The 57,671-nt window shown below is 43.7% G+C and carries 54 protein-coding genes, 2 tRNA genes and 1 pseudogene (2 of these 57 running past the window's edge); 40 read left to right on the forward strand and 17 right to left on the reverse strand.

Going from position 1 to position 57,671, the window contains the following annotated elements; translation table 11 throughout:
* On the forward strand, nucleotides 1-946 hold the 3' portion of the coding sequence (locus NEJAP_RS01030) for a M48 family metallopeptidase (protein WP_201348891.1). The gene continues 323 nt to the left of window position 1, outside the view; 946 of the gene's 1,269 nt are visible here — the last part of the coding sequence; its start codon lies off the left edge, out of view; the stop codon is at nucleotides 944-946.
* Between the two features lie 87 nt (nucleotides 947-1,033).
* A complete protein-coding gene (locus tag NEJAP_RS01035; protein ID WP_201348892.1) occupies nucleotides 1,034-1,660 on the forward strand; it encodes a TetR family transcriptional regulator in 627 nt (208 codons plus the stop codon).
* A gap of 14 nt (nucleotides 1,661-1,674) precedes the next feature.
* On the opposite strand, the gene rsmD is transcribed toward NEJAP_RS01035, so the two are convergent.
* Together rsmD and NEJAP_RS01045 are read right to left on the reverse strand one after the other, a co-directional pair.
* Complete coding sequence (rsmD, locus tag NEJAP_RS01040; protein ID WP_201348893.1) at nucleotides 1,675-2,289, reverse strand: 16S rRNA (guanine(966)-N(2))-methyltransferase RsmD; 615 nt, start codon at nucleotides 2,287-2,289, stop codon at nucleotides 1,675-1,677.
* 8 nt (nucleotides 2,290-2,297) lie between these two features.
* Nucleotides 2,298-3,500: a hypothetical protein gene (locus NEJAP_RS01045; RefSeq protein ID WP_201348894.1), complete on the reverse strand. Its 1,203-nt coding sequence runs from the start codon at nucleotides 3,498-3,500 to the stop codon at nucleotides 2,298-2,300.
* Between the two features lie 84 nt (nucleotides 3,501-3,584).
* Between NEJAP_RS01045 and ftsE the strand changes: the two genes are divergently transcribed.
* The 9 genes from ftsE to NEJAP_RS01090 all read left to right on the forward strand — a co-directional run bounded on the left by ftsE (nucleotide 3,585) and on the right by NEJAP_RS01090 (nucleotide 12,512).
* Nucleotides 3,585-4,244, forward strand: a complete 660-nt coding sequence (ftsE, locus tag NEJAP_RS01050; RefSeq protein WP_201348895.1) for a cell division ATP-binding protein FtsE — start codon at nucleotides 3,585-3,587, stop codon at nucleotides 4,242-4,244.
* Entirely contained in the window at nucleotides 4,237-5,259 is a 1,023-nt protein-coding gene (gene ftsX / locus NEJAP_RS01055) for a permease-like cell division protein FtsX (protein ID WP_201348896.1), read from the forward strand. The genes ftsE and ftsX overlap by 8 nt, the downstream gene beginning before the upstream one ends.
* A 168-nt stretch (nucleotides 5,260-5,427) precedes the next feature.
* Nucleotides 5,428-6,300, forward strand: a complete 873-nt coding sequence (gene rpoH, locus NEJAP_RS01060) for an RNA polymerase sigma factor RpoH (protein ID WP_201348897.1) — start codon at nucleotides 5,428-5,430, stop codon at nucleotides 6,298-6,300.
* Nucleotides 6,301-6,415: 115 nt separating this feature from the next.
* On the forward strand, nucleotides 6,416-6,796 hold the full coding sequence (locus NEJAP_RS01065; RefSeq protein WP_201348898.1) for a DUF423 domain-containing protein: 381 nt from the start codon (nucleotides 6,416-6,418) through the stop codon (nucleotides 6,794-6,796).
* A 6-nt stretch (nucleotides 6,797-6,802) separates the two neighbouring features.
* Complete coding sequence (gene thiS, locus NEJAP_RS01070) at nucleotides 6,803-7,003, forward strand: sulfur carrier protein ThiS (RefSeq protein WP_201348899.1); 201 nt, start codon at nucleotides 6,803-6,805, stop codon at nucleotides 7,001-7,003.
* 56 nt (nucleotides 7,004-7,059) lie between these two features.
* A complete protein-coding gene (locus NEJAP_RS01075; RefSeq protein WP_201348900.1) occupies nucleotides 7,060-7,848 on the forward strand; it encodes a thiazole synthase in 789 nt (262 codons plus the stop codon).
* Nucleotides 7,849-7,918: 70 nt separating this feature from the next.
* A complete protein-coding gene (gene trmB / locus NEJAP_RS01080) occupies nucleotides 7,919-8,611 on the forward strand; it encodes a tRNA (guanosine(46)-N7)-methyltransferase TrmB (protein ID WP_201348901.1) in 693 nt (230 codons plus the stop codon).
* Between the two features lie 278 nt (nucleotides 8,612-8,889).
* Complete coding sequence (locus NEJAP_RS01085) at nucleotides 8,890-10,770, forward strand: methyl-accepting chemotaxis protein (RefSeq protein ID WP_201348902.1); 1,881 nt, start codon at nucleotides 8,890-8,892, stop codon at nucleotides 10,768-10,770.
* A 326-nt stretch (nucleotides 10,771-11,096) separates the two neighbouring features.
* Nucleotides 11,097-12,512, forward strand: a complete 1,416-nt coding sequence (locus NEJAP_RS01090; RefSeq protein WP_201348903.1) for a solute carrier family 23 protein — start codon at nucleotides 11,097-11,099, stop codon at nucleotides 12,510-12,512.
* A 114-nt stretch (nucleotides 12,513-12,626) separates the two neighbouring features.
* On the opposite strand, the gene NEJAP_RS01095 is transcribed toward NEJAP_RS01090, so the two are convergent.
* Entirely contained in the window at nucleotides 12,627-13,106 is a 480-nt protein-coding gene (locus NEJAP_RS01095) for a Spy/CpxP family protein refolding chaperone (RefSeq protein WP_201348904.1), read from the reverse strand.
* A gap of 150 nt (nucleotides 13,107-13,256) precedes the next feature.
* Here NEJAP_RS01095 and NEJAP_RS01100 point away from each other — a divergent pair, with 150 nt between their 5' ends.
* The gene (locus NEJAP_RS01100) at nucleotides 13,257-13,955 is read left to right on the forward strand and encodes a response regulator transcription factor (protein ID WP_201348905.1); all 699 of its coding nucleotides are present in this window, start codon (nucleotides 13,257-13,259) and stop codon (nucleotides 13,953-13,955) included.
* Nucleotides 13,952-15,274, forward strand: a complete 1,323-nt coding sequence (locus NEJAP_RS01105; RefSeq protein WP_201348906.1) for a sensor histidine kinase — start codon at nucleotides 13,952-13,954, stop codon at nucleotides 15,272-15,274. The genes NEJAP_RS01100 and NEJAP_RS01105 overlap by 4 nt, the downstream gene beginning before the upstream one ends.
* A gap of 16 nt (nucleotides 15,275-15,290) precedes the next feature.
* Here the strand turns inward: NEJAP_RS01105 and NEJAP_RS01110 are convergent, their stop codons facing one another.
* From NEJAP_RS01110 to glnK (NEJAP_RS01125), 4 genes are all read right to left on the reverse strand, one after another.
* Entirely contained in the window at nucleotides 15,291-17,408 is a 2,118-nt protein-coding gene (locus NEJAP_RS01110; protein ID WP_201348907.1) for an EAL domain-containing protein, read from the reverse strand.
* 166 nt (nucleotides 17,409-17,574) lie between these two features.
* Nucleotides 17,575-17,913 carry a P-II family nitrogen regulator gene (gene glnK / locus NEJAP_RS01115; RefSeq protein WP_201348908.1) on the reverse strand — a complete coding sequence of 113 codons (339 nt, stop codon included), beginning with the start codon at nucleotides 17,911-17,913 and terminating at the stop codon, nucleotides 17,575-17,577.
* A gap of 162 nt (nucleotides 17,914-18,075) precedes the next feature.
* On the reverse strand, nucleotides 18,076-19,350 hold the full coding sequence (locus NEJAP_RS01120) for an ammonium transporter (protein WP_201348909.1): 1,275 nt from the start codon (nucleotides 19,348-19,350) through the stop codon (nucleotides 18,076-18,078).
* Between the two features lie 38 nt (nucleotides 19,351-19,388).
* Nucleotides 19,389-19,727: a P-II family nitrogen regulator gene (gene glnK / locus NEJAP_RS01125; RefSeq protein WP_201348910.1), complete on the reverse strand. Its 339-nt coding sequence runs from the start codon at nucleotides 19,725-19,727 to the stop codon at nucleotides 19,389-19,391.
* Between the two features lie 347 nt (nucleotides 19,728-20,074).
* On the opposite strand from glnK (NEJAP_RS01125), the gene NEJAP_RS01130 reads away from it, so the two are divergent.
* The 3 genes from NEJAP_RS01130 (at nucleotide 20,075) to NEJAP_RS01140 (ending at nucleotide 23,554) form a co-directional block, all read left to right on the forward strand.
* Nucleotides 20,075-20,347: an accessory factor UbiK family protein gene (locus NEJAP_RS01130; RefSeq protein ID WP_201348911.1), complete on the forward strand. Its 273-nt coding sequence runs from the start codon at nucleotides 20,075-20,077 to the stop codon at nucleotides 20,345-20,347.
* A gap of 76 nt (nucleotides 20,348-20,423) precedes the next feature.
* Complete coding sequence (locus NEJAP_RS01135; protein WP_201348912.1) at nucleotides 20,424-21,995, forward strand: diguanylate cyclase domain-containing protein; 1,572 nt, start codon at nucleotides 20,424-20,426, stop codon at nucleotides 21,993-21,995.
* Nucleotides 21,996-22,030: 35 nt separating this feature from the next.
* Nucleotides 22,031-23,554, forward strand: coding sequence for a YifB family Mg chelatase-like AAA ATPase (locus tag NEJAP_RS01140; protein WP_201348913.1), 1,524 nt, complete (start codon nucleotides 22,031-22,033; stop codon nucleotides 23,552-23,554).
* Here the strand turns inward: NEJAP_RS01140 and NEJAP_RS01145 are convergent.
* Nucleotides 23,532-25,163, reverse strand: a complete 1,632-nt coding sequence (locus NEJAP_RS01145; RefSeq protein WP_201348914.1) for a putative bifunctional diguanylate cyclase/phosphodiesterase — start codon at nucleotides 25,161-25,163, stop codon at nucleotides 23,532-23,534. The two genes, NEJAP_RS01140 and NEJAP_RS01145, sit on opposite strands and share 23 nt — an antisense overlap.
* A 277-nt stretch (nucleotides 25,164-25,440) precedes the next feature.
* On the opposite strand from NEJAP_RS01145, the gene rep reads away from it, so the two are divergent.
* Nucleotides 25,441-27,453, forward strand: coding sequence for a DNA helicase Rep (gene rep, locus NEJAP_RS01150; protein WP_201348915.1), 2,013 nt, complete (start codon nucleotides 25,441-25,443; stop codon nucleotides 27,451-27,453).
* 72 nt (nucleotides 27,454-27,525) lie between these two features.
* On the opposite strand, the gene NEJAP_RS01155 is transcribed toward rep, so the two are convergent.
* Entirely contained in the window at nucleotides 27,526-27,951 is a 426-nt protein-coding gene (locus tag NEJAP_RS01155; RefSeq protein WP_329610926.1) for a c-type cytochrome, read from the reverse strand.
* A gap of 391 nt (nucleotides 27,952-28,342) precedes the next feature.
* On the opposite strand from NEJAP_RS01155, the gene NEJAP_RS01160 reads away from it, so the two are divergent.
* Nucleotides 28,343-28,419: transfer RNA gene (locus NEJAP_RS01160), tRNA-Arg, on the forward strand.
* Nucleotides 28,420-28,458: 39 nt separating this feature from the next.
* Nucleotides 28,459-28,534: transfer RNA gene (locus NEJAP_RS01165), tRNA-Thr, on the forward strand.
* Nucleotides 28,535-28,618: 84 nt separating this feature from the next.
* Here the strand turns inward: NEJAP_RS01165 and NEJAP_RS01170 are convergent.
* Together NEJAP_RS01170 and NEJAP_RS01175 are read right to left on the reverse strand one after the other, a co-directional pair.
* Nucleotides 28,619-29,068, reverse strand: coding sequence for an acetyl-CoA hydrolase/transferase C-terminal domain-containing protein (locus NEJAP_RS01170; protein WP_236591016.1), 450 nt, complete (start codon nucleotides 29,066-29,068; stop codon nucleotides 28,619-28,621).
* 41 nt (nucleotides 29,069-29,109) lie between these two features.
* Nucleotides 29,110-29,913: an acetyl-CoA hydrolase/transferase family protein gene (locus NEJAP_RS01175; RefSeq protein WP_201348916.1), complete on the reverse strand. Its 804-nt coding sequence runs from the start codon at nucleotides 29,911-29,913 to the stop codon at nucleotides 29,110-29,112.
* Nucleotides 29,914-30,523: 610 nt separating this feature from the next.
* On the opposite strand from NEJAP_RS01175, the gene NEJAP_RS01180 reads away from it, so the two are divergent.
* Complete coding sequence (locus NEJAP_RS01180; protein ID WP_236591017.1) at nucleotides 30,524-30,901, forward strand: methionine-R-sulfoxide reductase; 378 nt, start codon at nucleotides 30,524-30,526, stop codon at nucleotides 30,899-30,901.
* Nucleotides 30,902-30,905: 4 nt separating this feature from the next.
* Nucleotides 30,906-31,403: an MOSC domain-containing protein gene (locus tag NEJAP_RS01185; protein ID WP_236591018.1), complete on the forward strand. Its 498-nt coding sequence runs from the start codon at nucleotides 30,906-30,908 to the stop codon at nucleotides 31,401-31,403.
* Nucleotides 31,404-31,499: 96 nt separating this feature from the next.
* On the opposite strand, the gene NEJAP_RS01190 is transcribed toward NEJAP_RS01185, so the two are convergent.
* Complete coding sequence (locus NEJAP_RS01190) at nucleotides 31,500-33,170, reverse strand: bifunctional diguanylate cyclase/phosphodiesterase (RefSeq protein ID WP_201348917.1); 1,671 nt, start codon at nucleotides 33,168-33,170, stop codon at nucleotides 31,500-31,502.
* Nucleotides 33,171-33,355: 185 nt separating this feature from the next.
* Here NEJAP_RS01190 and nosR point away from each other — a divergent pair, with 185 nt between their 5' ends.
* From nosR to NEJAP_RS01220, 6 genes are all read left to right on the forward strand, one after another.
* Nucleotides 33,356-35,515, forward strand: a complete 2,160-nt coding sequence (gene nosR / locus NEJAP_RS01195; protein WP_201348918.1) for a transcriptional regulator NosR — start codon at nucleotides 33,356-33,358, stop codon at nucleotides 35,513-35,515.
* A gap of 47 nt (nucleotides 35,516-35,562) precedes the next feature.
* Nucleotides 35,563-37,464, forward strand: coding sequence for a TAT-dependent nitrous-oxide reductase (gene nosZ, locus NEJAP_RS01200; RefSeq protein WP_201348919.1), 1,902 nt, complete (start codon nucleotides 35,563-35,565; stop codon nucleotides 37,462-37,464).
* Between the two features lie 101 nt (nucleotides 37,465-37,565).
* Nucleotides 37,566-38,906, forward strand: coding sequence for a nitrous oxide reductase family maturation protein NosD (locus tag NEJAP_RS01205; RefSeq protein WP_201348920.1), 1,341 nt, complete (start codon nucleotides 37,566-37,568; stop codon nucleotides 38,904-38,906).
* On the forward strand, nucleotides 38,890-39,807 hold the full coding sequence (locus NEJAP_RS01210; protein ID WP_201348921.1) for an ABC transporter ATP-binding protein: 918 nt from the start codon (nucleotides 38,890-38,892) through the stop codon (nucleotides 39,805-39,807). Before NEJAP_RS01205 ends, NEJAP_RS01210 begins: the two co-directional genes overlap by 17 nt.
* A complete protein-coding gene (locus NEJAP_RS01215; RefSeq protein WP_201348922.1) occupies nucleotides 39,804-40,631 on the forward strand; it encodes an ABC transporter permease subunit in 828 nt (275 codons plus the stop codon). Before NEJAP_RS01210 ends, NEJAP_RS01215 begins: the two co-directional genes overlap by 4 nt.
* On the forward strand, nucleotides 40,628-41,131 hold the full coding sequence (locus NEJAP_RS01220) for a nitrous oxide reductase accessory protein NosL (RefSeq protein WP_236591019.1): 504 nt from the start codon (nucleotides 40,628-40,630) through the stop codon (nucleotides 41,129-41,131). The genes NEJAP_RS01215 and NEJAP_RS01220 overlap by 4 nt, the downstream gene beginning before the upstream one ends.
* A gap of 79 nt (nucleotides 41,132-41,210) precedes the next feature.
* On the opposite strand, the gene NEJAP_RS01225 is transcribed toward NEJAP_RS01220, so the two are convergent.
* Entirely contained in the window at nucleotides 41,211-41,435 is a 225-nt protein-coding gene (locus tag NEJAP_RS01225; RefSeq protein WP_201348923.1) for a hypothetical protein, read from the reverse strand.
* A gap of 187 nt (nucleotides 41,436-41,622) precedes the next feature.
* Here NEJAP_RS01225 and NEJAP_RS19325 point away from each other — a divergent pair.
* The 7 genes and pseudogenes from NEJAP_RS19325 to NEJAP_RS01250 form a co-directional block, all read left to right on the forward strand.
* Nucleotides 41,623-41,778, forward strand: a pseudogene (locus NEJAP_RS19325) (FAD-dependent oxidoreductase); the annotation flags it as partial.
* Between the two features lie 41 nt (nucleotides 41,779-41,819).
* Nucleotides 41,820-42,026: a hypothetical protein gene (locus NEJAP_RS19330; protein ID WP_236591162.1), complete on the forward strand. Its 207-nt coding sequence runs from the start codon at nucleotides 41,820-41,822 to the stop codon at nucleotides 42,024-42,026.
* Nucleotides 42,005-42,955, forward strand: a complete 951-nt coding sequence (locus NEJAP_RS01230; RefSeq protein WP_236591161.1) for an FAD-dependent monooxygenase — start codon at nucleotides 42,005-42,007, stop codon at nucleotides 42,953-42,955. Before NEJAP_RS19330 ends, NEJAP_RS01230 begins: the two co-directional genes overlap by 22 nt.
* A 153-nt stretch (nucleotides 42,956-43,108) precedes the next feature.
* Complete coding sequence (locus NEJAP_RS01235; RefSeq protein WP_201348924.1) at nucleotides 43,109-44,296, forward strand: EAL domain-containing protein; 1,188 nt, start codon at nucleotides 43,109-43,111, stop codon at nucleotides 44,294-44,296.
* Between the two features lie 88 nt (nucleotides 44,297-44,384).
* On the forward strand, nucleotides 44,385-45,626 hold the full coding sequence (locus NEJAP_RS01240) for an EAL and HDOD domain-containing protein (RefSeq protein WP_236591020.1): 1,242 nt from the start codon (nucleotides 44,385-44,387) through the stop codon (nucleotides 45,624-45,626).
* Between the two features lie 63 nt (nucleotides 45,627-45,689).
* Entirely contained in the window at nucleotides 45,690-48,395 is a 2,706-nt protein-coding gene (locus tag NEJAP_RS01245) for a putative bifunctional diguanylate cyclase/phosphodiesterase (protein WP_201348925.1), read from the forward strand.
* Nucleotides 48,392-49,144 (forward strand): sulfite exporter TauE/SafE family protein, encoded by a 753-nt coding sequence (locus NEJAP_RS01250; protein WP_201348926.1) that lies wholly within the window; start codon nucleotides 48,392-48,394, stop codon nucleotides 49,142-49,144. The genes NEJAP_RS01245 and NEJAP_RS01250 overlap by 4 nt, the downstream gene beginning before the upstream one ends.
* 60 nt (nucleotides 49,145-49,204) lie before the next feature.
* Here NEJAP_RS01250 and ilvD read toward each other — a convergent pair whose 3' ends face one another.
* Nucleotides 49,205-51,049 (reverse strand): dihydroxy-acid dehydratase, encoded by a 1,845-nt coding sequence (ilvD, locus tag NEJAP_RS01255; protein ID WP_201348927.1) that lies wholly within the window; start codon nucleotides 51,047-51,049, stop codon nucleotides 49,205-49,207.
* A gap of 113 nt (nucleotides 51,050-51,162) precedes the next feature.
* Between ilvD and NEJAP_RS01260 the strand changes: the two genes are divergently transcribed.
* The 6 genes from NEJAP_RS01260 to NEJAP_RS01285 all read left to right on the forward strand — a co-directional run bounded on the left by NEJAP_RS01260 (nucleotide 51,163) and on the right by NEJAP_RS01285 (nucleotide 55,013).
* Complete coding sequence (locus NEJAP_RS01260; protein WP_201348928.1) at nucleotides 51,163-51,486, forward strand: hypothetical protein; 324 nt, start codon at nucleotides 51,163-51,165, stop codon at nucleotides 51,484-51,486.
* The gene (locus NEJAP_RS01265; RefSeq protein ID WP_201348929.1) at nucleotides 51,479-52,138 is read left to right on the forward strand and encodes a Crp/Fnr family transcriptional regulator; all 660 of its coding nucleotides are present in this window, start codon (nucleotides 51,479-51,481) and stop codon (nucleotides 52,136-52,138) included. Before NEJAP_RS01260 ends, NEJAP_RS01265 begins: the two co-directional genes overlap by 8 nt.
* An 80-nt stretch (nucleotides 52,139-52,218) precedes the next feature.
* The gene (locus tag NEJAP_RS01270; RefSeq protein WP_201348930.1) at nucleotides 52,219-52,413 is read left to right on the forward strand and encodes a YgaP family membrane protein; all 195 of its coding nucleotides are present in this window, start codon (nucleotides 52,219-52,221) and stop codon (nucleotides 52,411-52,413) included.
* 260 nt (nucleotides 52,414-52,673) lie between these two features.
* The gene (locus NEJAP_RS01275; RefSeq protein WP_201348931.1) at nucleotides 52,674-52,952 is read left to right on the forward strand and encodes a PepSY domain-containing protein; all 279 of its coding nucleotides are present in this window, start codon (nucleotides 52,674-52,676) and stop codon (nucleotides 52,950-52,952) included.
* 15 nt (nucleotides 52,953-52,967) lie between these two features.
* Entirely contained in the window at nucleotides 52,968-53,645 is a 678-nt protein-coding gene (locus tag NEJAP_RS01280; protein ID WP_201348932.1) for a response regulator transcription factor, read from the forward strand.
* 6 nt (nucleotides 53,646-53,651) lie between these two features.
* Nucleotides 53,652-55,013 (forward strand): ATP-binding protein, encoded by a 1,362-nt coding sequence (locus NEJAP_RS01285; RefSeq protein ID WP_201348933.1) that lies wholly within the window; start codon nucleotides 53,652-53,654, stop codon nucleotides 55,011-55,013.
* Here the strand turns inward: NEJAP_RS01285 and argA are convergent, their stop codons facing one another.
* The 3 genes from argA to NEJAP_RS01300 all read right to left on the reverse strand — a co-directional run.
* Nucleotides 55,014-56,351: an amino-acid N-acetyltransferase gene (argA, locus tag NEJAP_RS01290; protein WP_419197839.1), complete on the reverse strand. Its 1,338-nt coding sequence runs from the start codon at nucleotides 56,349-56,351 to the stop codon at nucleotides 55,014-55,016.
* The gene (gene argE / locus NEJAP_RS01295) at nucleotides 56,344-57,522 is read right to left on the reverse strand and encodes an acetylornithine deacetylase (RefSeq protein ID WP_201348935.1); all 1,179 of its coding nucleotides are present in this window, start codon (nucleotides 57,520-57,522) and stop codon (nucleotides 56,344-56,346) included. The genes argA and argE overlap by 8 nt, the downstream gene beginning before the upstream one ends.
* Before the next feature lie 85 nt (nucleotides 57,523-57,607).
* A protein-coding gene (locus NEJAP_RS01300) for an inorganic phosphate transporter (RefSeq protein ID WP_201348936.1) crosses the window boundary here: on the reverse strand, nucleotides 57,608-57,671 show its 3' portion. It continues 1,202 nt past the right edge of the window; 64 of the gene's 1,266 nt are visible here — the last part of the coding sequence; the start codon falls outside the window, past its right edge — the gene reads right to left on this strand; it ends in the stop codon at nucleotides 57,608-57,610.

The following is a 57,671-nucleotide window of genomic DNA, read 5'->3' on the forward strand; positions in this document are numbered from 1 at the left end:
TTTAGCCAATGAGCGTTGGTTACCTATCTTGATTGATAACCCTTCATTTAATGCTTTTACCACCGGTGGTACTTACATTGTGGTGCATAGCGGCTTGATGAAAGGTCTAAAAAGTGATGCTGAATTAGCGGCTGTTTTAGGGCACGAAGTGGCGCATACCGTTGCTAATCATGTGTTTGAGCGACAAACGCATCAGACTGCGGCTTTGATAGCAGGATCTAAGGCGGCAAGAAGAGGTGGCTATCAGGCTGCGTTTACCCATGAAAGTGAGATTGAAGCAGACAGAATAGGGATTCTTTATGCGGCGCTGGCGGGGTTTGACCCATACGCGGCGAGTCGTATTTGGGAAAGGCAGTATAAGAAAGAGGGTAGTGCACGCGGCTTATTTTTCCATGATCACCCAGTTAATCCAGAACGTGCTGTATTGACGCGCAACGTCGCTAAGCAAGTGAAGCCGTATTACCGTAAGGGGCGGCAGAACCCCCAGTCTGCTGCGTTACTAAACAATAATGTCTTATGGCGTAAAAGTGTTGCTTCAGCGCCGGCAGGTAATGGTGCAGGTTTGTCTGCTATTTTAGGGACAGCATTAGGTGCTTATGTACAACACCAAGGTACCAAGCAAGAGGCCAATCGCCAAGCGCAGCAGATTCAAGTAATGCAGGCGCTGGATAAAAAGGTCGTTGTTTTGGGCGAGAAAGTGATTGACCAAAATTCTTGGCAGGTTATTTGGCAGAATCGAAATAATGTTGGTATGAAAAATGTTGTTATGGGAGTGCTAATTAAAGATTCTAAAGGGAAGGTTAAACGTTATGTTGCGCATGTAAAAGGTCACGTTCGCCCCGATGCGCGCTTTGCGGCCCAGTTTGATTTGCCAGACCTGACGGTTGCTCAGTTAAAAAGAATGCAAATCAAATACTATCTAGATGATGCGATACCTTATAGGTAGCACTTATAAGCTGTCGAAGGAATGTTAATGTTGGCGGGATGCGTTAGACTGGAGAGCGTTAAGCTTATATAGCCAAAGGAGATTGTAGTGGCACGCCGGACTCGAGAAGAAGCCGAACAAACCCGCCAAGCATTGTTGCATATGGCTTTGGAGCAGTATGCGTTACATGGCATTCATAATGTAAGTTTAAAAGCGATTGCTGCTGAAGCAGGCGTTACGCATGGTGCATTGTATTGGCACTTTAAAAATCGGGATGATTTGATTCTTGCATTATGTGAGTCGGTGACCTTACCGTTTGAGCAATATTATTTAGAGCAGCTACAAGCGATTGATCAAGATGCGTTAAAGGCTTTGAAAGCTTTTTTGATAGAAACAACCTGCCATATAGCGTCACGTAAAAAGTCTTTGCAGGCTTTTTCATTGTTTTACGCACGGCGCAAAGAACTACCACTACATATTGCTTTGCAAGATGTTCTAGCTGATGAGTGGGATGTTTGGGTCAGCTATATTAATCGTTTTCTTAAGCAAGCACGTAAGCAAAAGCAGATCGCTAAAAAGACAAAGCAGCAGTGCATTGCAGAAGCAATGTTGAGCCAAGTGTTTGGTGTGTTAGCTGTAGCTGAATATATGCCTGAACCAGTAGTTTTTAGAGAGATGGCCAGCACCACGATTAATAATGCTATTCGTGGGCTGGATGCTACTCGCTGTAACTAAGCATGTTTAGTGCTTTATGAGGGCTCTTTATAGAATAAACGGTAGGTGACTTGGCCTGCCGTTTTGCTGCGATTTTCTTTCCAGCTATCAGGAACAAGTAGTTGGCTTAATTCTGACTCCGCTTCGATGTAGATAACGGCGTGATCGGAAAGTAAATTGCGTTTTTCCAAGAGTTCGCAAATGACGGGCACCATATCTTTTCTAAAAGGTGGATCTAGAAACACCAAATCATAGCGTGGTTCGGTATCTGTTTGCCTTGCTTCTAGCCAGTTGATCGCAGAGGAGGTTATTACCTCTCCATTTTGGCATTTTAGTGTCTGTAGATTGTCTTTTAGCTGATAGGTTGCCGCGGGCGAGTTATCGATAAAGGTGACAGAGCTAGCGCCACGTGACAGTGCTTCTAACCCTAAAGCTCCGCTACCCGCAAACAAGTCTAAGCAACGTGCTCCGGGTGTGATGTTTTGCAGCCAGTTAAATAGTGTCTCCCTGACTCTGTCGGGTGTGGGACGTAAATTTTCTACGCTTGGGAAGGGCACTTTGCGGCTGCGCCATTCTCCACCAATGATACGTAACATCTGTCGGGGTTCTTGGTTGCTGCTATTTTTTCGGGGTGGGTTTCTACGGGGCATCGGATAATCTACGGCGGTGTAATTCGAACAATGATAGTGCGCAGAGGGTCAAACAGCTGTTCTATATTTGTTTGTATCTGGGCATCGGATATGTTGTTAAGCGTATCACGAAACTCATCCTCAGACTGAAGTTTCTCTTGGTAAAAAAGAGTGCTGGTTAGCTGCTCCACACGTCCAAGGGGAGTGGAAAGTTGTTTACGATATTTTTGAACTAAAGAGGTTTTTATCTGTTCAAGTTGCTCACTGTTAAAGTTTTCTAGCAGGTATGTTTGTAAATTGCTGTTTAGTGCTTTTTTTAACGCTTCGTCACGCACGAGTGATAAGGCGGAATAGCCGATAGGGGATGCGGGCTTGAGTAGTAGGCGATAAGTACTGCTGCTGTTCTCTATCAATGGTTGGATGGCTTGATTTACGTAATGGAACGTTAGCGTGCGACTCGCGTTATCAGTATCAGCGCGGATGGCTTGACCAGTTAGATATAAATGATGAGTACTACGGTGCTGTAAATTGATACGAATAGGCGTCTTTTGTATGTCAGACTGCTCTACCGTGTCTAATACATCTGACTGAGAATAGCGTGCTGCAAGCTGCTGTACTATCGGATTTATTAAAGATTGTTGCTCTTCTTTCAAGATGAATAATACTGTTGGTCGCTGGCTAAATAAATTGAAGGTGTTAATTGGCTCTATGTATGTTGAAAGGAAAGCTGGAAGTTGTGCTTTTAGGTTGCTTAAGGCTAGTTCTTCAATATCATTTAATGCGAGGTATCGCTGCGCTGCAGCGCGTTGTAATGCTGCAGGGTAGTACTGGTTAATAGAGAATGTTAAATCACTGAGTAGATTTTCAAAATCAAAAAATGATGACTTATTATCAGGTTGGGGTATCGGTAAAGTCAGTATGACTCGATCATCTTGCCACTGAAGTGATAAGTTGCTTTGCTTGGTGGCTGCTTTCGTTAATGCGGACTGCAATGCAAGGCGTTGTTGTGTTTGCTTTTCAGTGTAAGCCGGTGTGACGGGATACGTTAAGCGCAGTTGTTGATCCATCCCTTCTTCGATAGTGAGATAGATCCAGCCATCTGCTAGCTCTGTGGCGGGCAGTGTTGTTGTATTTTGGTTGCTGGCCGTGAGTACCACGATAACAATGGCGACAACCCACGATAAAATCTTTAGATAGGTACGGTTAAATAGTGATTGGTTCGGTTGATCCATAATTTTCCCGTAGATGAAGCAGTTATGCGTAAAATACCACTATAATATGTTACTCGGCATTATTAAGGATAGACCAACAGCATCATGATTCAGTTTGAACATGTCAGTAAGCATTATGATGAAGGCTACGATGCCCTCAAAGATGTGAGTTTTACTTTGAATACCGGCGAGCTGGCATTTTTAACAGGGCATTCGGGTGCAGGAAAAAGTACCCTGCTTAAATTAGTGATGCTGATGGAACAGCCTACGGCTGGTCATGTTCAAGTAGGTGATCAAATACTTGGTAAATTAGGCCGCCATGATATCCCTTTCTTGCGTCGCTCTATTGGCGTGGTTTTTCAAAATCATCAGCTATTATTTGATCGAAGTGTATTTGAAAATGTGGCTTTGCCTTTGCAGATCTGTGGCTATTCTCCTGCGGATGCCGCGCGACGTGTACGTGCTGCATTAGACAAAGTTGGCTTACTTAATCGAGAAAAAATGAACCCTAGAGCTTTATCAAGTGGCGAACAGCAGCGTGTAGGTATCGCCAGAGCTATAGTGCATAAGCCAAAGGTGCTGTTAGCCGATGAGCCTACCGGTAACCTTGATCCTCAGTTATCAGAAGAAATTATGCGTTTGTTCGAGCAGTTTAATCGAGTAGGGACTACCGTATTGATTGCCAGCCATGACCTGTCACTGATTAGGAGTATGCGCCACCGGATGTTGACATTAAAATCCGGGAGGCTGATCGCTGATGGATAAAAAGCGAGGTGCTGAACGTGTTCAGCCATCAAGGCCGACAACAGTAACACCACAGCCAAGTAGCAAACGTGGTGCAGAGCATCATAAGGTCGATCTTAAAGGCCATAGTGAAAGCTGGGTGCGTAATCATATGGCTGTTGGCAAAAATGCTTTAGCGAAGCTGTTGGGCGCACCTGTAGCTACTATTATGACGGTTGCGGTGCTGGCCATTGCTCTAACGTTACCCGGTTTTTTATTTACGGTGTTATCCAACGTGCAGAACCTTACGCAAGGTTGGGAAGGTGAAACACGCTTATCTTTGTACTTGGAAACATCGTTAACTGATGAAGATGCTGATCGTTTTAGCCGTAGTTTATTATTGCGAGATGATATAGCGGCTATTGATTTTATTAGCCGCTCACAAGGTATGCTGGAATTTAAAAAGTATTCTGGTTTTGGTGATGTTTTAGATGCCATGAATGATAACCCGTTACCTGCCGTGGTGGTTTTATTGCCTAAATCACGTTTGGTTGCAGATTTGGGTATCATGCGTGCGGGCTTGCAGGCATTACCTGAAGTTAATGAAGCTGTATTAGATTTAGAGTGGTTGCAGCGCTTGGACGCGATGTTAGCCGTTGCTAAACGCGCTGTCTTTGTTTTAGGTGTGTTACTGGGATTGGCTGTACTGCTGGTGATTGGTAACACCATTAAAATGGAAATAGAGAGTCGCCGAGATGAAATTGTTGTCAGTAAATTGGTAGGTGCGACAGATGCATGGGTACGGCGCCCATTTCTTTATACAGGTGTATGGTATGGTTTATTAGGTGCGCTTTGTGCATGGTTGATCGTGCAAATTGCTTGGCTCATGCTAGAGACACCAGCCCAAGAGTTAGCGCAGCTGTATCGTAGTCAGTTTCAATTGAGCGGGTTAGGTTTTTCAGGGTCCGCGCTCTTGCTATTTATGAGTGTTTTACTAGGCTGGTTGGGTGCATGGGTAGCCGTTCGGCGTCATCTGCGTGAAATAGAGCCGAGTTAAAGTGATTTTATGAACACTCTGGTGCATTTTTGCATCTTGTTATTTAAGTCTCGGGGCTTTATTTTTTGGGGAACTATTTGTAAGATCCAACGTCTTATTTGTGGATTATTGTGAATAAGTTGATTTTAGGTACAGATTTTTAGATACAACAACGAGGTTACGACTTAAATGCGTAAAAGCTTAGAACTCATCGAACATATTACGCCCGGACAAAATCTGGACGCTTATGTACAGACAATTAGCACCATCCCTGTGCTAAGTGTAGAGGAAGAGCGTGCACTAGCCGAACGTCTGTATTATCAGGATGATTTGGAAGCGGCGCGTCAGCTGGTTTTATCTCACCTTCGTTTTGTTGTACATATTGCACGTAGCTATTCTGGATATGGTTTACCGCTAGGTGACTTAGTGCAGGAAGGTAATGTTGGTTTAATGAAAGCAGTCAAACGCTTTGACCCAGGTATGGGTGTGCGCTTGGTATCCTTTGCTGTGCATTGGATAAAAGCTGAAATGCATGAATATATCCTGCGTAACTGGCGTATTGTTAAAGTTGCTACCACTAAAGCGCAACGTAAATTGTTCTTTAATCTACGCTCCAAGAAGAAAGGCTTGGGCTGGATGAATAGTGATGAAGTAACGGCTATTGCTGGTGACTTAGGTGTTGATGAGAAAGTTGTCCGTCAAATGGAAGGTCGTATGGCGTCGGTCGATACCTCTTTTGACCTAACCGGCAGTGATGATGACGATGCAGTAGGTTATCTGGCTCCTGTTCAGTATTTGGAAGATCATTCAGCAGACCCTGCTGAGCAGCTTGAAGCGGCTAATTGGGAGCAAGATTCTCAGGCGCGTTTAAGCGGTGCGATGGAGTCCCTAGATGATCGTAGTCGGGACATTCTTGCACAGCGTTGGTTGATGGAAGAAAAAGCTACTTTGCATCAACTGGCGGCTAAATACAGCGTGTCCGCAGAGCGTATTCGCCAACTCGAGAAAAATGCAATGAAGAAGCTAAAGTCAGCGATAGGTCAGGATTTACAGCCTGCCTAGTTGACGAACGGTTTGTTCGTGTTATTACAAAGCCGCCCATGGGCGGCTTTGTCGTTTTTAAAACACAGTAATTAATCAGTGCTATAATCTTGCCCTTATTTTTTGAGATAGCATTATGAATGCACGTTTCTGTCTAGTTGCTGCGAGTATAAGTGGCGCTATTGCTGTGATGATGGGGGCTTTTACTGCACATGCCCTTAAAGACACTCTCAGTAGTAAGTTAATGGCGGTGATGCAGACGGGTGTGCAGTATCAGTTTTATCACTCGTTAGCGTTATTACTAGTAGGCTTATTGCTTCAGCAGCGACCAACAGCCCTGTTAAAAGTGAGTGCGGCGTCATTTCTTGCTGGCATAGTATTGTTCTGTGGGAGCTTATATCTGCTAGCATTTTCAGGTGTTCATGGGATAGGCATAGTCACGCCTATAGGTGGTTTGGCATTTATTGCGGGTTGGTTAATACTGGCTCGTAATTTTATTACTTTGGATAAAAGGTAGTGTTTGATGGAGCTTGAAGTCAATGGTGCAGCAACTCGCCTAGAAGAAGGTGCAAGCCTGAACGATCTAGTCATCACGCTGGGTTTGCAAGAGCAGCGTATTGCAATCGAAGTAAATCAAGAAATTATTCCGCGTAGCCAGCATATGCAGCACCAGTTACGTGCAGGAGACAAAGTAGAAGTGGTGCATGCGATTGGTGGTGGCTAAAAACCTGCTGTCGTTATCGAATAGGTATTTTTACAAAAGAATTAAGGGCTGAATAAATGTCAGATTTGAATGATGCATTGGTGATTGCAGGGAAGCAGTATAACTCGCGTTTGTTGGTCGGTACGGGTAAATACCAAGACCTTGATGAAACGCGTGAGGCTATTGAAGCCAGCGGTGCAGAAATTGTTACTGTTGCAGTACGTCGTACTAATATCGGCCAAAATCCAGGTGAGGCAAATCTACTAGACGTTATCACGCCAGATAAATATACCATCTTACCCAATACTGCGGGCTGCTACACCGCTGAAGAGGCGGTGCGTACCTGCCGTTTGGCGCGTGAACTTATGGATGGGCATGACCTAGTAAAGCTGGAAGTATTGGGTGACAAAAAAACCCTATATCCGAACATTGTGGAAACTATCAAAGCGACTGAAACACTCGTTAAAGATGGTTTTAAAGTAATGGTGTACACCAATGACGATCCTATTGTAGCCAAACAGTTAGAAGAAATGGGCTGTATCGCTGTCATGCCGCTAGGCTCTCTGATTGGATCTGGCTTGGGTATCCTTAATCCACATAACATTAAGCTCATTATGGAAGCGGCTAATGTGCCTATTTTGGTAGATGCTGGTGTTGGTACTGCATCCGATGCGGCAATTGCTATGGAGATGGGATGTGCAGGCGTTTTGATGAATACAGCTATTGCTGGTGCAAATAATCCTGTTTTGATGGCATCAGCGATGCGAAAAGCTATTGAGGCCGGGCGTGAAGCATTTTTAGCAGGTCGTATGCCGCGTAAAAGGTATGCAAGTGCTTCATCTCCACTCGATGGTATTATTGGTTAAGTAGGCATTAATTAGATTTTTAATTAATTAAGCTTTTATTGGTTAGGCATTCAAAAAATAGTTGGCGGTAATGACAGAAGAAAAGAAGCACATGCGTACGGTACGAAGCTTTGTAAAACGTGCCGGAAGAACCACAGAAGGGCAGGAAAAAGCACTGGAAGAAGTGTGGCCTGTTATGGGGCTAGAAATTAAAAACGGCCTTGTGGATTTCAATGAGGTCTTCGGTCGTGAAGCGCCTGTTGTATTAGAAATTGGGTTTGGAATGGGTGATTCTCTATTAGAGATGGCCAGCTGTGAACCTCATAAGAATTTTGTTGGTATCGAAGTGCATAGTCCTGGTGTTGGCCGCTTGTTAAGTAACGCCAATGAAGAGGGGCTGACTAATATCCGCGTATATGCTGAAGACGCTGTTGAAGTGTTTAAGCAGTGTGTGCCGGATAATAGTTTAGATACACTGCAGCTGTTTTTTCCTGACCCTTGGCATAAAAAACGCCATCATAAACGCCGTATAGTGCAGCCTGATTTTGCGCAGAGTATCCGTAAAAAACTAAAAGTTGGCGGTTACTTCCATATGGCAACAGACTGGGAGAACTATGCTGAACACATGATGGAAGTCATGAGCTCCGCTGAAGGTTATAAGAACAAAATGGGTGATGGTCAATACTCTCCACAACCTGAATGGCGTCCTGTCACCAAGTTTCAAAGACGTGGCGAACGGCTTGGCCATGGCATCTGGGATCTAATGTTTGAGAAAACAGAATAAAATCTGGATATAATAACTAGAACTAAGAAAGGAGCATTGTCTCCTTTTTTAATATGCTTAACCCGCTTTTCATCTCTCTTCTTTAGTGAAACTCACTTATACAAAGCGAGGCTTTCTCTGCTTCGAATTACTTTATTATGCCTACCAGTAAAATTGCGGTATGGCCGGTAAACTTATTTTTTTATCTTTGATTTTGGGTATATACTTTAGTCTAAAATAGGTGTTTTGTTGTTAAGCACCAAATTAGATAATAAAAAATACCAGAGAATAAAAAAAATATGAAAGTGTCACATAAAGTTGCGCTATTAGCGTCGTCTATTGTTGTTTTGGCATTTACCGTTTTTTCGTGGTTACAGTACAGCTCAGTACGTGACGCTTTGTATGAGAAAACGGCTCAAAGCACCAGTGAAGCTACGGGCGCTTTAGGTCTACAAGTCACACATTGGCTCAATGGTAAATTGGTGCTGATAGATATGATGTCAGAAGTCATGAGTGAAAATTTCAATAGAGCAACCGTCCAGCAGACATTCGATACCCCACTACTTAAAAAAGAATTTATTCTGATCTTTGGTGGTTTGGAAACGGATGGGCAGCGTATTACGAATGATCCTTCTTGGAACCCGGATAACTGGGATGCAAGGAAGCGACCTTGGTACCCCTATGCAAAGAACCATAAGCAAGCGGTGCTAACTGACCCCTATGCTGATGCCGCAACCAAAGATATTTTGATTTCTGCGGTTGCAAATTTTTATGATAAAGGTGAATTCAAAGGAGCATTTGGTGGTGATTTAAGCCTTAAAGCAGTATCAGATGCTGTTAATACGTTGAACTTTAATAACACGGGATATGCGTTTTTACTCAATAGTAAGGGCAATATTATTAGCCACCCAGATGAAACGCTAAATGCTAAGTCTATTTCTGAGTTATTTGAGGGGGGCGTGCCAGCACTATCTGAAACCCTACAAGAGACAGAAATAGATGGTAAAACGATGTTTGCTGCTTTTCATCAGCTTGAAGGCTTATATGGTAGTGAGTGGTATATCGGTGTTGTGTTGGATAAAAGCCTCGTGATGGCAAGTGCAAACCGGTTCGGCTGGACGGCACTCATAGGAACCGTGTTAAGTGCACTTCTGTGTTCGCTTGCATTGTATATTGCGGTATCGCGGCAGTTACTGCCTTTGCAAAAGTTGCGTGAGTCGTTGTTAGAGATCAATAGAGGGGAAGGTAATCTTACCAAACGCTTATCAGTAGAGAGTAAAGATGAGTTTGGTCAAGTATCGAAAGACTTTAACCAGTTTGTTGAGTACTTACAAAATCTTATTGGCCGTGTGAAAACACTTTCTCAAGATGTTCAATTGCATACAGATTTGACCTCTAAATCAGCATCAGAAGCATCAGGAAATCTCGAAACTCAGTTGTTTGAACTAGATCAGTTAGCTACAGCAATGCATGAGATGTCAGCAACAGCACAAGATGTTGCCTCCAATGCTCAGCAGGCGGCTGACTCTGCTCATTTGGCCGATGTGGCTGCAACGAAGGGTGTGGAGGTTGTATCCAAAACTACGCGCTCAATTGCTTCGCTGACGAGCGAGATGGATGATGTGGTTCAGACAATTAATGACCTTATTCATTACAGCGACAATATAGAATCAATTCTCACGGTTATAACAGGTATCGCTGATCAGACGAACTTATTGGCATTAAATGCGGCTATTGAGGCGGCGCGGGCCGGTGATATGGGGCGTGGTTTTGCTGTGGTTGCAGATGAAGTAAGAGCGCTTGCATCACGGACACAGCAATCGACAGAAGAGATCAAAAGCATGATCCATCAATTACAGCTGGGTGTACGTAATGCTGAAAATATTATTCTCAATGGTCGTCAAAAGGCCAGTGATACACAGGTTGCTTCGAGCGAAGCAGATGCTGTGTTAGGGGCAATACGCGATAGCATTCATGAGATAAATCAGATGATTCTTCAGATCGCAACAGCTGCAGAGCAGCAGAGCGCAACAGCTGAAGAAATTAACCGTAATACCACAAATATTCGTGATATTAGTCAATCTGTGTCCAATGGTGCTAAAACACAAAAACAGCGGTGTGCCTCCATGGTTGAATTAACAGCACGTCAGGATGCAGAACTAGGTAAGTTTAAGGTGTAACTTTTGTTGGGGTGCACGGTACATTGGCAAGTATTGCATACAAATGTACCGTGATGTCCCATAAAGTGAGTTTCGTCACAGGTAAGATAGGTACATATTCTTATTAAAATTAATAAAATATGAATAATTAATATGAAAATATAACCTAAATAAGGCTATTCCCGTAATACTTTAGTATAAAATCGATACTAAAGTATCCGCTGTAGGTATCGATTGTTGCACTGCAAAAGCATAACGTAGCGAGGTTTTAATAGCTCTATGTCATCCGGAATAACTAGTAGGGGTTGTTTGGGGATGATGAGCCAAAATCTTACTAGGTGAAGTGTATGGCGCTGATACAAAGAACTCATGGTGAAGAACAACCATATTGGGGGTTTGGACCTTTTAAAATTCGTTTGCCCGGTGTGCATTACCGCATTGAGATGCCTGAGGTTATTCAGGGATTAGTGATGTTTGTAGTGGGGCTGGCAATAATCCCGCTGCTAGAAAAATATTTAGGTATGCCTTATGAGGCGGCATTGGCGTTCACTTTTATTGCTGGGATAGGGTATATTTTACCAGCAATGCTGGGTGTGCCATTAGTGCCGGGCTGGATTACTCCGGCGATACCGGTTGTACTGCTTTACCTTAACGGTTTTGAGCCTGGCCCAGAGGCTATTAAAGCGTTGTTCGCATTACAAATCGAAGTAACGCTAATTTTCTTAATACTGGGTATGACCGGTTGGGGCTCTAAACTGGTTGATGTTATTCCTAACTCTTTGAAGTCTGGAATAATTATTGGTGCAGGTATTGCTGCGATGATGGGTGAATTAAAAGTGGGTGGGCGTATTGATGCAACCCCATACTCACTAATTTTCGGTTCGATTATCTCTGCTTATGTATTGTTCTCTCTGTCGTTTAAAAACGTTCTCGACAGTAACCCACTGGCTAAAAAGATTGCTAACTTCGGTATGGTGCCGGGAATGCTAATTGCTATGGTTATTGGTTGGGGTGTGGGTGAATACCCAATGCCAGAAATTGAGTGGGGCATTACTAATCCAAACTTTTCATTGATGTTAGATTATTTGGTATTTTCGACAGGCTTCCCAGAATGGGACGTTTACTTGTTGGCTATACCAACAGCAATCATCGCTTATGTTATTGCTTTCGGTGACATTATTGTTGGTTTTACGCTAGTAAAACGTATAGATCATATACGTGATGATGAGAAAATCGAAACTGACATAGACCGCGTTCACTTGGTGACTGCTTTGCGTAACGGTATGCATGCATTCTTGGCTCCTTGGCCTGCGCTGGCTGGTCCTCTATGGACAGCGGCTCATGCTACTGTTGCTGAGCGCTATGCAATGGGCCGCAAGGCAATGGATTCAATTTATAGTGGTGGCGGTACGTTCTGGATTACAGGCTTAGTGGCATTGTTTATATTGCCATTGGTGACCTTGTTCAAACCCGTTCTTCCTATTGCGCTTTCACTTACGCTCGTATTGACTGCCTATATTTGTATTATGGTTGGAATGGAGCAGTTGAAGAACTCAACTGAGCGTGGTGTTGCAGGTATCGTCGCCGTAACACTCGCAATGCCTGATCCGAAATCAACCGTGTTTGCTGTCGTTATCGGATTGGTATTGTACTTCTTAATTGAACGTCCTCGATTACTAGGTAAGCATGATCCCGCTGATGAAATCATTTTTGCTGACCCAGTGGATGATAAAGCGAAGACATCTCAAACAGAGAAAGTCTAAACGATTAGTTTCTGATTAGTTCATGATAAAAAGCCCGGAAATTTCCGGGCTTTTTTGTGGGAGTAGTGCTGCGATCGGTGTTGGTTCTTGTTGCTGACGTTTGTCGCAACCTGCTTAGTGATGTTTGCCGCGCCCTTCGCCAAAGTTTGCACGCATATCGTCTAGTTTACTCATTTGTTCTTCGGTAAGAATTTTTGCCATTTCAGTTTTCATATTCACTTGTTGCTCGACTTTATTCACAGCCATATCGGCGGCAGTTGTCTTGGTTTTAGCTAGTTGCTGGTCGTAGTCAGCAGCATTTGGGTCTAAGTCACGTGTTGCCTGGTGTAAGGTGCGCATTTGGGTGTGCATTTTTTGGCGCTGTTCATGTTTGCTAGAAAAAAGTTTTTGTACTTCTTCTTGCTGTGTGTCGCTTAATCCAAGTTTCTTAGACATTTTCTTTACCATGTACTTCGAGCGATCTTTTTGATCATATTTTTCCATCTTTCCATCACGATCACATTTACTAAACCCCTCATGTTGCATGCCTGCAATGACAGTAGTTCCAACGAGTAGTACGGGTAAAGTAAGCAGTGCAATAGTTAGCTTTTTCATTGTGGATCTCCGGTGCTTTAAAGTGATGGAGCTATTGTGCGCTGAGTAAATGCAAAGTTGGGTTGAGAGGGTGTAAAGTTAGGTAAAGGCTTTACTGAGAGGCTTTTTTCAAGGCTACAATAGGTACATAGAGAGTGTGGAGTTGAGGGTATGGGTGTAAGTCATATTTTGTTAGTTGATGATGACCAAGAGTTAACGGAGTTACTGTCGGATTACCTCACAGCAGAAGGTGTGAAGGTAAGTGTGTCCAATAGTGCCATGAATGCATTGGAGCGCTTACAAGCAGGAGAAACCTTCGATCTTGCTGTTTTTGATATTATGATGCCTGAAATGTCTGGATTAGAGCTTTTGCAGCAATTGAGGCCAGGCTTTCAGCTTCCCGTTATTATGCTCACAGGACGCGGTGGGGATATAGACCGTATTCTGGGGTTGGAGATGGGCGCTGATGATTATTTGTCTAAACCCTGCAATCCAAGAGAGCTGTTGGCGCGTATCCGTGCTGTTTTACGCCGAGCGAAACAAGTTGAGCCGAGTGTTACGAGTATACTTAAACATGGAACGATTGAGCTAGACCCTTCTAAACGAGAAGTATTGATCGGTGCGCATGTAGTCGACCTGACAAGCGCTGAATTTAATGTGTTGTATCAGTTTATGCTGCGACCGGGTGAAATACTAAGTAAATCAGAACTCACAGAGAAAGTCTTGCATCGGCCACTCACCGCGTATGATAGAGCTATCGATGTGCATGTGAGTCGTGTCAGGCAAAAGATAGCATCTTGTAATGCTCCGCAAGAGCTAATTAAAACGGTCAGAGGTGAAGGTTATCTCTTTGTGAGAGATAGTGCATGAAGTTCTTTAAGCGTTTATTTTGGAAAATATTCCTATCTTTTTGGCTGGCTAGCTTAAGTGTTATTTTGGTCACTGTCTTGGTAGTAGGAGAGATAACAGAACGAGATAAGCTTGCAGAAGTATTTGAATACAGGGCGCGAGCGCAAGCTGAAAAAATTATTAAACGTTTTGAAACTGACGCTTCGTTTATGCCCAGAGAATCGAAGCGTAATCATGATAGAGAAGAATCGGATCACCATCAATTTAATAAACCTCCTAGGTTTCTTCCCCTGCAAATAAGAACCGCGCAAGGAACGTTAGTTTTTGGAAAAAAACAATTTAATACACTGGATACTCCTTTATCGTTTGAGCTGATCTCTTCCTCTGGAAAAACATACATCATTAAAGCTACGTTAGATCCTATTAGTAGTCACTTTTCGCGATTACAGGCATTTCTTTTTTCTATTCAGGCTGTGTTAGTGCTCATTGCTTCGGCATTAGCTAGTTTGTTATTGACGGTTATTGTTGTTAGGCCTGTTAATAAGCTGCGAGTGTATGTGGAGCAATTATACGGGGGGCAACTTAGTGTACGTGTAGAGCCTACGCTGTTAAAGCGAGGTGATGAAATTGGCGCATTGGCGCGAGAGTTTAACCAAATGGCATCGTATGTAGAGCATACTCTTCAAGGTCAGCAGCGATTATTACAAGATGTATCGCATGAGTTACGTGCCCCATTAGCGCGCCTTCAAGCAGCCGTAGGGCTGGCAGAACAGCAGCTAGGGCGTGACAGTAAAATTACCCAGCGGATGAACCTTGAATGTGAGCGTTTGAGTAAACTTATCGATGAAGTTCTGTCGCTTGCTCGGCTAGATAGCTTGGAAGCTCAAGAGAGTGGTTTTGATGTTGCTCAAGTATTACAGCAAGAGTTAGATGACTTTACGTTCTCGCAGGCAGGTAGATGTATTACGGTGCAAAATGACTTACCTGCTTTCGCCTTATGTAAAGGTAATCCTGAGTTGTTTAGACGCGCGCTTAGCAATGTTTTGGGTAATATTTTGAAGCATACAGAGGTGAATAGCGCTGTTGATGTGTCACTAGTGTTGGCAGGGAATAAATATATTCAAGTGTGTGTATGTGATTATGGAGAAGGTGTTAGCGAGTCCGCATTAGAGTCACTGTTTGAGCCATTCTTTCGTCATAATGGTAATGCAAAAGGCTTTGGCCTAGGGTTAAGTATTGCTAAACGTGCTGTTGAGCGTTTGCAGGGGCGCATCTGGGCAGCTAATGGTTCTGACCATGGTTTATGCGTCACGATTGAGTTGCCGTTATCTACTCGTTAATACTACAGGGCGGTTGTTATTGTAAGTGCTTCTGATCAGAGTACAAAACTTGTTTGTCCGTGAATAGGCCTGTGTTTTCATCAAGGGTATAGAGTAGCTCATCAATCGTTAAAGGTGCGCTGTAGAAGTTCCCTTGGCCTGAAAAGCAGTGATGGCTTAATAAAAATTGTTGCTGTTCTTGAGATACGATACCTTCAGCATGTGATGTGATACCTAGCTTTTTTGCCATCATAATGGCAGTCGACGTGATCACGGCACTGTCGTGATCGTTAGGTAGTTTTTGAATAAAACTCAGATCTACTTTTAAGTAATCAATAGGCATTTTCTGCAGAAGCTCTAATGACACAAAACCTGTCCCAAAGTCATCTAAAGCTAATCCAATCCCCATGCCTTTAATCTGCTTCATCGCATCGATTAATTGCGAAGTGTTGTGCAATGGCAAGCTACCACTAATATCTAGTGTTAGCTTTTCAGCTAAAAAAGGCATCTCTTGTAATAGATCATGTAGTGTTGTTATTAAAGAGAAGCGTTCTAGCTGGTGGTGAGATATGTTGATTGAAAGTGAAAGGTAGGGGTATCCCGCTAGATGCAACTGTGTCATTAACATGGCAGACTTTCTAAGCACCCATTTCCCTAAGGCTATAATGAGTCCTGTGTCTTCTGCGCGTTTTATAAATTCAGTACTGGGGATATCGCCTTCAATGGGGTGGTGCCACCGTGTCAGTGCTTCTAATCCTGTTACTTTCCCTGTGCGCAAATCTATTAAGGGTTGAAAAACCAGTGATAGCTCTTCATGTTCAATGGCGTGACGAAGGTCCAATTCAAGAGATAAGGCTCTTTTGGATTCAAAATCCATATGTGGTTTAAAAAAGGAAAATGTATTGCGGCCAATGCGTTTCGCTTCGTACATGGCTAAATCTGCATTTCTTAAGAGGTCGCTAGCTTCATCACCATCAGTATGTATAAGCGTAATCCCAAGACTGACAGTAATGGTGATTTCGTGCGGGCCAACTTGAAGCGGTTGAGCAAGTAGCTCAATGACTTCTGCAGCTAAATGTTCCAGTGTGCTTGGATTTCGGACCTGAGTAACCAACAGGGTGAACTCGTCACCACCAAGACGAAATGCCGTGTAGTGTTCACTACTACAAAAGCGTAATCGGTTTGCAACAGCAATGAGTAGCTGGTCACCAGCATCATGCCCTAATGTATCGTTAACTTGTTTGAAGTGATCTAGATCGAGTAAAAATAAAGCGCTGCTTAGCGCCTCAGGAATCGCGATAAGGCGATTGAGTTCGTCTCTAAACTTACGCCGATTTCCTAATGTTGTCAGTGGGTCAAAAAAGGCTAGCTGTTCCATCTGGCCTTCATGTTCTTTAATTTGGGATATGTCATCGCTCACTGAGACAATACTTATTAGTGTGCCGCTTTTGTCGACAATGGGGGCGATGGATTGATAAGCCCAATAGCATGAACCATCTTTTTTTCGGTTGATTAAGGCGCCACGCCAAGATTTGTTAGCAAGAATACAACCCCACAAATTGTTATACGTCTCAGCGGGAGTTTGTCCAGAGCGTAGTATGGCTGGCGTGTTGCCTAGTAGCTCGTCCAGCGGATAACCGGTTATATCGGTCAATCGTGCGTTGGCATATTCAATAGAGCCGTTAGCGTCAGTGATCATCACTGCACTTCCGCTATTTTCAACAGCATAAGAGAGCTTTTTGACCTCAAGTAATTGGTCAATATTATCGCTCACTTCTGAAACAATAATGATCGCAGCAATGGTTGTATTGGCATCGTCTTTTATTGCGGATACTGAGACAGATGCTGTAAAGAATTTGTTATCTTTTTTTAGTAAATTTCGTTTTAGTTTGTAGTTGTCAATCTGACCATCAAACAGAGCGGCTAAGCGTGTGAGTGTAAACTTGTGTAGTTTCTTTTCGCATAACAATAAAAATGATTCTCCTGAAAGGTGGTGAGAGTCATAGCCTAGAGTGTCAGCGAATGTGTGGTTAACCAGTAAAAAGCCCGCATTTCTTTGGATGCAGGCAACAGCAATCTTTGCATCTCTAAAAGGCTTGAAGATGTTGTTGATCAAGCGTATGTGATCAGGAGAAGTGTCGTTGCCTTTGATCATAGGAAATACATGGGGTAGAGTATCCGAGCGCGTAAAAGAGATAGTATAGGGTTAACTCTTATTGATACGCTGATTCATGTCAATGAAAGTGTCTCTATTCCCCTACTTTTCTGAGGGCATTAAAAAAGCACCTAATAAGGTGCTTTAATATTTTACGCAAAAGATCTTACAAAGCGTCAGGACCACTTTCACCTGTACGAATACGAATGACTTGCTCTAGAGGCATTACAAAGATTTTGCCATCACCAATCTTGCCGGTGTTTGCTGTTTTACTAATGGCTTCGATGACTTGGTCAAGCATATCCTCATCGATAGCGACTTCGATTTTTACTTTAGGTAAAAAGTCGACAACGTATTCTGCACCGCGATAGAGTTCGGTATGGCCTTTCTGGCGGCCAAAACCTTTTACTTCAGTAACCGTTACGCCTTGAATACCAATATCAGACAATGCTTCACGTACGTCGTCTAATTTAAAGGGCTTGATTACTGCGCTAACAAGTTTCATAGATGTCTCCTTTTAGTGTCGATTATCGTTACCGACTGTCGAGCATACTTAAATAAGCTGGCGCCAGTATACCCACATTTATTAAGTTACGCATTGTCTGGCTGTAAAACAGAAAGGGTGCCGAAGCACCCTTTTTAGCGAAGTTTTATGGGTGTTACTCTGCTATTTACCTGCTGACTTGAACTCAGGATAAGCTTCCATACCACATTCAGCGATATCCGCGCCCTCGTACTCTTCCTCTTCGCTAATGCGAATGCCCATAGCAGCTTTCAGGATAGACCAGACAACCAAACTAGCGATAAACACCCAAGCAAAGATAGATATAATGCCAAGTAGTTGTGCTCCAAAGGTTGCATCTGCATTGTTCAAAGGTACGGCTAGCAGTCCCCAGATGCCCACAACACCGTGTACAGAGATTGCACCGACAGGGTCATCAATGCGCATTTTATCGAGCGTTAATATTGAAAAGACGACGATGACCCCGCCGACAGCGCCGATTACCGTAGAGCTCAGTGCAGTAGGGGATAAGGGATCAGCAGTAATAGCGACTAGTCCAGCAAGTGCACCATTGAGTGCCATAGTTAAATCAGCTTTTTTGAATAACAAGCGGGCAACAATAAGAGCCGCAATACAGCCACCGGCTGCTGCCGCATTGGTGTTAATAAACACTTGAGCAACGGCGTTAGCGTCTTCAACATTTGATAATTTTAGCTGTGATCCACCGTTAAAACCAAACCAGCCCATCCAAAGGATAAATGTACCTAGTGTTGCCAGCGGTAGGTTTGCACCAGGGATCGCATTAATAGACCCATTTTTACCGTATTTCCCTTTACGAGCACCAAGCATGAGCACTCCAGCTAGTGCAGCAGAAGCACCTGCCATGTGGACAATACCTGAACCTGCAAAGTCAGAGAAACCCGCTTCACTGAGGAAACCGCCACCCCATGTCCAGTAACCTTCAACTGGATAGATGAAGCCTGTCATGACGACTGCAAAAGCTAAAAATGCCCAAAGTTTCATACGTTCAGCGACGGCACCGGAGACAATAGACATTGCCGTTGCTACAAACACGACTTGGAAAAAGAAGTCTGAACGTGAAGAGTAATAGGGAGCATCGTCACCGCCAGCAAGAACTGCATCAACGCCGTTCTCGTCACCAATCAAAGCGCCAATGTTTGGCAATATACCGCCAGCATCTGAGCTATACATGATGAAGTAACCACAGAGTAAGTACATGGTGCAGGCAATAGCGTACAGCGAAATGTTCTTGGTCAAAATTTCAGTGGTATTTTTTGCGCGCACTAAGCCTGCTTCTAACATGGCGAAGCCAGCCGCCATCCACATAACTAAAGCACCACATATTAAGAAGTAGAAAGTATCTACTGCATATTTTAGCTGGGCTAGATCACCCGCTGTTGTATTTAATAATTCTTCCATCACATCTGCCCTCCGTCAGGCTCGAGACTTAATTCGGTTTACAGTGCGTCGTTACCTGACTCACCCGTACGAATTCGCACGACTTGTTCTAATGGCATGACAAAAATTTTACCGTCACCAATTTTTCCGGTTTGTGCTGCTTGACTGATGGTATCGACTACCTGATCGGCCATTTCATCTGAGATAGCGGCATCAATGCGTACTTTAGGTAAGAAATCGACAACATATTCAGCACCGCGATACAGTTCGGTATGACCTTTCTGGCGGCCAAAACCTTTAACTTCGGTGACGGTGATACCCTGTACACCGATCTCGGAAAGTGCTTCGCGTACATCATCCAATTTAAATGGCTTGATAATCGCCGAAATTAGTTTCATGGGGTGTCTCCCTATAGTTAGCTATATGTTCATTGGCATTATTTTGGTGCCGATGATTATTAGTAAGTTATCTTCCCTATAGCGAAACTTGTGCCTTGTTTTTATAAATCTTTTAAAAACAATTAGTTGAGTGTTATTTGGTTTGTTTTTTAATGATATTTTTGCTTTTCAGACAAAAATTAAGAAGTTAACGTGCTCATTTGTTGTGCGCGCACTTCTTTGGTGCATGGCCTTGAAAGGCGAATGAGGTGAAAAGTATAAACGCAGCAATAGAAGGAAAAGGTTTCAGCCGCTATAGTGGAAGCCGAAACGAGTTTTAAATTTGCTAGTAAGTAGGATTAGTTAAGATGAATGAAAAAATTATAGAAGGCTTGTCAGCGCAGTTCTCACAGATGATGAACACATTCAATGGTGGCGCAGACCTTCCTGGCCAGCAGCAAGTAAAAGTATTTTTGCAATCTGCGCTTAGTAAAATGGACTTGGTTACGCGTGATGAATTTGATGCACAAGCGATTGTTTTAGGGCGGACGCGAGAAAAAGTTGAACAGTTAGAAACAGTTCTAGCTGACATTGAGAGTCGTCTTGACGCTCAGGAAAGCACAGCTGAAAAAACAGACTAATCTTAAACTATGTGCCCCATATAGGCTTGATGAAAGTGCACAGTGTAAATAAGGTTTTCATTCAAAGGGACAAATAATGAGATGTAACCTAGCTTGGATAGATACAGCAGGCCATTATATTTATAGCACACCTGAATTTGCTGCTTTGTGCGAGCAGTCAGTCGCTTCTATAGCGGGGCAAAGTTTACAAACGTTACATTTATCTTCAAGCGCTGCCAAGCTGCAAGCGCTTTGCGTAAGCGCTTGTGAGTCTGGTATGGCCGAAGCTGTATTGGCATTGTTTGACTCGCATACCTTGTATGATTGTCGTCTGATGTGGATTGAAGCCTCACAGCATTTTGTCTTGAATGCTGAGCGTGCAATAAAACAGCCATTACTTTACGAGCAGCTTATTAAAGCAACTAACGATTCCCCCGTCCCTCTATTTAAAGTGGCGTTAAATGCTCAAATTAGCAATGCTAATAAAGCTGGCAAGCAAGTAGCTTTGTTGAAGCTAGGTTTGGAAAAATTTCAATGGATTCAGGACTCTTTAGGGCAAACGGCCAGTGAAACAGTCATTGAAGAGTTAGCAAGTCGTCTACTTACGACCCTACGAGAGGGTGATATTCTTTTTCGTGCAAATGATGATGCCTTTATCATTCAATTATCGAATATAGATAAAGCCGAAGCTGCTGTGAGTGTGGCACATCGCCTTATCGAACAGTTGTCATATGGGATTCGTATAGATCAGCGAGAAATTCATTTAAGTGCGTCTGTCGGTGTTGCCTTAGCTCCTCTGCAGGCAAATGATGCTGGTGAGCTGCTGGGAGCTGCAAGCCAAGCACTAAAAGCGTTATCGCGCTCTGGAACCAGTGGTGTGCGTTTGTATGACCCTCTTCGTCAACGTAAAGCACTGAACCTTAAAGACTTAGCACAGCTGATTAAGCCTGATTATCAAAGCATAGAGTTGGGGTACCGTCCTGTTTATGGTGTACGTAGCCACCGTATTGAAGGTGCGCAATTAGTACCTTTATTGCAAGGTGTTCCTTGCGTTGGTTCTGAGGAACATGTGCTAACACAGATGCTAGAAGGTGATAGTGGTTGGCATACCTATTTGAGTTGGATATTTAATCAGCTTGAGGCGCCTTTGCAGCAGCTATCACAACAGAAAAGCTTCCAAGGCGTTATTGTACGAATTCCGCCTGATGTACTTGAATTACCTTCCTTCATGGAGTTCATGACTACTCGTCTGACCTTATCTGAAGGGATACGTAAAAAGGTGCTGTTGGAAATAGACGCAATTGAAACACGCGACCATGAAGGTGTGCTGTTTGATTTAGAAGCGCTAGGTTTTTCTATTGTGTTGAGTGGTTTGAGTGATTACTTACCGCCTATACAACAGTTAAAAGAGCTCGAGCCGCAGCTGTTAATGCTAGATGCTTCTCTTGTACAGTCTATGGAAGCTGATGTTAAGAGCCGTCGAACGTTAGAAAAACTAGCGGATATCGCTGCTGATCTTGATATCGCATTAGCGGCTGGTGGTGTGCAATCTGCTGGCCAGCGTATGCAATTGTCTCATCAAGGTGTTGGCTATATGCAAGGCGAATACTTTGGTAGCTTATTAAGTGTTGAGTTGTTATTTGAGCAGTTAGTGTTGGAAAAAATTTAGTTATATCGTGTGTTTTTGTATCCAAGGAAGGATCTATGTCACTTGCAATAGTTCATACCCGCGCTCAGTTAGGTGTGGCAGCACCCTCTGTCACTGTTGAAATTCACCTATCGGCTGGTTTACCTGCGCTTATGCTAGTAGGCCTTCCAGAAGCGGCGGTGCGTGAAAGTAAAGAGAGGGTACGCAGTGCTATTATCAATTCTGGATTCGAATTCCCACAGCGCCGTATCACTATTAACCTAGCACCTGCTGATCTTCCGAAAGAAGGTGGGCGCTATGATCTAGCGATAGCCGTGGGTATCTTGGTTGCTTCAGGCCAACTTCCTGATAAATCACTTGAAAGTGTGGAGTTGCTGGGGGAGTTGGCGCTTTCTGGAGAACTCCGAAGTATCACGGGGGTTTTACCCGCGGCTCTGGCTTGTAAAAAGCAATGTCGTGCATTGTGGATACCCACAAAAAATTGTTCTGAAGCGGCATTAGTACGTGAGCTTGATATTCGTGTTGCTGAGCACTTATTAGATGTATGTGCCGCTTTAGCGGGCAAAAAAGAGCTTAAAAGTGCAGAGCAGTCACCGGCTGATAGAGCAGTACAGACCCGTCTAAATGATTTATCGGACGTGAAAGGACAAATTAAAGCGAAGCGAGCATTGGAAATTGCTGCAGCTGGCGGGCACAACTTACTGATGAGTGGTGTGCCAGGTAGCGGAAAAAGTATGTTGGCAGCCCGTTTGCCGGGTTTATTACCGCCTCTAGTAGAGGAGGAACGTTTGCAAACAGCGGCGATCTATTCTGTTGCAGGTTTACCGGTTGATAGTATTTGCCTTGGTACGCGTCCTTTTCGTGCGCCGCATCATACTGCATCGGCTGCTGCATTAGTCGGAGGGGGAAGCCATCCACGTCCTGGTGAGATTTCTTTAGCACACCAAGGCGTTTTATTCTTAGATGAGCTACCTGAGTTTTCCCGAAAAGTATTAGAAGTGCTGCGTGAACCATTGGAAACGGGAGCTATCTTGATCTCCCGTGCCGCCCGACAAACAGAGTATCCTGCTCGATTTCAGCTCATCGCTGCAATGAATCCATGCCCATGTGGTTATGCTGGGGATGCGTCGGGAAAATGCCGTTGCACGCCAGATCAGGTGCGGCGTTATCAAGAGAAGTTGTCCGGCCCATTGCTTGATCGTATTGATCTGTTCGTTACTGTCGCAGCGTTGCCTGCTGAAACACTGTTGAAACTGGATGAGTCTAAAGCTGAATCCAGTGCGGATGTTTCTTGTCGGGTCTCATCAGCATTGGCATTACAGTATCAGCGTCAATCTTGTCGTAATAGCGTGTTGGCGGCACAGTCGCTGGATGCTATTTGCCAGTTAACCGACTCCAACCGACAGTTACTTGCGACGGCAGCAACACGCTTTGGCTTGTCCGCTCGGGCGTGTCATCGTGTTATGAAGGTGGCGCGAACTATTGCTGATTTGAATGGAAATGAAAAGGTAGAAAGTAGTGATTTGATGGAAGCGCTGGGTTTTAGAGAAGGGCTGGCTAGTCGGTCTTCAGCATTTTAATAAATGCTTTTAGTGGTACGGGAGGGCTGAAGAAAAAACCTTGTACTTGGTCGCAGCCATTTTGAATAAGGAACTCTAATTGCGGTTTTGTTTCAACACCTTCTGCCACAACACCCATATTTAGATTATGGGCTAAATTGATAATAGCTCGGACAATCTCAGCGTCATCTGTACTTTCTGGCAGTCTAGCAACAAAAGATCGATCAATTTTTAGGGCACTAATGGGTAGCTTTTGTAAAAGCGCAAAAGATGAGTAGCCCGTACCGAAGTCGTCTAACGAAAAGTCGATACCTATTTGGCTAAGCTTTTCAATACTGTTTTGTACATGTAGGTCATCACTGAATAGTGCTGACTCTGTGAGCTCAAATTCTAGTATTTGTGTATCTATGCTTTCTTTATCGATAATACGATGGATCGTTTGTGCTAGATGGTCATCCTGAAACTGTCTGAATGATAAGTTCACACCTAATTTGGTCAGGTTATATCCTGCATCCTGAATAGATTTTAGATCTTTGCCAGATTGGAAAATAGCCCAGAAACCCATAGGGACAATTTGTCCGGTCTGCTCTGAAATCGGAATGAAATCATCCGGCATAATTAAGCCGTGATATGGATGGTTCCAGCGCATTAAAGCTTCAGCGCCCACTATTTCGCCTGAATGCAGATCAATACGTGGTTGGTAATAAAGCTCAAATTGTTCTTCTTTTAAGGCTGCCCAGATGTCTGATTCTAATAAACCTTCATAAGGCGATATTTGGTCCTTATCTGGCTCGTAAATAGAGAAGCTGCAACCGTGAGTTCGCTTCGCTCGGCTGCGGGCTTGGTTTGCTTGGTTCGTTAGCGTATCAACATCGAGCGCGTTTTCGCTAGAAAAGGTCACACCAATACTTATTCCAAGCACATTTTCTTGATTGGCAATATTGAAGCTCGAAAATAAAAATCCGGCCATGACTTCTAGTAAGTGACTCGTTTCCTTTTTTGCCGCATCAATAGTCGTTGCCGTAATAATGATGAAAAACTCATCAGCACCTGTTCTAAATACAGGGAAATGACGGGCACAATTAAGCAGGCGGTTTTTAAGGTCTAGGAGGACTTGGTCACCTGCGGCATAACCCATGCACTGATTAAAGGCTTTAAAATTATCAATATCTAAACTAACGAGTGCGAGCGCTTCGTTATTGAGCAAAATATGGTCTAATTCACATTGAAGGTGTGTGTAAAAGCAGGACCGGTTTTTAAGTGATGTTAATAGGTCCGTATTATGTGTAGCATTTAGTTCTGTATTCTTTTGATTAATTTGAGTCAGCAATCTAATGCTGCGACTAAAAGTATCGCCTGTGGCATCACTAAGAGAAATGAAATCAGTGAATGATGCAGCTAGTAACTGAATGCCATCTTCTTCTGTGATGTGCTCATCTGCGAGCACTATTGGGGTATGCTGTTGCTTAATAAGTGGAGAGTAAGTCTCTAGTGATTGCAGTACATTTTTTACACTGGTACATATTATAATGATATTAGGGCGTATCTCCTCAAAGCGAAGAAATAGCTCAGGGAGGGTGGCAACGAAACTCAGCTCCAAATTTTGCTGAATAAGGTGCGATTCCAACATGTCCCTCATCCTTGAGCGAGGAGATAATATAAGGATATTAATAGGCATTATGCTTGGATACCGCATTGTCGAATATTATGGGTTATCTACTTTATAGTAATGATGTAGACCTAACAGCTCCGACAGTCTAGTTTGTATATAATGATACAACAGAATTCATACACTCACTGTAACACGAAGTTTCTTGGCGGCAAACAAGTGTTTGAATATCGCTTTGTTACTAGCATTATGAGAATTTAATGATTAATTATCAAACGTTTGCTGGCTTTATAGTTAAATGAGTAAATTAAACCCTAGGCAAAACGAAGCTGTAAAATTTATCAGTGGTCCTTTGCTTGTTCTTGCTGGTGCAGGATCAGGAAAAACCAGCGTGATTACACGAAAAATTGCTTATCTTGTAGAGCAGTGTGGCGTTGAATCTAAGCATATTGCTGCGGTAACGTTTACCAATAAAGCTTCGCGTGAGATGAAAGAACGGGTAGGGCAGATTCTGCAAGGTAAAGGTAAGGGCCTGACTGTATCTACATTTCATAATTTAGGTATGAATATCATTCGTAAAGAGCATAAACGTCTAGGGTTAAAGTCGGGTTTTTCTCTGTTCGATGATCAAGATAGTAAAGCGCTCCTCAAAGATTTGATGCTGCATAATGATGAAGATAGCGACCAGGTAGACTTTGTCAGAAATATGATCTCAAACTGGAAGAATGAGATGGTAAGTCCTGAGACAGCAGAAGCTCAAGCGGTCGGGCCACAAGAGATTCTGGCAGCGCGTGCTTATGAATCTTATAACAGCTATTTAAGCGCTTACAATGCTGTGGATTTTGATGACCTAATACAAATACCCGTTAAACTCTTTGATGAGCACCCTGATGTTCTTGAGCGTTGGCAAAACCGTATCCGTTATTTGTTAGTGGATGAGTATCAGGATACCAACCTCTGCCAGTATCGCATGGTGCGCCAGCTAGTTGGGCATCGCGGTGCCTTGACGGTAGTAGGGGATGATGACCAGTCGATCTATGCATGGCGTGGAGCAAGGCCAGAAAACCTTGAGCAATTACAAGTCGACTTCCCCAGCCTTAAAGTGGTGAAACTTGAGCAAAACTATCGCTCTACCAGCCGTATCCTAAAGGCGGCGAATACGTTAATTGCTAATAACCCGCATGTATTTCAAAAAACCTTGTGGAGTGAAATGGGCCCGGGTGATCCTATTCGAGTTATCCACACTCGTAATGAGGATGCTGAATGTGAACGTATCGCCACTGAGATTCTTGATCAGCATTTGCGTAAACATACACCCTTTAGCGATTTTGCCATCCTCTATCGTGGCAACTACCAAGCGCGTCTATTAGAAATAAAGCTTCAAGCTTTTCAGGTTCCCTATAAATTATCGGGTGGTACATCCTTCTTTGCTCGCGCAGAGATCAAGGACTTAATGTGCTACTTGAAGGTGCTGGTAAATCGAGATAACGACAATGCTTTTCTGCGAATCATTAACCTCCCTCGCCGAGAAATTGGCCCCAGTACACTCAAAAAGCTAGGCGAGTATGCCTCTGAGCGACAGGTAAGCCTTTTTGATGCGTGTGATGAAATAGGGCTAGAGCAAGTCCTTCCGGCGGCGGCAGTCGAAAAACTAAGGCAGTTTACGCGTTGGTTGCATGAAAAATATCGTCAATGCTATGAGTCTGATCCTATTCAAGCCATTAAGGACTTAGTTTACGATATTGACTACGAAGGTTGGCTAAGGCAAAACGCATCCAGTGATAAAGTGGCTGAAACACGCATGCAAAATGTGTTTTTTCTGATCGATTCGTTGAAAAGCACGTTAGAGCGCTTACAAGAAGATGACCCTGAAGCAGGTATCGAAGAAACGATTGCCCGTATCATCTTGATGGATATGTTAGATCGCCAGGAAGAGGAAGATGACTCCAATAAAGTGCAGTTAATGACATTGCATGCCTCTAAAGGTTTGGAGTTTCCGCATGTCTTCTTGATGGGAATGGAGGAAGAGTTATTACCTCATCGTAACAGCATAGAAAATGGGGATATTGAAGAGGAACGACGTTTGGCTTACGTAGGCGTTACGCGAGCAAAACGTACCTTAACCATTACTTTAGCAAGACAACGTAAACAGTTTGGTGAGTTATTAGACTGTGCACCGAGCCGCTTTTTAGATGAATTGCCGCAAGAAGATTTAGAAATAGAAGGCAACGGCGAGAAAAACCCAGAAGTTAATAAGCAACGAGGGCGCGCTACCTTAAACAGCCTACGAAATATGTTTGATGATTTGTAAGTGTGCTTCTGACTGTAAATAACAGAAATAAAAAAGGCTGCAAAAGCAGCCTTTTTTATTTACAGGGAATACTTATTGAGCGCTGTCCATCATATGCTGAACAGCTGCCTGTAGCTCATCATCAGAGCATGCTGCACACGTGCCACGTGGAGGCATTGCATTGATACCGCTAATAGCCGTTTTCAATAGAGCATCGATACCTTTCGCGCCGCGGTCAGTCCAGTCGCTAGTGCCGTATTTAGGAGCACCAGCAACACCAATTGCATGACACGCTGCACAGCTCGCCTTATAAACGTCTTCGCCAGAACGTGCGCCACCTGCTGCTGCCGCAACTACTGCGCCACCACAAGAATCATCACCTTCTACACATACATTACCAAGAGGCTTGATACGTTCAGCAATTTTTTCATCAGAAGTATTAGCACCAACCGAAGTTGATAGCGCAACGCTTAAACCCAGAATACTTAGAACAGAAGCAATTTTAGCAGTCAATTTCACAGTGGTGACCTCATTACAGTTACGGTAGATGCAATAGCTAAAGCATCAAGATAATTAATTTGGTCAGAATTATACCGGCAAAAGGTCTTCACGAAAATGGGGTTTCTCTGCACCTTATGGCTTATATCAAGCTTTAATCGACTTTAATTTGTGGTTTTATATGGTTTTAGCCGATATAGAGAGGTGCATAACGTTATCTGTTGGTGTGTACGGGGGAAGATTTAGGCTTGGTGGGTTTAATGAAGAAATAGTAAATATATAAAAATGAAGGTGCTAGAAGGTGCTAATAAGTCCTAAATGGTTGATATAAAAAGCCACGAATCGATCTAAGTTCTTGGCAAAAGGCTAATACCCCCGTATTATTATCGCCTTGAAATCTTCATGGTTTCTTGCGCCAGTAGCTCAGTTGGATAGAGTAGTAGGTTCCGATCCTATTGGTCGGGGGTTCGACTCCCTCCTGGCGCACCACTTTTATATTGTGGCTAATGCTCACAATATGGTCACAGTGCCGGTATAGCTCAGCTGGTAGAGCAACTGACTTGTAATCAGTAGGTCCCGAGTTCGACTCTTGGTGCCGGCACCACTTCTTTTTATATCTTCTTCGTTAACATGTCAGTGATAGTTTTATATTGTAGCCGGAGCATCTGAAAATCTCTTTCTTGATTATTTAGTTGAGGCTCAGGCACAATTTTTCAAAGGCTTCCCTGTTTAATTCTTCTCGGAAGTCGGGGTGTGCAATCTCGATTAAGTCTCGTGTGCGTTCACGCAAGCTGCGGCCCCGTAAGCTGACGACTCCGTACTCAGTAGCAATGTAGTGCACATGAGCACGAGTTGTTACCACCCCAGCACCATCACTAAGGGTAGTAGTGATACGCGAGATGCTTCCGCCAGCAGCGGTTGAAGGTAAGGCAATTACGCCACGTCCATCTTTAGACAGCGATGCACCACGGACAAAGTCAATCTGTCCGCCGAATCCAGAGAAAATTTTGCTCCCCATTGAATCTGCACAAACCTGGCCGGTTAAATCGACCTGAATTGCGCTATTGATCGACATCGCTTGAGGGTTGCGCTGAATGCTTCGCATGTCGTTCACATATTCGGTATCTAAGAATTGCACACTAGGATTATCGTCTACAAAGTCATAAAGCTTCTGGCTTCCTATGACAAAACTAGTAACAATTTTTCCTGGATGATTTTTTTATAAGCGCCGGTGATCACTCCTTTTTCAACGAGTGGAAGAATACCGTCTGAAAACATCTCGGTATGAACGCCCAAGTCTTGTCTGTCACCTAAGCAGGCAAGTACGGCGTCAGGAATGGCTCCGATACCTGTTTGAATACAGTCACGGTCTTGTACAAGCGCCGCTACATTTTGGCCGATTGCGTTATAAACGTCGTTTTGCGTGGCGGGTGCGTGACAGCTTATCGGTGCTGACTCTTCGTACACAGTGTGGAAGTTCTTGTAAGGGATGAGGCCATCCCCGTGTGTGCGTGGCATTTTAGGGTTTATATGAGCAATGATTTTACCGGCTTTCTCTAATGCAGCATGAGTAGCCTCAACTGAGACGCCCAGTGAGCAGTTACCATGCTGATCGGGTGGGCTAACCTGAATAATTGCCGTGTCTATCCGTTGTTCTCCACTACGAATCAGTTTTGGCACTTCTGCTAACAAGATAGGGACATAATCTGCATCACCGTTTTGAACAGCCTTGCGTGTGACTGTACTGACAAAATAACAACGACAGCGAAGGTGGCCGCGTAGTTGCGGAGCTACCATTAATGCTGCGCCATCACCCTCTGTATGCAGCTGTAATAATGTTAAATTACGGCACGACAAAGCATGTTGAGCTAAACCTTTAAGCAAAACAGTGGGCGTTGCTGCCATGTTATGCGTCCAGATAGCTTCATTATCCTTAATTGATGAAACCGCATCTTTAGAGTTATAGGCAATTCTAGGGGGCATTTTCGACTCCATTAAGGGGATATACGTATTATAGTGGGCTTTAATCGTTTTGCTGCAGTCAATTCATTTGAGTTACGGTACAGACTCAATAGTTCTTAGAGGTGTCACGCTCGACTTTCGGTACTATTTCTTCTTATGTCTTTAAAATTAGATAGTTAGTGCTTGATATGTATCTTGCGGGTTTTTGCGTAAAGCAAAACCAAAGGAGAGCATCTAGTGAAAACTGTCAGACCTGCCACTTGTCCTAGGTGACTATAAAGCTACGTACTGAAGGGAAATAGGGGGCTACTCCGCGTGCTGATTCAAAGTACCTTATGGACATTATCTGCCCAATGTTTACGTTAATGTTACACATTGCAAGGCGAGTTTCCCCTGTTCAGCCAGTGGTTCAGCTAATCTGCCTAATCCTTCTAATATTGGTTGTGGAGATATTAAGATTGAAGTTAAAGTCCATGCTAAGTTGAATGCAGGTTGGTTTGCGTACATTTTGGAATTACGGTGGGTTTAGGCTGCTGGGTAAAGAGTAAATACAGCTGAATAAACATAGGGTATGCTCTTAAGCAGATGGAGCAACAAGCGCTCTATTAGTTGATGAATAGGAGCTTTGCTTATGAGTACTTCAGAAGGTATGCCGTTGAATCCACTTGATGCAGAAGAGCAGCGGGTGATCTTACACAAAGGAACCGAAAGGCCTTTTACAGGAGAGTATAATGACTTTTCTGAAATCGGTAAGTTTGTATGCAAGCAGTGTAATGCAGCGCTCTATCGTTCGGCTGATAAGTTTTCTTCTGGATGTGGCTGGCCTAGTTTTGATGATGAAATTAAAGGGGCTGTGAAGCGAGTTTCTGATGCAGATGGTCGCCGTACAGAGATCGTGTGTGCTAATTGTGATGGGCATTTAGGACATGTTTTTGAAGGCGAGCAGATGACAGATAAAAATACTCGTCATTGTGTGAATTCTATCTCTATCAAATTTGTTAAAGCGTAACCTTGTGAGTGTCAATACAGTTGGTCGTTTATTAAGTCGCCACCTCCAGAATATTAAGCCGGGGCGTTTGGGCTGGATTGGCCTGCGCCCTGAGCGAAAGATGGATATGCAAGAGGTATCGCAAGTTGAGGCTATTGCTGAAATGGGTCTTGCTGGAGACCGAAGGTGCAATGGGGCTCCGGGTTCAGCGCGACAGGTTACCTTGATCAACCGTGAACACATTGAAGTAGTGGCCAAGTTGCTGGGGCTTAAGTTTATTGATCCCCGTTTATTGCGCCGTAATTTGGTGGTGTCCGGTATTAACCTAACAGCGCTTCGCCATCAGCGGTTTCGTATTGGCGAAGTAGAGTTTGAAGCAACAGCTCAATGCCACCCGTGTTTACGTATGGAGCAAGCACTGGGTCAAGGTGGCGTAGCGGCGATGCTTGGTCACGGTGGTATTTGTGCCAAGATTACTCAAGGAGGAGTTGTTACAGTGGGTGATGAAGTGGTCAAGCTATAGGGTTGGCCTAAGTATGTTCTTGCTCTTTATCAAGGTGCAGAATATTTTACCCGTTCGTTTGCTCGTTATTTGTCTAAATACTAGCGTCTTCTGAAATTATTCGAGTTTAGGGATATCCGCGAAAAAACTGAAAGAGCGTAAAGGGGTGTTTTTGGCGTGATACATCGCCTCATCAGCATTTTGTAATAGCTGCTCGGCTATTCTCGAGTCTGAGGGAAAAATGCTAATGCCAATGCTAGCTGAAAGGTTTATGTCCATATCTTTAAGAACGAAAGGCTGCTCTATGCAGCGCATTAGTTTCTCTGCCACAACCTGAGCTTGGCTGTTATCTGCAATATCTATTAACGCTATAAATTCATCCCCTCCCATTCTTGATAAGGTATCAACTTTACGCATGCTACCTTGCAGTCTTTTTGCGACGGCGATCAGTATATTGTCGCCTTCAAAGTGACCATGTAGATCGTTTACTGGTTTGAAATTGTCTAGATCAATAAAAAGTACCGCTATTTGCCGGCGTTGTCTTTCTGCGCGAATAATGGCGCTTTCCAGTTTGGTTTTTAAGAGAAGGCGGTTAGGCAGCCCTGTAAGGTGGTCGTGATAGGCTTGAGTTAGTAGTTCTCTTTCGCGTGCTTTATGTAAGCGATTGTCTCTTAGAATGATAACGAATTTTTCGACTTGTTGATCATTATCCAAAACAGCATTTAAGGTTGCCAGAAATGGTGCTTGGTCTTGCGAGGTGATTTCGCCATGCCAGCTTAATTCTGAACGGATAATTTTTTCTAGTGTGGGTGGAACATTAGAGCAGTAAAAAAGTTCGGTAATTAATAAGCGCTTGCCATTGGTCACTTTAGGGAAACGCTCTTTTGCGGCGAGGTTTGCTGACAATATTTCACCTTCATTCGATAAAATAAAACAGCAATCTGATGTGGTTTCAAAAACAAGAGCGGCTAGCTGTAACTTGTGTTCGATCTCTCGTTCTCGCGTGACATCATGTCCGATACCCATAATGCCTTCTACATCACCGGTATCATTGAGTAGTGGGAGCTTTAACATATCGACTAAGCGTCGTTGCCCATCATTATAAGTAACGGGTTCATCACACCTGAGTTCTTGGCCGCTGCTTTTTACTTCTGTATCTCTTGCCTTTACGTATGCTGCGGAGGGCTCGGACATCAGGTCGTTGTCAGTTTTCCCAATGATCTTATCTGACGGTGTATCAAGTAAAGCCTCAAAGCTTTTGTTACAGCGTTGATAAACGCCTAGCTTATCTTTGACGAAGATGAAATCAGGAATCGCGTCAATGATGGTACTTAATAAGTATTTTTCTTTTTCCAGCGCCGCTTGGGTCTGTTTTAGAACGGTGATGTCCCTGGCGACCACTGCTATGCCCTTACCCGAGACTAGTTTTCCCGTATAAAGTGTATGGCGGCTATCAATAAATCGTAGCTCTCCGCATTGGTTATGCCTCCAAAATTGGAGGTTCACTTCTTCCCCTGCTAGCGCCAAATCAAGGTTGGGTTTTAGAATTTTTCTAAATATTTCTTGTCCGTGAAGTTCCGCAGCACTCTTGCCAATAATATCTTTGGCCTGCATTCCAAAAAACAAGGAATATCCATAACTTACAGCAACATAGCGGTAGTTGTGATCAACGATTGATATGAGGTCTTCCAACGCTTCTAAAACAGAATTCATTTCAGAAGCGGTATTGAGTTCGTCCAAATCATTTGTTGGATGTATGCCATTACCGACACTATCTTTGTTTTTCATACCAGCAGTGTAGCCCATTGGAGTTAAAAAAATAGCATTCTTTAAAACGTGACTCTTTGCATTAAATTAGGATTTTCTTATGTATTTAGGTCTTGATTTACGTCAAGTCCCTTTGTGCGGCGCTTCTATAACCTGCGTCATTATGTCGCACTACTTGTGTGCAGATTAACGGGTTAGGACGTTCGATGAACAGATATATAAAGCGATGGATTGTTACATTGGTGGCTTTTGTTATAACGGCTGCTACTGCATATGGCATGGTTCCGGTATCACAAGAGCAGCAGCTGGAGTTAATTCGAGCTGCATTTCCTGATGCAACTGACATCAGCGATAAGGCTCAGATTCCAGATGGTACTGCAATAATCCGTACAGTGACCCAGGGTGAGAAGGTATTGGGTTATGCTTTTGAATCTGATGATGTCGTTAGTATTGCCGCCTATTCAGGTAAACCTGTGGAAATGTTGGTAGCGATTGATACTGAAGGAAACTTTAAGTTATCCACAGTGCTTGAGCATCATGAACCTATCCTGTTAGTAGGGATTCCTGAGCACACGTTATTTGATTTTGCTGCCCAATATTTGCCTCTGAAGCTAACTGACCGGGTTAAAGTAGGCGCGGCAAATAATAGTGATGTGATTAGCTTGGATGCTATCTCTGGGGCGACCGTAACCGTGATGGTTGTTAATGAGACCGTTATGCGTGCTGCCCGAAAAGTGGCGCAGCAGCTTGGGCTATTGGGGATGTCAGAACAAGCAAAAATCCCTCCTTCTACAGTTAAAACAGACGTATTCACAAAGTCTGATTGGGTGACGCTCACCGGTGATGGTTCCATTCGTCATTTGTCGTTAACGCGCGGTGATATTAACAAAGCATTCAAAGGCACGGCGGCTGAAAAAAATATTGCAGGTAAAGGACAGCACCAACAAGAGCCTTTTATCGATCTTTTTTATGCGCCTGTGAACATTCCGACCATTGGCCGAAACTTGTTAGGTGATAGTGAATACAAATGGTTGATGGGTGAGATTAAGCCCGGTGATCAAGTGATTGCTGTTATGGGTGAAGGGCGTTATTCCTTCAAAGGTAATGGCTATGTACGTGGTGGGATTTTTGATCGCTTTCAGGTGCAGCAACTCGATAAAGTTATTAGTTTTCATGACTCTGATTTCTACCGCTTGAATGACGTCTTTATTGAAGGCTTTCCAGGTTTTTCTGAAATGGCGCTGTTCATTGTGCGCGCACAATATGAGTTTGATATAGGAACGCCTTGGCAGGTTGAGTTATTAGTGCGTCGCCAAGTGGGAGCATTAGATAGCGTGTTTACGAGCTTTTTCGGTGATTATATGACACCAGAAGAGTATATAACCCGTCCTGAGCCTGTTGTTGAAGAAGAGCCTAAACCGTTATGGGTGTCTGTTTGGGAAGGTAAAGTATTTCAAATTACCGTGCTAAGCATCAGCTTAGTGTTACTTACCATCATCATTTTCTTGCAGGATTGGTTGGTTCGCTACCCTCGCTTGCTACGCAATATTCGCCATGTATTCCTGACTTATACCGTATTCTTTATCGGGTGGTACACGCTAGGTCAGCTATCAATCGTTAACGTCTTTACGTTTGTTCATGCTGCCATGGGCAAGTTTCAGTGGGATATATTTTTACTCGATCCGATGCTGTTTATTCTTTGGGGCTTTGTCGCCATGACGTTGGTGCTCTGGGGACGCGGAATATTTTGCGGCTGGTTGTGCCCGTTTGGTGCATTACAGGAGCTGATTAACGAGATAGCACGTGCTGTAAAAATCAAACAGTACGAGCTTCCCTTTGCTGTTCATGAGCGTCTATGGGCCATTAAATACATTATCTTGCTGCTGTTGTTTGCTGTGTCGCTTGAGTCCCTGAGTGAAGCAGAACGTTATGCAGAAATAGAGCCTTTCAAAACATCGATTATGCTGAAATTCCAGCGTGAGTGGGGCTACGTTCTCTATGCGGGTGTTTTACTGTTTGTTTCTATATTTACCCGCAAAGTGTACTGCCGTTATATCTGCCCTCTGGGTGCTGCGTTGGCCATTCCATCACGTCTGAGACTGTTTGATTGGCTGTATCGCCGTAAGGAGTGTGGCCAACCTTGCAAACTATGTGCAAACGAATGTGAGATTCAGGCGATTCACCCTGACGGCACTATCAACGCTAACGAATGCCACCACTGTTTGGATTGCCAAATGACTTATCACAGCACGGATAAGTGCCCCCCATTAGTGGTTAAAAAACGTAAGGCCCGTAAAGCTAATAAAGCAGTGCTAGCTGAAAACCAGATACCGAGTATAGACATTACTGATCCAGTGAAAAACTGATCTGTGAATTAATAAACATCGAAAAATAATTGTTTCGGAGAAGATAAATGATTGATCCTAAAGATAAAGATCTACCAGCGATTGATACTGAAGACCGTCATGCAAGTGAGCATGTAAAGCTAAGCCGCCGTCTTTTCCTAGGTGGATCGGCTGCTTTGGTAGGCGCTGCTGGTGTGGGTTTTGGTTCAGCAATGATGCCTTCGGTTGCTAATGCTTCCTCAGGCTCTAAGCACACAGTAGGGCCTGGTGAGCTTGATACATACTACGGTTTTTGGAGTGGCGGCCATCAGGGTGAAGTACGTGTGTTAGGTTTGCCTTCTATGCGTGAGCTAATGCGTATCCCCGTGTTTAACGTTGATAGTGCTACTGGCTGGGGTATTACTAATGAGTCTAAAGCTGTACTCGGTGAAAATGCACCACTGAACGGTGACTGTCACCATCCTCATATGTCCATGACCGACGGGCACTATGATGGTAAGTATCTGTTTATCAACGATAAGGCCAACACACGTGTTGCTCGTATCCGCGGTGATATCATGAAAACGGATAAAATCACTACTGTACCTAACTGCCAAGCAATTCATGGCTTACGTGTACAGAAAGCACCGTTTACCAAGTATGTCTTTGCTAACGCTGAATTCCGTATGCCGCACCCAAATGACGGCACGAATATGGATGATATTGAAGGCTACTACACCATGTTCAACGGCTTAAACGCTGAGACTATGGAAGTTGATTGGCAGATTATTGTCGACGGTAACCTAGATAATACTGATGCTGATTACACCGGTAAGTATGCGTTCTCTACGTGTTACAACTCTGAAGGTGCAATTGATCTAGCTGGCTCTATGCGTAATGAGCGTGACCACTTAGTTATCTTTAACATCGAGCGTATCGAAGCGGCAGTAAAAGCAGGTAAGTTCGAGACGCTAGGTGATTCTAAAGTACCAGTATTGGATGGCCGTAAAGGGTCTGAGCTAACTCGCTATGTTCCCGTTGCTAAAAACCCGCATGGTATCAACACAGCGCCGGGTGGTAAGTACGCAGTAGCGAACGGTAAGTTATCGCCAACTGTTACTGTCTTCCAGTTAGATAAGTTTGATGCGTTGTTTGCTGATGACATAAAACCGCGTGATACGGTTGTTGCTGAAGTTGAGTTAGGACTTGGGCCATTGCATACCGCGTTTGATGGTAAAGGTAACGCCTTTACTACGTTGTTTATCGATAGCCAGATCTGTAAGTGGAATATCGACAAAGCAATTGCTGCTTATAACGGTGAAAAAGTTAACTACATCGTGCAGAAGTTGGATGTGCATTATCAGCCAGGGCATAACCATACAACAATGGGTGAAACCCGTGATGCGGATGGTCAATATCTGGTGTCTTTGCAGAAATTCTCCAAAGACCGTTTCTTGCCATGTGGCCCGTTACACCCTGAGAACGATCAGCTGATCGATATCTCCGGTGATGAAATGGTATTGATTCACGACGGCCCTGCTTTTGCTGAACCGCATGACTGTATGATGGTTCACCGCTCTAAAGTGAAAACTCGTAAGCTGTATGACCGTAAAGATCCTACTTTCGCTATGACCGTTGATATGGCTAAGAAGGATGGTGTGACGCTTGAAACTGATAACAAAGTTATACGTGATGGTAATAAAGTTCGCGTTTACATGACATCAGTAGCGCCAAGTTACGGTATGGATCAGTTCACTGTGAAGCAAGGTGATGAAGTGACGGTTGTCATTACTAACCTAGATCAAATCGAAGATGTATCGCATGGTTTCTGTATGGTAAACCACGGCGTGCAAATGGAGATTAGCCCGCAGCAAACAGCATCCGTTACCTTTATGGCGAATGATGTTGGTGTACATTGGTACTACTGCAACTGGTTCTGTCATGCACTTCATATGGAAATGCGTGGCCGTATGTTGGTTGAAAAAGCTTAGTACAACCGCTAGGAAAATCTGATTTTCCTGCTATATCAACAGAAGCCAGTCGTTTAACGTCTGGCTTTTGTTGTTTTATCTATTGTGATGGGAGTAACAAAATGAAGTTACTACGCAACTGTATTGCTGTGATGCTGGTATCGCTCTGTTTTGCGACGTTTGTCAGTGCGCAAATACGAACGGTTAGCCCATCTGACGAACTTCAGTCTGCTATAGACATGTCGCAAGCAGGGGATCAACTGATTCTTAATGCTGGCCGTTATATCGGTAATTTTACGGTTAATAAGCGTCTTACCCTTACGGGAATGCCCGGTGCCGTCATTGATGGCAATGGCAAGGGTCATACCTTGGTGATTGAAACGCCTGATGTGCGTATTGAAACGCTTGAGATAACAAACTGGGGAGACGATTTAACGGATATGGACTCCGGAATTTTTGTTGAGAAAAAAGCAAGCAACACACAGATTTTGAATAACTACTTTCTTGGCGATACCTTTGGCATCTGGGTAGATGGTGCTCAAGAAGTACTTATTAAAGCGAACCGTATAGAGGGTAACCTCAATGTTCGTTCGCAAGATCGTGGTAACGGTATCCACCTGTTTAATGTAGGTAAGGCACGTGTGGAAGCTAATGAGGTATGGCATACCCGTGATGGCATTTATATTGATACCAGCAATGGCAATGAGCTAGTAGGTAACTACCTGCACGACTTACGGTATGGCGTGCATTATATGTATTCGTATCACAACCTTGTCTCGGGTAACCGCACTGTTAATACCCGTACAGGGTATGCGTTAATGCAATCTAAGTTTCTGACGGTTACCGATAATATTTCAGAAAACGATTCGAATTACGGTATTTTGATGAACTTTATTACCCAGTCAACAATAGAAAATAACAGGGTATCTGGTGTTCAAAACAACCGATTTGGAGAAGGAGCTCCTTCCATGACAGAAGGTAAAGCCCTGTTTATTTATAACTCTTTATTTAACAAAATCCGTGGTAACTTTTTTGTAGAGAGTGATATGGGCGTCCACCTGACCGCAGGTTCTGAAGATAACATTTTTACCCGTAATGCTTTTATCAATAATAAAGAACAAGTCAAATATGTGGCTACCCGTCCACAGAATTGGTCTCACGAAGGGGTAGGTAATTATTGGAGTGACTACCTCGGATGGGATATGGATGCCGATGGCATCGGTGATACACAATATGAACCAACAGACGGTGTTGATCGGCTGTTGTGGAAGTTCCCTGCAGCGAAGGTGTTATTGAACAGCCCAGCAGTAGAAACTATTCGTTGGGTGCAAAGGCAGTTTCCCGTGCTTAAAGCACAGGGCGTTGTTGATACTCACCCTTTGATGAGCTTACCCAAAAAGTTATTGCCTTCAGCAGTTAGTGATACTGCCGTGATGGAAAAAGTAGATGACAAACATAGTTGAGTTAATAGGCGTAGAGAAACGCTACCAGAGTGTAAAGGCGTTAGAACCGTTGGATCTAGCATTACAAGAAGGTGAAATTCTGGGGCTGTTTGGCCATAACGGCGCGGGCAAAACTACGACCATCAAATTGATTCTTGGGTTGATTAAAGCCAGTGCGGGTTCCGTACGTGTTTTTGGACAAGACCCTACATTTTCGGAATCACGCAGAGAGCGCCAGCAGTTAGGTTTTCTTCAGGAAAATGTCAGCTTTTATGATCAACTAACAGGCTTAGAGGTGCTACGTTACTTTGCTCGCCTAAAAGGTATTCAAATATCTGAATGCCATCGATTACTTGATCAAGTAGGTTTGAAGGCCGCATCGGGTAGGCGGGTTAAAACCTATTCAAAAGGGATGCGCCAACGCCTAGGTTTAGCTCAGGCGTTATTAGGAAGCCCAAAGCTATTGTTATTGGATGAGCCCACAGTAGGGCTTGATCCTTTGGCAACACAGGATTTTTATCACCGTATTGCAGAGCTGAAGGAACAGGGTTGTACGGTTGTGTTGTGCTCGCACGTGCTACCTGGTGTGGAGAAGTATATTGATCGTGCCATGATTATGGGAAAAGGTAAGGTGCTTGCTCAAGGTAGTCTTAATGACTTGCGCCAACAAGCAGAGCTACCTTTGGTATTGAATGTGAAAGGGGCTGGGTTACAGATTCCTGAGAGTATTCAATCACGCGTAACAGTTTTGGAAGATGGCGTCAGTATGCATCTCTCTTTACAGGAGAAAATGCCTGTTATGCAGTATATGCTAGCGCAAGCCGGGGTGACGGATATTGATCTACATTTACCTTCACTTGAAGATCTTTATACCCACTATACACGCACCTGTGTAGGCCATGAGATGGAGGGTGTTTTATGAACCCCATAGTAACGGTTGCCGCAAAAGAGTTTCGCGATGGTCTACGTAACCGCTGGGTGCTTTCCATTGCAATAATATTCGCAGTGATGGCTACCGGTCTCGCTTATTTTGGATCAGCTGCTGCAGGGCAGGTAGGATTTACATCGTTATCTACAACCATAGTTAGCTTAGCTAGTTTAGCGGTGTTCATCATTCCATTGATAGCATTGATGTTGGCTTACGACGGTATTGTAGGAGAGGATGAAAGTGGCACTTTACTATTGTTGCTCACTTATCCGTTATCACGCTGGCAGTTATTGTGTGGAAAAATGCTAGGCCATGGTGTCATTATGGCATTTTCTACTTTAGTGGGCTTTGGTTCAGCTGCTTTGATCATGGGGCTGTTTGCGCCTGATATTAGTTGGTCGGAGTTGGCGGTTCCTTTTGGCTTGTTTATTTTGTCTGCTGTCTTGTTGGGTTGGATTTTTATCGCTTTCGCTTATGTCATTAGTGTTAGCGTGACCGAAAAATCTAAAGCGGCAGGCTTAGCGTTAATTGTCTGGTTTTTGTTTGTACTGGTTTTTGACTTGGGGCTTCTTGGTTTATTGGTCGGTACTCAAGGCGATGTTGATGCCGAGCTTTTCCCGTATTTATTACTGTTGAATCCAACTGATATTTTTCGTTTGGTCAATATCACTTACTTTGCTGATCAGCAGCTCAGTGGTTTGATGGCAATCGCTGAGCATGTGCGTTTATCTACAACTGCACTGTTAGTGAGTTTGCTAGTTTGGCTGGCAGTGCCCGTTTCGCTGGCACTGGCGTTATTTAATAGGAGAGCATTGTGAATACTTTTGTCCGTATGCGTTTGTCTATCGCAGTTCTGTTGATTGCTGTCATAGGCTTAACAGGATGCAATGAAGATTCAACTGCGAAAGTGATGGCGCAGAAGGCGATGGCGCTTGAAAGTGCTGAAGAGTGTCATTTATGTGGCATGTTGATCACACGTTTTCCAGGCCCTAAGGGGCAAGTATATGAGCGCGGTATTAAGAAAAACATGAAGTTTTGTTCCACCCGTGACATGTTTGCTTACGCACTTGACCCTGAGCACAAACACAACATTCAATCAGTGTTTGTTCATGACATGGCTGTAAACCCGTGGGATGAACCAAGTGAAGAGACTTACATTGATGGGCGTGAAGCATGGTTCGTGATTGGCTCGACGAAAAAAGGGGCTATGGGGCCAACTTTAGGGAGTTTTAAAACCAAAGAAAGTGCTGAAGCATTTGCAAAAGAATTTGGTGGTGAGCTTAAGCGTTTTGAAGAGCTGACATTGGATACTATTTGAGTTTTAGAGTAGCTGGGTAAAGAAAGCTAATGTGGCTTGTGTAATGTTTAACATGAACGTTACTACACAAGCCATAGTATTATTGTTGAGGCTTATAGCGTGCAGCACTGATGATGCTAATTAGATGGATGATCGCAGCAATGATGGCAGGGAAAATCAAAAAATACATGGCGTAACCTACCGCGGTGCTAACAAAAAAGAAGAATGCAGCAAGCAAACGTCCTTGTACTAAATGCCCCAGCCCTGGAATAAAAATGTTGCACAAAGCGGCTATTACATTACCTGTGCTGCCTTGTTTAGTCATAAAAACATCCTCCTATTTGCGTAGCAATGGAGGGTGCGTTATTCATTGCTATCTGTCAATAAACGAGTTGAAAACACAGCACTCGCTTGACCGATTGCTTTCATTGACTTATGTCGCAGAAAAAGTACACAGGATGTGTAGGATTGAGAGTCTAATTTTATAGTGGCTTGTAGTGGAGTGCAGTATTGTGAATGAGCATTTTGATATTCTGATTATAGGCGCCGGTCCAGCTGGTTTAAGCTTTGCTCGCTCGTTAGGGGGGCTGCCCTTAAAAGTACTCATATTAGAGCGCTCATCACAAACAACTCTCGCCGAGCCACCTGAAGACGGTCGCGAGATTGCTTTAACGCACTTGTCAGTCAATTTGATGAAAGAATCTGGGGCATGGCAGCGCTTACCAGAAGGGGGGGGTCTCCTATTGAAGGCGCTAAAGTTTTCGATGGAGAGTCCAGCTATAGCCTTGATTTTGATCGTGACAGTGCTGATCTTGAGGCGTTGGGGTATTTAGTGCCAAACCACCTGATTCGCAAAGCATTTTACGAAGTGGTTTCCAGCCAAAAAATATTGAAATTCGTACTGAAAGTGTCGTAGAAAATGTTTCAACTGATGCCGGACGTGGCTATGTAACCTTGACCTCTGGCAAGGTTATAACTGCTAGTTTGATTGCGGCAGCAGATACTCGCTTTTCTGAAATGCGAAGAAAAATGGGGGTTTCAGCAACCCTAAAAGACTTCTCGCGTACCGCTATTGTTTGTCGTATGGAACACAGTCGCTCACACCAGCAAACGGCGCTAGAATGTTTTCATTATGGACGGACAACGGCTGTGCTGCCAATGCAAGGAAATCGTTCATCTGTTGTGATTACAGTCAACAGTCGTGATGCACAACAGTATGCTGAAATGAGTGAAGAGGATTTTAACGACAATATTGAGACGCAGCTTCAAGGTATGCTCGGTGAAATGACCTTGTTGGGTAAGCGCCATGTTTATCCTTTGGTTGCTGTTCATGCTAACCAATTTGTCGCCAGACGATTTGCCTTAATCGGTGATGCCGCAGTAGGTATGCACCCGGTCACTGCGCACGGCTTTAATTTGGGGCTGCGTGGTCAGGCAACGTTGGCTAAAGCGATTGAAAGTGCAATAACGGAAGGTGGGGATATTGGTAGCGAAAATGTGCTTAAAGCTTATGAGTCAGCTCATATGCGTATCTCTCGTGTGCTCTATCATGGAACAAATATTGTAGTGGGCTTGTTCACGCATGAGAGTGTTGCCGCTAAATTAGCAAGAAAGGCAACGCTTCGTTTGGCGAATAATATAGTGCCGATTAAGCGCCTTATCACTGAATCACTAACAGAAAGTGAGTTAGAGCAACCCTCTGCATTAAAAGAAATAGCACAGCACTTACCAAGACTTCCTTTGCCTGCATTCCCTTTAATAGGCCCTATTAAGAAGGCAGCCCAGGTGGTAAGTAAACGAATACCCGATAAAGTGAATCCATTAAAACGAATCGGTTTTCTGTAGGCTGTAATTGTAAGGAGGTATGAGCAACCTCGAAAAGACTTATTAAATATAAGTCTTTGTTTGGAGACTTCTATAGTATCTCGCTCCTAAGTTTCGCTATACTGAATCTATTCTAGTTTGAATGAAGAATGGATTCATATGGATATTAGGAAGATGAGATGCTTAATCCTTGATGATAGCAAGGCAATTACGGGGTTGCTTGAAGCTATCATTATGGAAGAGTTAGGTGCTGAGCAAGCACTAGTCGCTAACAACGTAGCCGATGCACTTGTATTACTAGAAAAAAATCCCCTGTCTATTGATGTTGTTTTCTGCGACCTCAATTTACCCGATGTTGATGGCGTAGCGTTTTTACGAATGCTATCTGAGAGGGAGTACCAAGGTTATATTGTTATTGTTAGTTCTGTATCTCATCGAGTGCTCAAGTCTGTTGAGCATTTAGCACGTAACCACCACTTGAAGCTCTTAGGCACTATTATTAAGCCTATTTCTCCCCAGTCAGTTATTCAGTTATTGCAGAGTGCTGGCAGTCATAGTGGAGCCAAACCGCAAGCTAGAGCCAAAGAAAAACTGACGGTACCTGAGCTGATCGATGCTTTAGAAGAAGGCTACTTCGAGTGTTATTATCAGCCGCAAGTATGTGCAATGACACGCAATGTTGTTGGCTTTGAAGCTCTTGCTCGATTACAGCACCCTAAAAGAAATTTAGTTTTCCCTGATGATTTTATTTCTTTAATGGAGCAGCACAATTTGATTCTTCGTCTAACGAAAGATCAAATCGTTTCAGTTTTCAAACAGTGGAATATATGGCATCAGCAAGGCCATTATTATCGAATTGCGATCAATATCTCTGCATTATTATTAAATGATTTAGAGCTCCCTGAGTTTATTCTTACACAGATTAAAAAATATGATGTTAAACCCAAACTGCTAACACTCGAAATTACTGAGTCATGTTTAAATGAAGATCGCACTAGGGCTCTTGAGGTACTTAGTCGCTTGTCCATGTATGGTATTAATCTATCTATTGATGATTTCGGTACAGGGTATTCCTCTATTGAGAGGCTTCAAAGTCTGCCATTTAATGAGGTGAAGATTGATCGCTCCTTTGTTCAAAATGCGGCATCCTCTGAAAGTGAAAGGCCGGTACTTGATTCGATGATTGGAATGGCTAACCGTTTAGGTCTACGAGTTGTCTTAGAAGGTGTCGAAACATTAGCGCATTGGCAGATGGTGTGTCATTCAGGTTGTGACAGCTTCCAAGGGTACTTTATTGCAAAACCAATGGATGTAGACAAACTTGAGGAATGGTTAGCGGATTGGAATAAAATGACCGACTGAAAATATAACGAAATTTGACGTATTATTAGAGTTGGATGTTAATATTATCTCAGGTTTTTTACCCATATATTTGTAGTCGGAGCGTTTTGTGTCAAAACTTGCATCTACCCTTGAGAGCGAAGATCAACTGAGTGTCTTGATGGCACGCCAGCCTATTTTTTCGAAAAGTCAGGATGTAGTTGCTTTTGAATTGCTTTTTCGTGGGCAGGCTGACGGTAACTTACAAGCCATTAAGGATGATATTGCTACTTTTGATGTGGTGATGAATACCTACGCTAATATAGTGGCGGATGAGGGAAGCAAAAGGCTACCTTGTTATCTCAAAATCACCGATAAAGTATTACTTAATGACAGTTTGCCTGATTTACCACCCTCATTATTTTCGCTAGAAATTCTTGGGCGTTCTGATATTACACCTGAATTTATTGCCAAAGTGAAAGAATGTGCACAAAAAGGCTATCGAATTGTACTGGCCGACTATGACCCTCAAGATCCTAAGTTTGACCTTTTATTGAATGTCATTCATGTATTGAAACTGGATATTCAACGGTTGGGATTATCTGAGTTGCCCAATATTATTCATAAGTTAAGGCCTCATCAGCTAGACTTATTAGCGGATAAAGTCGAAACAAAAGATGAGTTTCGCCAATGCTTGGAAATGGGGTTCTCTTTGTATCAGGGGTATTTTCTGAGCCACCCGATGCCTGTTAAAGGGAAAAAAATTAGTAGTAACAAAGTACTGCTATTACAATTATTAGGTGAGTTGGAGCAGGACAGCGCGACAGGCGCTTCGCTTGAAGGGATTGCAATTAATGATCCTGCACTCACTTATAAAATTCTTAAAGTTGTAAATTCTGCCGCTTTCAATGTACCTCGTGAGATTAACTCTCTCTCTCATGCGATTACCCTGCTTGGGATGGAACAAATTCGACGCTGGATAATGCTTTTCTTAACGACCGCGCAGGATGGAAAACCAAATCAATTAACACGTAACATGCTGATACGTGGACGAATGTGCGAATTGTTAGCTGAGTTGATGGGCAATGCAAATAGTATGAACTACTTTATTGTAGGCTTGCTTTCTCAATTAGATGCGCTATTTGATATTGATATGAAAGAGCTTTTAAATGAAGTTCCTCTTAGTCATGAGCTTAAAGATGCACTTTTGCATTTTTCAGGCCCTATGGGGGAAACCTTAAAAGATGTTGAGAACTATGAACGAGGCCAGTTTGAGCAGCTCAGTGCTAGTGTTGACCGTCCTTTATATGAGGTGGCATATCGGCATAGCTTAAAGTGGTCGGAGCAAGTTATGAATGCGTTGCTTAGCTAAGCAACGCGCCTTTCATGAGAATAAATCGTTTAAATTAGATAATAATAAAAAGGGGATCAGCAGGTGAAGCTATTCACAGCTGTGCTGTTGTCGCCGGTCTCTATACTAATGATCGTTCTCATTTTGCTGATCGAGTTGGTATGGTTGCCTGACATATCCAGTAAGGTATTAGACGAGCGAGTAGCTGAAGTCAGTCGCTCGATACATTTGGTTGGTGAAACGCTTCAGTTGTCCCCGACTACTTCGCAACAGTGGCTGCCTTCTTTAAATGTAGACGAGGTAAAGGAGGGCAGTTGGCGGAAAATTTTTCTAATCTCACCTGACACGAACGATACTCAATTAATACCTCCCGCTGAGTATGCTAACGGCGCCCGTTTCATTAGTTTTCCTGTAAAAAATAGCCAGTTGATAGTCGGAGCTTGGATTAACTCCCACGCGGTACTTTTGCATGTAAAAGCACCTGTGCGCAGATTTGAGATGACGGTTTTGCTTTGGGGAATCTTCTTTTCTGTTTTATCTGTTTTGTTGCAACAGCACATGTTGTTTAAACCGTTAAGACAACTGACTCGTGAGATTGATGAGGTAGTCGCTAGTGGTAATGTAACAGCTTTAGATAATAGCCATGTCAAAGGGGCATTATTTGAGCCTTTAATAGGCTCTCTTACTAAAATGTGTCATGCCATTAAGAAGAAGTGCGTAGAATTTGAATCTGCAGCTAAGCAGTCACTCATTGATGAGGAGCGCTTGAATAAAGCGCTGGATATATCGCGTTTGGGCTGTTGGGAGTGGATTTTAAAAGAAGACCGTTTTTGGTATTCCGATAGCCTCACTTCCATTTTGCTAATAAAAGACAATCAGCAATTAAATTTAGAAAGTTTTATTTCTGGTGTACACCCAGCGGATCGTAGCGAAGTGGTAAAAAAACTACGTAAGATGCGAGACGACGCTCAGTCAGTAGAGTTGTGTTTTCGTGTGTCTGCCCTTTCTGGTGAATACCGTCATGTCCAGCTACTAAGCACCGTTGTGCTGGATAGCCAAGGGGGTGTCAGTCGAATTTGCGGTATATGCCAAGATATTACCGAGCACAAAAATATAGAAGCGTCATTGAAAAAACTCTCCAGTGCAATTACCCATAGCGGCTCGAGTGTTTTAATCACCGATGTTATCGGTGCTATTGAGTATGTGAATCCTAAATATACAGAGACAACCGGCTACTTGTTAGCTGATGTTGTTGGGCAACAGCCAGAGTTGCTTAGTAGAAAACTGATGAAGCCTGATTGTTATGAATCCCTTTGGCAATCCTTGTTATCCGGTCAGCATTGGCGCGGCGAGCTTCGAGGGCGAAAAAAAGATAATAGTACGTTTTGGTCCCTTGTCTCCATTTCTCCGATTAATAATGAGTATGGCGAGTTAACTCATTTTGTTATCGTCTGCGAAGATGTTACCGAGCTTAAAGATGCGCATGCTCGAATGGAGCGCTTAGCTTTATATGATGAACTTACGGGTTTACCTAATCGTCGCTTTTTCTTTAGTGAACTATCGCGTTTATTTGAGCAGGATGTGATGGAGTATCCCTCTGTTGTTATGCTGTTAGATTTAGATTTTTTCAAAACAGTTAATGATACTCAAGGTCATGCTGCAGGCGATCGGTTATTGATAGAAGTCGCACAGCGTTTGGTGGGAACCCTTCAGGATGGGGATATAGCCGCCCGTTTAGGGGGGGATGAGTTCGCCATATTAATTAATCCAGTGTTAGATGTTGACCAAATAGAAGTGATCGCGCAACGTATTTTGAATGAGATCTCACGACCATTTTATATAAATGAGCATGAATTACAGATTAGTACTAGTCTTGGTTTGGCGTGGTTACCTAAGGACGGTAATACACCTGAAGCACTTTTAAAGCATGCTGATTTGGCTATGTATCAAGCCAAAGAGCTGGGACGCAATCAGTATCGATTCTTTACAGAAAGCCTACATGACCAGTTGCAAGCCTATATTCGATTTTCAAGAGAGATGCCAAAAGCTCTAGAAACAAATAGTTTTATACTTGAGTACCAACCGCAAGTGAGCCTCAAAACAGGGGCTATTATCGGCGTAGAGGCCTTGGTTCGCTGGGATCACCCTGAGTTAGGTATTGTTTCTCCACAGCGCTTTATTTCAGTTGCTGAAGAAACGGGGTTTATAGTGCCATTAGGGCGTTGGGTGCTGAAAACGGCGTGCAAAACTTTGAAGCATCTAGCGCTTCATCAAATGTCTCATATTAAAGTAGCCATCAATTTATCATCACGGCAGTTCCGTGATCCGAACCTGCTGACGATGATTCGACAGATGTTGCAAGAATATGATGTCGACCCAGCATGCTTAGAGTTAGAAATTACTGAATCTCTTTTAATGCATGATATAGGCTTAGCCATAGAAACTTTAAAAGAGTTACAAGCGTTAGGCATCACTATTGCCATTGATGATTTTGGTATTGGTTATTCTTCGTTTAATTATTTGAAGACGTTACCTATTAATGTGCTGAAAGTGGATAGAGAGTTCATTAAAGATATCCCAGATCACTTAGATGATATGGAGATAACAGCAGCGATGATCTCTATGGCACATCGCCTAGGTATGACGGTTGTTGCAGAAGGCATTGAAACGCAGGTACAGCAGGTATTTCTTGAAGAGCACCACTGCGATATAGGGCAGGGATACCTGTTTAGTCGTCCCATTGAATTATCAAAACTGATGGTGCTGTTAACGAAACAGGACGCTAAATGACGGCATGGTTGCCCGATGGATTAAATCATCTGGACCTGATGATTCTTGTTAGTATGAGTGCTCTAACATCGATGATGACAGCGGCAGTTGGTATTGGGGGTGGTGTTTTATTATTGGCTATCATGGCTCAAATGATTCCTGTTCAGGCATTGATTCCCGTACATGGTTTGGTGCAGCTGGGTTCAAATGGTAATCGAGCCTATATGACGCGACAACATATAGATTGGCAGATGAGCCGTTTGTTTATTCTTGGGGCTGTATTAGGTGCTGCGATTTCTGTTTGGATTGTTGTGCAGTTACCTTTGGATATGATCCGTTTGTGTGTTGCATTTTTTATTCTGTTTCTTGTTTGGGGGCCAAAACCTAAAGCGCTGCTTCTTTCCAATAGCAAATTAGTTTTAGCGGGTGCTGTGACGACTATTATTTCTGCTTTTGTCGGCGCCACAGGGCCTTTAGTCGCTGCGTTTGTGCATCGTCAGAATATGGGTAAACTTCCTACGGTGGCAACCTTTGCCGCCTGTATGTCATTTCAGCACCTATTAAAAGCCGTGGTTTTCATGAGTGTTGGTTTTGTTTTTCAGGAGTGGCTATTAGTGGTTTTATTGATGATTGCCAGTGGCGCTCTGGGGACATGGGTGGGTTTGCATTTATTGAAGTCGTTATCTGCAGATGTTTTTAAGCAACTCTTTCGTTGGGTCGTTACTGTACTGGCGTTACGCCTATGTTGGCAGGTATTTTTTTCTGGTTAGTGGTAAAAGGCTATACAAAAAAACCCGCACATGTGCGGGTTTTTTTATGATGTAGGGTGGTTAGTCCAACATGCTTAAGTCGCGAACAGCGCCTTTATCAGCTGAGGTTGCTAGTAATGCATAGGCTTTAAGCGCTGCCGACACTTTACGTGGGCGTGCTTCAACAGGTTTCCAGCCATCTTTACCTTTAGCATCCATGGCGGCACGACGTTTTGCTAGTTCTTCATCAGATACCAGCAAATTGATTGTGCGGTTAGGGATGTCGATACGAATGTTATCGCCATTCTCAACTAAACCAATAGCGCCACCGGCTGCAGCTTCTGGTGATACGTGGCCAATGGATAAGCCCGATGTTCCACCTGAAAAGCGTCCGTCAGTGAGTAGTGCGCACTCTTTGCCTAAGCCTTTTGACTTGATGTAAGAGGTTGGATAAAGCATTTCTTGCATGCCGGGACCGCCTTTGGGGCCTTCGTAGCGAACAATGATGATATCGCCAGATTTTACCTTGTCTGCGAGAATGTTAGCCACTGCTTCATCTTGAGATTCGGTGACATGCGCAGGGCCTTCAAATACGAGAATTGAATCATCTACACCTGCTGTTTTTACTACGCAGCCATCCAGAGCAATGTTGCCGGTTAATACGGCTAGCCCGCCTTCCAAGGAGAAAGCATGTTCAATTGAACGGATACAGCCATTTTCACGGTCACCATCTAGTGTTGGCCAACGTGTCGACTGACTAAATGCTGTCTGTGTAGGTATTCCTGCAGGGCCTGCTTTGAAGAACTCAACCACTTCAGGAGAAGGGTTACGCATGATATCCCACTTTTCCAGACCTTCAAGCATTGTACTACTGTGTACCGTTGGTAGGTCAGTGTGGAGTTTTCCGGCACGCGCTAACTCGCCGAGTATGGCGAAAATACCGCCGGCACGATGCACATCTTCAACATGGTAAAGAGGCGAGTTAGGTGCCACTTTACAGAGCTGGGGAACGGTATGGGATAGGCGGTCGATATCATCCATCGTGAAGTCTATTTCAGCTTCTTGTGCAATGGCGAGTAAATGCAGGATAGTGTTGGTTGATCCACCCATAGAGATATCTAGTGTCATCGCATTTTCAAAGGCTTTAAAATTACCGATGTTGCGAGGCAGAACGGATTCGTCATCCTGTTCATAGTAACGTTTAGCTAGGTCAACAATACGCTCACCTGCTTCTTCAAACAGACGGCGACGGTCACCATGAGTTGCTAGCATCGTTCCATTGCCCGGTAATGACAACCCTAGTGCTTCTGTCAGACAGTTCATAGAATTGGCGGTAAACATCCCTGAACATGAACCACAGGTAGGGCAGGCAGAACGCTCGTATTCAGCAACCTTTTCATCCGAAGCGGTGTCGTCAACGGCGATAACCATTGCATCTACAAGATCTAATTTGTGCTCGGAAAGTTTAGTTTTACCTGCTTCCATCGGGCCGCCGGAAACAAAAATAACAGGGATGTTGAGGCGCATACCGGCCATCAGCATTCCTGGTGTGATCTTGTCACAGTTGGATATGCAAACGAGTGCGTCTGCACAGTGCGCATTAACCATATACTCGACTGAGTCGGCAATAATATCGCGTGATGGTAATGAGTACAGCATGCCGTCATGGCCCATTGCGATACCATCATCAACAGCAATAGTATTGAATTCTTTGGCAACGCCGCCGGCTTTTTCGATTTCGCGTGCAACCAGTTGTCCCATATCTTTCAGGTGGACATGACCAGGTACAAACTGGGTAAATGAGTTAGCAATCGCAATGATTGGCTTATGGAAGTCGTCATCTTTCATACCAGTGGCACGCCATAAAGCGCGGGCTCCTGCCATATTACGGCCAGCTGTAGAAGTTTTAGAGCGATAAACGGGCATGAAATGATCTCTCTGTCAGTTGTTATTTATAATGGCTAGAAATTATACCAGAAACTGTGCCTGATGAAGAATTCACACTCTTTGATTTTAAATAAAGGCAATGGTGGGTTTAAATGGGCGGGGAAAGCTGGGATAGTTTGCTAACAATAGTAATGAAGTTGAGATTTACCATGTCCAATGGCTCCCCTAAGAAAACGCCCAGCAGTAAACAAAAAATACGTTCTGATAAGTGGCTGCAAAGATTGATGAAAGCGGGTATCCCGTTAGCTATTGTTAGCGTTGCCAGCTTGTGGTTAGGGCATTTGTTAGCTAACCCTGCTTTTGGGAAGTTGTTTATTGTGACACTACCGTTAGCATTAATAGTTGGTTTTACTTACAACATTCGTTATGTGATGTTGGCGGTACGTGAACAGCGTAAAGCGGCATCAAATGATTGATGTGTTAGATTTACTTCCTTTCGTTGACGGTTTGAACCCTGTCGAGTATCAGCGGCTTCGTAATGCTCAGCAGATCTCAATGGAGGAGGGTTCTGTTCTGTTACGCCAAGGCGATACATGTAAAGGCTTTTTAATTCTCATTGAAGGGTGTATTCGTGTTTTTGGTCGCTCAGTTCAAGGCCGAGAACTAGAAATGTATCGTATTGAAAAAATGGGGACCTGTGTTTTAACCACGTCATGTTTGCTTGCGAGTAGTGCTTATCCTGCAGAAGCCGTGGTAGAGAAAGATGCTCGAATTTTATTAATTAAGGACGAGGATTTCTCGTTTTTAATGTCTGAGTCGACAGCTTTTAGACGCTTTGTTTTTGAATCTTACTCTGAGCGCCTTAGTGGTTTGCTGATGCTGGTTCAGTCAATTGCATTTGAGCGAATTGAAGTTCGCTTGGCTCGCTATCTCTCAAAAGAAAGCCAAAAAAGCTTGGTTTTATCGATTTCCCACCAACATATAGCCGACACATTAGGCACAGCAAGAGAAGTGATCAGCCGACACTTAAAAATAATGGAGCAGCAGCATTGGCTAGCGTTATCGCGAGGGCAAATAATAATCTTAGAGCCTTCGCTAATGGAGGTGTTTTTGAAAGAGCAGTGCTGATGTGACTTTTGTCACTGTGATTAGCATCAGTTAGATGAATAATTTAGTTGAATCGAATTAATGCTGATGGAGATGCAATCATGGAAAAAAATATAGGGTCGGTAGATAAAGTTTTACGAGTTCTGGTTGGCTTAGTTTTAATAGCGCTAGTATTTGTAGGTCCGCAAACTGCTTGGGGGTGGATTGGCGTTCCGTTTATTCTTATTGCATTGTTTGGTTGGTGCCCAATTTATAAAGTTATTGGCGTTAGTTCTTGTAAGTCTTGCAGCAAGTAAGATTGATCTATATTCAATAGGCAGGTAGCCAAAGTACTCCGTTGCTTTCCTGTCTATTGGTTTAATTCTTATTAACCCATGGTTCATGCTCACTGAGTCATATTAGTTTTGCAGTAAAGTCCTGACGATTTTCACGTTAATGTTCTGATTTATTGTCTTGTTTTAGCAACGTTTTGATACAATGCTGTAGTATTTACTTTTTGTTTCTAATAATACTGCGTTCGTTATCTTTAGCAGCTAAACTCAAGAGGGTAAAAATAATGTTATATGCCCGAAATTGCTCAATGCTAAAGCGACTGCTGGGGTTGGTGGTGTTATTAGTGGTATTTGCTAGTTTAGCAAACGCTGAACCAAGTCCAGAGACTCTCGTTTTGAGTGACGCTGTTGAAGTAGCTAAAAAGGCATATGGCGGAAAAGTGGTAAAAGCAGACAAGGTTACGTTGAAGTCTGGCGTGGCATATCGTATCCGTTTGGTTAACAATGGACATGTAAAAGAGGTGCTGGTTGATGCGACCAGTGGCGTTCTGTTACACCCGTAAAATCAGGAGCATTAAATGAAACTGTTGGTGGTAGAAGATGATGCAGATTTGCGTCGTCAGCTAGTCAGTGGGCTGGAATCTAACGGATATACCGTAGAAGAAACGGCCGATGGCCAAGAAGCACTCTATCTGGGATCTGAGTTTTCTTATGATCTTGCTATTGTTGATTTGGGGCTGCCTTCATTATCTGGAGTTGAGCTGATAAAGCAATGGCGAGCGCAGGAGCGTAATTTTCCTATTCTTATCCTAACGGCTCGTAGTGATTGGCAAGACAAGGTGGAAGGTCTGGAAGCCGGTGCAGATGACTTCCTCGTAAAACCATTCCATATAGAGGAATTATTGGCTCGTTTGAATGCACTGCTGCGAAGAGCTGCAGGTCATGCCAAGCCAGTGCTGGAGTTTGGCAGTTTAAGCTTGGACACTGTAGGTCGCGTTGTCTCGTGCGACTCCAAGCCAATAAAGTTGACCAGTTATGAGTATAGAACGCTGGAATACTTAATGCTGAATGCAGGTAAAACGGTTTCGAAATCTGAATTAACAGAGCATCTGTACCATCAGGATTTTGACAGGGATAGTAATGTACTTGAAGTATTTATCAGACGTTTACGTCAAAAACTCGATCCTGAGCAAAAACTCCAGCCTATTACGACAGTACGTGGCCTTGGATACAGGTTTGATCTTCCTTCCTCTTAATATTAAATGTTGAAACTCACCGCTGGTTTAGCTTCTCGTTCATTAAAAGCGCGGTTGTTAATCGCGTCTTTTATTCTGTTACCTATGATTATTGGGGTTGCAGGATATGCACTACAGAACTCTTTTGCCTATAGCTTGCAGGCCTCTTTAGAAAAACGTTTACGCTTACAAGTTTACTTGATGATAGGTTCTGCAGAGATGCAGGATGGGAAGTTGGTCATTGGTGAAGGGCAGCAACTACGTTTGGGTAGCGATACCTACGGATATATCCATACACACCTTGGTTTGCTCCAATGGGCGTCGGCTAATACTGATGAGCTGAGCACAACAGTAAAAGGCTCTATTGTTGCTTCTAGAGTACGTATTGGCGAAACCTACTTTCTATACTTTGAAGAAGATAATCTTTATCTCTATCAGTATCCTCTTCAATGGGATGACGGTGTGATGGCTAGGCGTTATCTGTTTTCTATTGTGGAAAGTGGCGCTGAAATGACAGCGGAATTAAACGCATATCGAACCCAACTATGGGGGTGGTTGTTCGCTGTCACTGTACTCGCTTTGATGTTACAGACGTTGATTACTCGGTGGGGATTGAAGCCACTAAGCGCGTTGGTCGATGATTTACATAATATTGAACGCGGTTATTCTACCCGTCTAGAGGGGTACTACCCTGAAGAAGTGCAAGGTGTGACTGATAGCCTAAATCATTTGTTACATAGTGAGCGTAACCAGAGAGAGCGCTACCGTAATACACTTGGAGATTTGGCTCATAGCTTGAAAACTCCTCTGGCCGTTATTCGGGGTGCAGGTAACGAGCAGTTGCTTTATGAAGGGTATCGCAATGTCGTGGATGAGCAGGTCAGGCGTATGGACCAAATTGTGCAGTATCAGTTAGCACGTGCTGTTAGAAGTCAGGCAAATACTATTGCGCATGCGACTCCGCTTGCACCGATTATTAAACGTATCTCTACGGCTCTTAGCAAAGTCTATCGTGAGAAAAATGTGGATGTGAGTTTATTGTTGGATGAGACCGCACTATTCGGTGCGGACGAGCGAGATATGATGGAGCTTTTAGGCAATATGCTTGAAAATGCTTTCAAATATGGCCATTCCGCAGTTCGAATTTCCCTAATAAAAGAACCTGAATGGGTTCAGTTAAATATTGAAGATGATGGGCCAGGTGTCTCCCCTGATATGCGGCATGTTATTTTACAGCGAGGTGCTAGGGTAGATACCTCTGCAGCTCCAGGTCAGGGAATTGGTCTGACCGTCGCTGTTGATATTCTTAGCAGCTATGACGGTCAGTTAGAGGTAGGAGAGTCGTCTTTAGGCGGTGCGCGATTTAAGGTTATTTTACCTACGGGCTAATCACAGCATTTTACTAAAGACTTTTGAATTTCTCTGAAAGTTATAGCGCTCTTGTTTTTTTCCGGGCAGTGTTGCCATTTGAATTTCAGTAAACCCATTCTCGATAAACCAGTGAGCAGTTCTTGTGGTCAGCACGAATAAGGTCTCAATTTGATGCGAACGTGCTTTATCTTCAATTTCTCTTAATAGCATCTGTGCCCGATCTCCTCCTTGGTATGCTTTGGCGATAGCAACACATGCCAGTTCACCCATTTTTTCTTCTGGAAACAAGTAAAGTGCAGCACAGCCAATAATGGCACCGTCACGTTCAACCACAAAAAACTGCTCGACTTCAGCTTCTAATAAGTCTCTTGAGCGGCGCACCAATACACCTGTTTCTTCTAGAGGCTTGATAAGCTCAATAATGCCACCCACGTCTTCGATATTAGCTACACGTACTTGCTCGTAAGATTCTGGAATAATCATTGTGCCTGCACCATCGCGAGTATAAAGCTCAGAGAGTAGTGCGCCATCGTCTTTGTAACTGATTAAATGGCAGCGAGGGACACCGCCGGTACAAGCTTCTGTTGCCATTTGTAATGACTTGGATAGCTCAGTATAGGCCGTTTCAGGGTTGTCCAGCTGTGAGTGGTATTGATGTAAGAAACGCTCAGCAGTCCTTGCCAGTAGCTCGCTACGCAATACCCCGCGGCTATCAATAATGCCTTTCTCAGCGCCAAATAGGATCAGTTTATCTGCTTTTAATGCAATCGCTGTTTGTGAGGCGACTTCTTCGACTGGAAGGTTAAATATTTCTCCTGTAGGCGAGTAGCCTAAGTTAGATAGCAAGACAATATTGCCTTGGTCTAGCTGTCCGCGTATTCCTTTATGATCAATACGGCGGACTTCGCCCGTATGGCACAGGTCTACGCCTTCATAGATCCCAATAGGCCTACCGGTAATAAAATTTCCAGAGCATACGCGTATTTCGGCGCCATGCATGGGCGTGTTAACCAAGCCCATTGATAGCTTTGCTTCCACCATGCTTCTGAGTACGCCGATCTCCTCAATGACACATTGAAGTGCAGCACTATCAGTGACGCGTAGATCGTGATGTAGGCGAGTACTTAGACCATTGGCATTGAGTCGGTCTTCAATTTGTGGGCGTGCGCCATGGACCAATACCAGACGGATTCCCAAGCTATTCATTAGGGCAATATCATGGATGATATTGTTAAAATTGTTATCAGTAATTGCTTCGCCACCTAGCATCAGAACAAAGGTTTTCCCTCTGTGCGTATTGATGTAAGGCGCTGATTGGCGAAACCAATTGACGTAATGAATACTCTCGTCAGGCACCTTGATGTTCCTCGTTGGCATCTACACAGTAGCGTTGAATCATCTTGGAAAGAATATCAACAGTAGGGTTAATTTGGTCTAGTGCTAGGAATTCATCTGGCTGATGGGCTTGCTTAATGCTACCTGGGCCCATGATGATAGTTTCCATTCCCAATTCTTGCAGGAATGGCGCTTCTGTACCAAAGGCGACAGCTTGTGCGGTATATCCTGTTAATTGCTCAGCCATGTGTACCAGTGAAGCGTTTTGCTTTGTTTCAAATGACGGTATCCCTGAAAAAAGTGGTTGGCAGTCTATTGTGACGCCAAACTTGTCTTCAAGAGGGCTTACTCGTTTGCTGATGTCTTCTCGCACAAGTGATAAGTCCATGCCTGGCAGAGGGCGGACATCATATTCCAATTCGCACTGACCACAGATGCGGTTGGGGTTATCTCCTCCATGAATACACCCCAGATTCAAGGTCGGGACACTCACGCTGAAGGCGCTGTTTGTATAGTTTTGTTGGAGATGTGTACGGTACTTAATTAATTCTGATAACACAGAATGCATCGCATCTAGTGCATTTGCGCCTAAAGATGGGTCTGATGAGTGGCCCGAGTTTCCTGTAATTCGAATGCTCTCCATCATCATCCCTTTATGCATCCTGATGGGGTTCATTTCTGTCGGCTCTCCGATGATGGCGTAGCGAGCCTTTGGCTTACCTGCATCGACTAACGCTTGAGCGCCGGACATGGAGCTCTCTTCATCGGCTGTTGCTAGGATAATAAGTGGTGCAGTTAATGGTGTTTCAATAAATTGACGGGCGGCTTCTATGGCAATGGGAAAGAAGCCCTTCATATCGCAGGTGCCTAAGCCGTAAAGTCTGTTATCTCGTTCAGTCAATGCAAAAGGGCTGCTCTGCCACAGATCTTCATTGCAAGGGACCGTGTCTGTATGACCCGAAAGCACGAGGCCTCCTGGGCCTTGTCCTAATGTGGCGATCAAGTTCGCTTTTCCGGGGTTGCCAGGAACCGGCATTATTTCGGTTTTAAAGCCAAGGTTATCAAGCCATTCGGCCAATAAAGTGATCACAGAGAGGTTGCTCATATCACGGCCGGGTGTTGTTGAGCTGATAGATGGCGTTGCTATTAGTTGGCCTAGCATTTGTAAAAGGTTGGGAGTTTGTTGAGACATGAAAAAAGCCTGCACATGTTTTTAAGCTATTGTGCAGGCTTTTTTTTAGAAGGTCGAGTGTAACTGATACTGAGAAAATATCAGATCAGACAAACATACCTTTAAACATAAAGAAGAACATTATTGCTAGTAGGGCGCCTGCAGGAAGA

Origin of the sequence: Neptunomonas japonica JAMM 1380, from assembly GCF_016592555.1 — a bacterium.
Classification (GTDB): domain Bacteria; phylum Pseudomonadota; class Gammaproteobacteria; order Pseudomonadales; family Balneatricaceae; genus Neptunomonas; species Neptunomonas japonica_A.

Excerpts from the sequence above, each read along its gene's own strand:
- NEJAP_RS01265 (WP_201348929.1), top strand. The coding sequence starts at position 51,479 with ATGATTGATGTGTTAGATTTACTTCCTTTCGTTGACGGTTTGAACCCT.
- NEJAP_RS01140 (WP_201348913.1), top strand. The coding sequence starts at position 22,031 with ATGTCACTTGCAATAGTTCATACCCGCGCTCAGTTAGGTGTGGCAGCA.
- NEJAP_RS01130 (WP_201348911.1), top strand. The coding sequence starts at position 20,075 with ATGAATGAAAAAATTATAGAAGGCTTGTCAGCGCAGTTCTCACAGATG.
- rpoH (WP_201348897.1), top strand. The coding sequence starts at position 5,428 with ATGCGTAAAAGCTTAGAACTCATCGAACATATTACGCCCGGACAAAAT.
- NEJAP_RS19330 (WP_236591162.1), top strand. The coding sequence starts at position 41,820 with ATGGCAGCGCTTACCAGAAGGGGGGGGTCTCCTATTGAAGGCGCTAAA.
- NEJAP_RS01215 (WP_201348922.1), top strand. The coding sequence starts at position 39,804 with ATGAACCCCATAGTAACGGTTGCCGCAAAAGAGTTTCGCGATGGTCTA.
- NEJAP_RS01205 (WP_201348920.1), top strand. The coding sequence starts at position 37,566 with ATGAAGTTACTACGCAACTGTATTGCTGTGATGCTGGTATCGCTCTGT.
- rep (WP_201348915.1), top strand. The coding sequence starts at position 25,441 with ATGAGTAAATTAAACCCTAGGCAAAACGAAGCTGTAAAATTTATCAGT.
- NEJAP_RS01260 (WP_201348928.1), top strand. The coding sequence starts at position 51,163 with ATGGGCGGGGAAAGCTGGGATAGTTTGCTAACAATAGTAATGAAGTTG.
- NEJAP_RS01095 (WP_201348904.1), bottom strand. The coding sequence starts at position 13,106 with ATGAAAAAGCTAACTATTGCACTGCTTACTTTACCCGTACTACTCGTT.
- NEJAP_RS01085 (WP_201348902.1), top strand. The coding sequence starts at position 8,890 with ATGAAAGTGTCACATAAAGTTGCGCTATTAGCGTCGTCTATTGTTGTT.
- NEJAP_RS01285 (WP_201348933.1), top strand. The coding sequence starts at position 53,652 with ATGTTGAAACTCACCGCTGGTTTAGCTTCTCGTTCATTAAAAGCGCGG.
- trmB (WP_201348901.1), top strand. The coding sequence starts at position 7,919 with ATGACAGAAGAAAAGAAGCACATGCGTACGGTACGAAGCTTTGTAAAA.
- NEJAP_RS01120 (WP_201348909.1), bottom strand. The coding sequence starts at position 19,350 with ATGGAAGAATTATTAAATACAACAGCGGGTGATCTAGCCCAGCTAAAA.
- NEJAP_RS01270 (WP_201348930.1), top strand. The coding sequence starts at position 52,219 with ATGGAAAAAAATATAGGGTCGGTAGATAAAGTTTTACGAGTTCTGGTT.
- ftsX (WP_201348896.1), top strand. The coding sequence starts at position 4,237 with ATGGATAAAAAGCGAGGTGCTGAACGTGTTCAGCCATCAAGGCCGACA.
- NEJAP_RS01075 (WP_201348900.1), top strand. The coding sequence starts at position 7,060 with ATGTCAGATTTGAATGATGCATTGGTGATTGCAGGGAAGCAGTATAAC.
- ilvD (WP_201348927.1), bottom strand. The coding sequence starts at position 51,049 with ATGCCCGTTTATCGCTCTAAAACTTCTACAGCTGGCCGTAATATGGCA.
- NEJAP_RS01045 (WP_201348894.1), bottom strand. The coding sequence starts at position 3,500 with ATGGATCAACCGAACCAATCACTATTTAACCGTACCTATCTAAAGATT.
- NEJAP_RS01110 (WP_201348907.1), bottom strand. The coding sequence starts at position 17,408 with ATGATCAAAGGCAACGACACTTCTCCTGATCACATACGCTTGATCAAC.
- glnK (WP_201348910.1), bottom strand. The coding sequence starts at position 19,727 with ATGAAACTAATTTCGGCGATTATCAAGCCATTTAAATTGGATGATGTA.
- ftsE (WP_201348895.1), top strand. The coding sequence starts at position 3,585 with ATGATTCAGTTTGAACATGTCAGTAAGCATTATGATGAAGGCTACGAT.
- nosR (WP_201348918.1), top strand. The coding sequence starts at position 33,356 with ATGAACAGATATATAAAGCGATGGATTGTTACATTGGTGGCTTTTGTT.
- NEJAP_RS01280 (WP_201348932.1), top strand. The coding sequence starts at position 52,968 with ATGAAACTGTTGGTGGTAGAAGATGATGCAGATTTGCGTCGTCAGCTA.
- nosZ (WP_201348919.1), top strand. The coding sequence starts at position 35,563 with ATGATTGATCCTAAAGATAAAGATCTACCAGCGATTGATACTGAAGAC.
- NEJAP_RS01065 (WP_201348898.1), top strand. The coding sequence starts at position 6,416 with ATGAATGCACGTTTCTGTCTAGTTGCTGCGAGTATAAGTGGCGCTATT.
- NEJAP_RS01180 (WP_236591017.1), top strand. The coding sequence starts at position 30,524 with ATGAGTACTTCAGAAGGTATGCCGTTGAATCCACTTGATGCAGAAGAG.
- NEJAP_RS01105 (WP_201348906.1), top strand. The coding sequence starts at position 13,952 with ATGAAGTTCTTTAAGCGTTTATTTTGGAAAATATTCCTATCTTTTTGG.
- NEJAP_RS01190 (WP_201348917.1), bottom strand. The coding sequence starts at position 33,170 with ATGAAAAACAAAGATAGTGTCGGTAATGGCATACATCCAACAAATGAT.
- NEJAP_RS01225 (WP_201348923.1), bottom strand. The coding sequence starts at position 41,435 with ATGACTAAACAAGGCAGCACAGGTAATGTAATAGCCGCTTTGTGCAAC.
- NEJAP_RS01090 (WP_201348903.1), top strand. The coding sequence starts at position 11,097 with ATGGCGCTGATACAAAGAACTCATGGTGAAGAACAACCATATTGGGGG.
- NEJAP_RS01145 (WP_201348914.1), bottom strand. The coding sequence starts at position 25,163 with ATGTTGGAATCGCACCTTATTCAGCAAAATTTGGAGCTGAGTTTCGTT.
- NEJAP_RS01275 (WP_201348931.1), top strand. The coding sequence starts at position 52,674 with ATGTTATATGCCCGAAATTGCTCAATGCTAAAGCGACTGCTGGGGTTG.
- NEJAP_RS01250 (WP_201348926.1), top strand. The coding sequence starts at position 48,392 with ATGACGGCATGGTTGCCCGATGGATTAAATCATCTGGACCTGATGATT.
- rsmD (WP_201348893.1), bottom strand. The coding sequence starts at position 2,289 with ATGCCCCGTAGAAACCCACCCCGAAAAAATAGCAGCAACCAAGAACCC.
- NEJAP_RS01100 (WP_201348905.1), top strand. The coding sequence starts at position 13,257 with ATGGGTGTAAGTCATATTTTGTTAGTTGATGATGACCAAGAGTTAACG.
- NEJAP_RS01235 (WP_201348924.1), top strand. The coding sequence starts at position 43,109 with ATGAGATGCTTAATCCTTGATGATAGCAAGGCAATTACGGGGTTGCTT.
- thiS (WP_201348899.1), top strand. The coding sequence starts at position 6,803 with ATGGAGCTTGAAGTCAATGGTGCAGCAACTCGCCTAGAAGAAGGTGCA.
- argE (WP_201348935.1), bottom strand. The coding sequence starts at position 57,522 with ATGTCTCAACAAACTCCCAACCTTTTACAAATGCTAGGCCAACTAATA.
- NEJAP_RS01135 (WP_201348912.1), top strand. The coding sequence starts at position 20,424 with ATGAGATGTAACCTAGCTTGGATAGATACAGCAGGCCATTATATTTAT.
- NEJAP_RS01210 (WP_201348921.1), top strand. The coding sequence starts at position 38,890 with ATGACAAACATAGTTGAGTTAATAGGCGTAGAGAAACGCTACCAGAGT.
- glnK (WP_201348908.1), bottom strand. The coding sequence starts at position 17,913 with ATGAAACTTGTTAGCGCAGTAATCAAGCCCTTTAAATTAGACGACGTA.
- NEJAP_RS01175 (WP_201348916.1), bottom strand. The coding sequence starts at position 29,913 with ATGCCCCCTAGAATTGCCTATAACTCTAAAGATGCGGTTTCATCAATT.